The sequence below is a fragment of the Streptomyces tendae genome, assembly GCF_014650435.1.
Classification (GTDB): Bacteria; Actinomycetota; Actinomycetes; order Streptomycetales; family Streptomycetaceae; genus Streptomyces; species Streptomyces tendae.
In genome coordinates, this window is the sequence record NZ_BMUY01000008.1 from 293,792 (window position 1) to 350,987 (window position 57,196).

General features: G+C 71.5%; 50 protein-coding genes, 1 tRNA gene and 1 riboswitch (2 of these 52 cut by a window edge). Of the genes, 29 read left to right on the forward strand and 22 right to left on the reverse strand.

What is annotated here, in order from left to right:
* Positions 1 to 261: the 5' portion of a hypothetical protein gene (locus IE258_RS22530; protein ID WP_189746203.1), read on the reverse strand. 48 nt of this gene lie to the left of the window's left edge; only the first 261 of its 309 coding nucleotides appear in the window; it begins with the start codon at positions 259 to 261; its stop codon lies beyond the left edge, outside the window.
* 21 nt (positions 262 to 282) lie between these two features.
* Positions 283 to 1,971, reverse strand: coding sequence for a sodium:solute symporter family protein (locus IE258_RS22535; protein WP_087808912.1), 1,689 nt, complete (start codon positions 1,969 to 1,971; stop codon positions 283 to 285).
* 188 nt (positions 1,972 to 2,159) lie between these two features.
* Between IE258_RS22535 and galT the strand changes: the two genes are divergently transcribed.
* Genes galT through galK form a run of 3 tightly spaced genes read left to right on the forward strand, consistent with a single transcriptional unit; the run spans position 2,160 to position 5,382 of the window.
* Positions 2,160 to 3,221: a galactose-1-phosphate uridylyltransferase gene (galT, locus tag IE258_RS22540; protein ID WP_189746205.1), complete on the forward strand. Its 1,062-nt coding sequence runs from the start codon at positions 2,160 to 2,162 to the stop codon at positions 3,219 to 3,221.
* Entirely contained in the window at positions 3,218 to 4,186 is a 969-nt protein-coding gene (galE, locus tag IE258_RS22545; protein WP_189746206.1) for a UDP-glucose 4-epimerase GalE, read from the forward strand. The genes galT and galE overlap by 4 nt, the downstream gene beginning before the upstream one ends.
* 32 nt (positions 4,187 to 4,218) lie before the next feature.
* Positions 4,219 to 5,382, forward strand: a complete 1,164-nt coding sequence (galK, locus tag IE258_RS22550; protein WP_189746208.1) for a galactokinase — start codon at positions 4,219 to 4,221, stop codon at positions 5,380 to 5,382.
* A 5-nt stretch (positions 5,383 to 5,387) separates the two neighbouring features.
* Here the strand turns inward: galK and IE258_RS22555 are convergent, their stop codons facing one another.
* Complete coding sequence (locus IE258_RS22555) at positions 5,388 to 5,843, reverse strand: GNAT family N-acetyltransferase (protein WP_189746210.1); 456 nt, start codon at positions 5,841 to 5,843, stop codon at positions 5,388 to 5,390.
* Between the two features lie 311 nt (positions 5,844 to 6,154).
* Here IE258_RS22555 and IE258_RS22560 point away from each other — a divergent pair, with 311 nt between their 5' ends.
* Positions 6,155 to 6,934, forward strand: coding sequence for a response regulator transcription factor (locus tag IE258_RS22560; protein WP_189746212.1), 780 nt, complete (start codon positions 6,155 to 6,157; stop codon positions 6,932 to 6,934).
* Here IE258_RS22560 and tamR read toward each other — a convergent pair.
* Complete coding sequence (tamR, locus tag IE258_RS22565; protein ID WP_003975680.1) at positions 6,893 to 7,390, reverse strand: MarR family transcriptional regulator TamR; 498 nt, start codon at positions 7,388 to 7,390, stop codon at positions 6,893 to 6,895. The two genes, IE258_RS22560 and tamR, sit on opposite strands and share 42 nt — an antisense overlap.
* Before the next feature lie 148 nt (positions 7,391 to 7,538).
* On the opposite strand from tamR, the gene IE258_RS22570 reads away from it, so the two are divergent.
* On the forward strand, positions 7,539 to 8,378 hold the full coding sequence (locus tag IE258_RS22570; protein WP_159327030.1) for a trans-aconitate 2-methyltransferase: 840 nt from the start codon (positions 7,539 to 7,541) through the stop codon (positions 8,376 to 8,378).
* The gene (locus IE258_RS22575) at positions 8,375 to 8,749 is read left to right on the forward strand and encodes a VOC family protein (RefSeq protein WP_189746214.1); all 375 of its coding nucleotides are present in this window, start codon (positions 8,375 to 8,377) and stop codon (positions 8,747 to 8,749) included. The genes IE258_RS22570 and IE258_RS22575 overlap by 4 nt, the downstream gene beginning before the upstream one ends.
* A gap of 12 nt (positions 8,750 to 8,761) precedes the next feature.
* Here the strand turns inward: IE258_RS22575 and IE258_RS22580 are convergent, their stop codons facing one another.
* Genes IE258_RS22580 through IE258_RS22590 form a run of 3 tightly spaced genes read right to left on the reverse strand, consistent with a single transcriptional unit; the run spans position 8,762 to position 11,666 of the window.
* Complete coding sequence (locus tag IE258_RS22580) at positions 8,762 to 9,937, reverse strand: CaiB/BaiF CoA transferase family protein (protein WP_189746216.1); 1,176 nt, start codon at positions 9,935 to 9,937, stop codon at positions 8,762 to 8,764.
* 44 nt (positions 9,938 to 9,981) lie between these two features.
* Complete coding sequence (locus IE258_RS22585; RefSeq protein WP_109034690.1) at positions 9,982 to 10,659, reverse strand: TetR/AcrR family transcriptional regulator; 678 nt, start codon at positions 10,657 to 10,659, stop codon at positions 9,982 to 9,984.
* Entirely contained in the window at positions 10,656 to 11,666 is a 1,011-nt protein-coding gene (locus IE258_RS22590; RefSeq protein WP_189746218.1) for an acyl-CoA desaturase, read from the reverse strand. Before IE258_RS22590 ends, IE258_RS22585 begins: the two co-directional genes overlap by 4 nt.
* Before the next feature lie 305 nt (positions 11,667 to 11,971).
* On the opposite strand from IE258_RS22590, the gene ppc reads away from it, so the two are divergent.
* A complete protein-coding gene (gene ppc / locus IE258_RS22595) occupies positions 11,972 to 14,707 on the forward strand; it encodes a phosphoenolpyruvate carboxylase (RefSeq protein ID WP_189746220.1) in 2,736 nt (911 codons plus the stop codon).
* A 212-nt stretch (positions 14,708 to 14,919) separates the two neighbouring features.
* Here the strand turns inward: ppc and IE258_RS41310 are convergent, their stop codons facing one another.
* From IE258_RS41310 to IE258_RS22630, 7 genes are all read right to left on the reverse strand, one after another.
* Positions 14,920 to 15,450 carry a hypothetical protein gene (locus tag IE258_RS41310; protein ID WP_229892350.1) on the reverse strand — a complete coding sequence of 177 codons (531 nt, stop codon included), beginning with the start codon at positions 15,448 to 15,450 and terminating at the stop codon, positions 14,920 to 14,922.
* A gap of 52 nt (positions 15,451 to 15,502) precedes the next feature.
* Positions 15,503 to 16,105, reverse strand: a complete 603-nt coding sequence (gene pth, locus IE258_RS22605; protein ID WP_189746223.1) for an aminoacyl-tRNA hydrolase — start codon at positions 16,103 to 16,105, stop codon at positions 15,503 to 15,505.
* A 116-nt stretch (positions 16,106 to 16,221) separates the two neighbouring features.
* Positions 16,222 to 16,812 (reverse strand): 50S ribosomal protein L25/general stress protein Ctc, encoded by a 591-nt coding sequence (locus IE258_RS22610; protein ID WP_189746225.1) that lies wholly within the window; start codon positions 16,810 to 16,812, stop codon positions 16,222 to 16,224.
* Positions 16,813 to 17,025: 213 nt separating this feature from the next.
* Positions 17,026 to 18,000, reverse strand: a complete 975-nt coding sequence (locus tag IE258_RS22615; protein ID WP_003975691.1) for a ribose-phosphate diphosphokinase — start codon at positions 17,998 to 18,000, stop codon at positions 17,026 to 17,028.
* Between the two features lie 131 nt (positions 18,001 to 18,131).
* Positions 18,132 to 19,580, reverse strand: a complete 1,449-nt coding sequence (gene glmU, locus IE258_RS22620) for a bifunctional UDP-N-acetylglucosamine diphosphorylase/glucosamine-1-phosphate N-acetyltransferase GlmU (RefSeq protein WP_189746227.1) — start codon at positions 19,578 to 19,580, stop codon at positions 18,132 to 18,134.
* A gap of 119 nt (positions 19,581 to 19,699) precedes the next feature.
* Positions 19,700 to 19,775, reverse strand: a tRNA-Gln gene (locus tag IE258_RS22625).
* Between the two features lie 14 nt (positions 19,776 to 19,789).
* The gene (locus IE258_RS22630; protein ID WP_189746229.1) at positions 19,790 to 20,650 is read right to left on the reverse strand and encodes a hypothetical protein; all 861 of its coding nucleotides are present in this window, start codon (positions 20,648 to 20,650) and stop codon (positions 19,790 to 19,792) included.
* 134 nt (positions 20,651 to 20,784) lie between these two features.
* Between IE258_RS22630 and IE258_RS22635 the strand changes: the two genes are divergently transcribed.
* Complete coding sequence (locus IE258_RS22635; protein ID WP_189746231.1) at positions 20,785 to 22,101, forward strand: sensor histidine kinase; 1,317 nt, start codon at positions 20,785 to 20,787, stop codon at positions 22,099 to 22,101.
* Positions 22,102 to 22,115: 14 nt separating this feature from the next.
* Here IE258_RS22635 and IE258_RS22640 read toward each other — a convergent pair whose 3' ends face one another.
* Complete coding sequence (locus IE258_RS22640) at positions 22,116 to 22,610, reverse strand: SUKH-3 domain-containing protein (protein ID WP_189746233.1); 495 nt, start codon at positions 22,608 to 22,610, stop codon at positions 22,116 to 22,118.
* Positions 22,611 to 22,666: 56 nt separating this feature from the next.
* Complete coding sequence (locus IE258_RS22645; protein WP_159327018.1) at positions 22,667 to 23,200, reverse strand: YwqJ-related putative deaminase; 534 nt, start codon at positions 23,198 to 23,200, stop codon at positions 22,667 to 22,669.
* Between the two features lie 293 nt (positions 23,201 to 23,493).
* On the opposite strand from IE258_RS22645, the gene IE258_RS22650 reads away from it, so the two are divergent.
* The 3 genes from IE258_RS22650 (at position 23,494) to IE258_RS22660 (ending at position 28,249) form a co-directional block, all read left to right on the forward strand.
* Entirely contained in the window at positions 23,494 to 24,486 is a 993-nt protein-coding gene (locus IE258_RS22650) for an SMI1/KNR4 family protein (RefSeq protein WP_127892387.1), read from the forward strand.
* 7 nt (positions 24,487 to 24,493) lie between these two features.
* Complete coding sequence (locus IE258_RS22655; RefSeq protein ID WP_189746235.1) at positions 24,494 to 27,190, forward strand: SUKH-4 family immunity protein; 2,697 nt, start codon at positions 24,494 to 24,496, stop codon at positions 27,188 to 27,190.
* Between the two features lie 168 nt (positions 27,191 to 27,358).
* Positions 27,359 to 28,249 (forward strand): coiled-coil domain-containing protein, encoded by an 891-nt coding sequence (locus IE258_RS22660; RefSeq protein WP_189746237.1) that lies wholly within the window; start codon positions 27,359 to 27,361, stop codon positions 28,247 to 28,249.
* A gap of 30 nt (positions 28,250 to 28,279) precedes the next feature.
* Here IE258_RS22660 and IE258_RS22665 read toward each other — a convergent pair whose 3' ends face one another.
* Positions 28,280 to 29,860, reverse strand: a complete 1,581-nt coding sequence (locus tag IE258_RS22665) for a sodium/solute symporter (protein WP_229892371.1) — start codon at positions 29,858 to 29,860, stop codon at positions 28,280 to 28,282.
* Positions 29,861 to 29,886: 26 nt separating this feature from the next.
* On the reverse strand, positions 29,887 to 30,294 hold the full coding sequence (locus IE258_RS22670) for a DUF485 domain-containing protein (protein WP_189746241.1): 408 nt from the start codon (positions 30,292 to 30,294) through the stop codon (positions 29,887 to 29,889).
* A 530-nt stretch (positions 30,295 to 30,824) separates the two neighbouring features.
* Here IE258_RS22670 and IE258_RS22675 point away from each other — a divergent pair.
* From IE258_RS22675 to mfd, 3 genes are all read left to right on the forward strand, one after another.
* Positions 30,825 to 31,613: an ABC transporter ATP-binding protein gene (locus tag IE258_RS22675; RefSeq protein WP_189746243.1), complete on the forward strand. Its 789-nt coding sequence runs from the start codon at positions 30,825 to 30,827 to the stop codon at positions 31,611 to 31,613.
* Positions 31,610 to 34,177: an ABC transporter permease gene (locus IE258_RS22680; protein WP_189746244.1), complete on the forward strand. Its 2,568-nt coding sequence runs from the start codon at positions 31,610 to 31,612 to the stop codon at positions 34,175 to 34,177. The genes IE258_RS22675 and IE258_RS22680 overlap by 4 nt, the downstream gene beginning before the upstream one ends.
* Positions 34,178 to 34,697: 520 nt before the next feature.
* Positions 34,698 to 38,231, forward strand: coding sequence for a transcription-repair coupling factor (gene mfd / locus IE258_RS22685; RefSeq protein ID WP_189746246.1), 3,534 nt, complete (start codon positions 34,698 to 34,700; stop codon positions 38,229 to 38,231).
* A 141-nt stretch (positions 38,232 to 38,372) separates the two neighbouring features.
* Here mfd and IE258_RS22690 read toward each other — a convergent pair whose 3' ends face one another.
* The gene (locus IE258_RS22690; RefSeq protein ID WP_159327011.1) at positions 38,373 to 38,570 is read right to left on the reverse strand and encodes an antitoxin; all 198 of its coding nucleotides are present in this window, start codon (positions 38,568 to 38,570) and stop codon (positions 38,373 to 38,375) included.
* Positions 38,571 to 38,716: 146 nt separating this feature from the next.
* Between IE258_RS22690 and IE258_RS22695 the strand changes: the two genes are divergently transcribed.
* Complete coding sequence (locus tag IE258_RS22695) at positions 38,717 to 39,490, forward strand: HNH endonuclease family protein (protein ID WP_189746248.1); 774 nt, start codon at positions 38,717 to 38,719, stop codon at positions 39,488 to 39,490.
* Positions 39,491 to 39,531: 41 nt separating this feature from the next.
* On the opposite strand, the gene IE258_RS22700 is transcribed toward IE258_RS22695, so the two are convergent.
* Positions 39,532 to 40,098: a TetR/AcrR family transcriptional regulator gene (locus IE258_RS22700; protein ID WP_189746250.1), complete on the reverse strand. Its 567-nt coding sequence runs from the start codon at positions 40,096 to 40,098 to the stop codon at positions 39,532 to 39,534.
* Between the two features lie 101 nt (positions 40,099 to 40,199).
* On the opposite strand from IE258_RS22700, the gene IE258_RS22705 reads away from it, so the two are divergent.
* Positions 40,200 to 40,625 carry a nuclear transport factor 2 family protein gene (locus tag IE258_RS22705; protein WP_159327008.1) on the forward strand — a complete coding sequence of 142 codons (426 nt, stop codon included), beginning with the start codon at positions 40,200 to 40,202 and terminating at the stop codon, positions 40,623 to 40,625.
* Positions 40,626 to 40,644: 19 nt separating this feature from the next.
* On the opposite strand, the gene IE258_RS22710 is transcribed toward IE258_RS22705, so the two are convergent.
* Both IE258_RS22710 and IE258_RS22715 read right to left on the reverse strand, forming a co-directional pair.
* Positions 40,645 to 41,541, reverse strand: a complete 897-nt coding sequence (locus IE258_RS22710; protein WP_189746252.1) for a hypothetical protein — start codon at positions 41,539 to 41,541, stop codon at positions 40,645 to 40,647.
* Positions 41,542 to 41,589: 48 nt separating this feature from the next.
* Entirely contained in the window at positions 41,590 to 42,081 is a 492-nt protein-coding gene (locus IE258_RS22715) for a hypothetical protein (protein ID WP_189746254.1), read from the reverse strand.
* A gap of 205 nt (positions 42,082 to 42,286) precedes the next feature.
* Here IE258_RS22715 and IE258_RS22720 point away from each other — a divergent pair, with 205 nt between their 5' ends.
* The 13 genes from IE258_RS22720 to IE258_RS22780 all read left to right on the forward strand — a co-directional run.
* Positions 42,287 to 44,353, forward strand: a complete 2,067-nt coding sequence (locus IE258_RS22720; protein ID WP_189746255.1) for an N-6 DNA methylase — start codon at positions 42,287 to 42,289, stop codon at positions 44,351 to 44,353.
* A 147-nt stretch (positions 44,354 to 44,500) separates the two neighbouring features.
* A complete protein-coding gene (locus IE258_RS22725) occupies positions 44,501 to 45,061 on the forward strand; it encodes a hypothetical protein (RefSeq protein ID WP_189746258.1) in 561 nt (186 codons plus the stop codon).
* Positions 45,062 to 45,099: 38 nt separating this feature from the next.
* On the forward strand, positions 45,100 to 46,590 hold the full coding sequence (pkaE, locus tag IE258_RS22730) for a serine/threonine protein kinase PkaE (protein WP_373309917.1): 1,491 nt from the start codon (positions 45,100 to 45,102) through the stop codon (positions 46,588 to 46,590).
* 174 nt (positions 46,591 to 46,764) lie between these two features.
* Positions 46,765 to 47,415 carry a SurA N-terminal domain-containing protein gene (locus IE258_RS22735; RefSeq protein WP_189746262.1) on the forward strand — a complete coding sequence of 217 codons (651 nt, stop codon included), beginning with the start codon at positions 46,765 to 46,767 and terminating at the stop codon, positions 47,413 to 47,415.
* A 76-nt stretch (positions 47,416 to 47,491) separates the two neighbouring features.
* Positions 47,492 to 48,469 carry a nucleoside triphosphate pyrophosphohydrolase gene (locus IE258_RS22740; RefSeq protein ID WP_189746263.1) on the forward strand — a complete coding sequence of 326 codons (978 nt, stop codon included), beginning with the start codon at positions 47,492 to 47,494 and terminating at the stop codon, positions 48,467 to 48,469.
* Positions 48,466 to 49,785 carry a cytochrome P450 family protein gene (locus tag IE258_RS22745; RefSeq protein ID WP_189746265.1) on the forward strand — a complete coding sequence of 440 codons (1,320 nt, stop codon included), beginning with the start codon at positions 48,466 to 48,468 and terminating at the stop codon, positions 49,783 to 49,785. Before IE258_RS22740 ends, IE258_RS22745 begins: the two co-directional genes overlap by 4 nt.
* 143 nt (positions 49,786 to 49,928) lie before the next feature.
* Positions 49,929 to 50,948, forward strand: coding sequence for a transglycosylase family protein (locus tag IE258_RS22750; protein WP_189746267.1), 1,020 nt, complete (start codon positions 49,929 to 49,931; stop codon positions 50,946 to 50,948).
* 183 nt (positions 50,949 to 51,131) lie between these two features.
* Positions 51,132 to 51,298, forward strand: a riboswitch (cyclic di-AMP (ydaO/yuaA leader).
* Between the two features lie 3 nt (positions 51,299 to 51,301).
* Entirely contained in the window at positions 51,302 to 52,030 is a 729-nt protein-coding gene (rpfA, locus tag IE258_RS22755; RefSeq protein ID WP_189746269.1) for a resuscitation-promoting factor protein RpfA, read from the forward strand.
* Between the two features lie 272 nt (positions 52,031 to 52,302).
* Positions 52,303 to 53,583, forward strand: coding sequence for a phosphopyruvate hydratase (gene eno / locus IE258_RS22760; protein ID WP_127892931.1), 1,281 nt, complete (start codon positions 52,303 to 52,305; stop codon positions 53,581 to 53,583).
* 108 nt (positions 53,584 to 53,691) lie between these two features.
* On the forward strand, positions 53,692 to 54,174 hold the full coding sequence (gene divIC, locus IE258_RS22765) for a cell division protein DivIC (RefSeq protein WP_189746271.1): 483 nt from the start codon (positions 53,692 to 53,694) through the stop codon (positions 54,172 to 54,174).
* Between the two features lie 67 nt (positions 54,175 to 54,241).
* Positions 54,242 to 54,784 carry a DUF501 domain-containing protein gene (locus tag IE258_RS22770; RefSeq protein WP_189746273.1) on the forward strand — a complete coding sequence of 181 codons (543 nt, stop codon included), beginning with the start codon at positions 54,242 to 54,244 and terminating at the stop codon, positions 54,782 to 54,784.
* Positions 54,781 to 55,746: a Ppx/GppA phosphatase family protein gene (locus IE258_RS22775; protein WP_189746275.1), complete on the forward strand. Its 966-nt coding sequence runs from the start codon at positions 54,781 to 54,783 to the stop codon at positions 55,744 to 55,746. The genes IE258_RS22770 and IE258_RS22775 overlap by 4 nt, the downstream gene beginning before the upstream one ends.
* Before the next feature lie 465 nt (positions 55,747 to 56,211).
* Positions 56,212 to 57,196, forward strand: partial view of an NAD(P)/FAD-dependent oxidoreductase gene (locus IE258_RS22780; RefSeq protein ID WP_189746277.1) — the 5' portion only. The gene runs 440 nt beyond the window's last position; only the first 985 of its 1,425 coding nucleotides appear in the window; it begins with the start codon at positions 56,212 to 56,214; its stop codon lies beyond the right edge, outside the window.

Genomic DNA, 57,196 nt, shown 5'->3' on the forward strand with positions numbered 1-57,196 from the left:
CCGCAGCTTCAGCCAGACCAGGAAGAAGAGCCCGAGGACCAGCATCCCGATCCCGGTCCAGAGGTTGATGTTCACCCCCTGCGCCTTGTCGATGTCGTCGTCGGACGCCACGAAGCCCGCGATCGTCACGATGACGCCGTAGATCACGAACAGCCCGCCGATGATCCGCCGGATGTCGAACAGCCGCGCGGCGGTGACGGACTTGGTCTCCAGCTCGGAGACCTCGTCCTGCAGGTTCTTGTCGGAGTAGGAATCAGACATGCTCTCTCAATCCTCCCGCGATCAGAACGAGAACGGGATGTAGCAGGCGGCGGCCAGGACGACCGCCCCCCAGCCGAGCAGCGCCGGCTTGCGGTACCACGCGTCGTCGCCCTTGGCGGGCGCCTCCGACATGCCGGGCGAGGTGGTGCCGTAGACCAGGCCCTGCAGCTCGGTGACCGGCTTGGGCTTCGTGAACAGGGACACGGCGACCATGACAACCGCACCGGCGACGAAGCCCGCGATGGCGGAGACGAAGTTGGCGCCCTGGTCGGAGGGGATGTCGATGATGCCCTGCTTGTAGATGACGAAGTAGTTCACCATCGCGGCGGTCGTGCCCGCGATCAGGCCCCAGAAGCCGGACTTCATCGACGCCCGCTTCCAGAACATGCCGATGATGAAGACCACGAACATCGGCACGTTGAAGAAGGAGAAGAGCGTCTGGAGGTAGCTCATGATGTTGGAGAAGGACGAGGCCAGGAACGCCGTGCCGATGGAGGCCAGGACGCCGATCACCGTGATCAGGCGGCCGAAGCGGACGTAGTAGCCGTCCTCCCGGTCCTTCACCACGTACTTCTGCCAGATGTCGGTGGTGAAGACGGTGTTGAAGGAGGAGATGTTGGCCGCCATGCCGGCCATGAAGGCCGCCAGCAGGCCCGTCACCGCGATGCCGAGGACGCCGTTGGGCAGCAGTTGCTGCATCAGGTACGGGATCGCGTCGTTGTACTGGAGGTCCGAGCCGGGGGTGCCGATCTTCGGGACCAGGACCGCGGCGACCAGGCCCGGGATCATGACGACGAAGACGATGAAGATCTTCGGGAACGCCGCGATCAGCGGGGTGCGCTGGGCCGCGGAGAGGTTCTTCGCGGAGAGGGCGCGCTGGACCTCGGCGAAGTTCGTCGTCCAGTAGCCGAAGGAGAGCACGAAGCCGAGGCCCAGGACGATGGTCAGCCAGTTGGCGCCCAGCGGGTTCTCGCTGCCGATGCCCGTACCGCCCCACGCCGTCATGAAGTCGGAGCCGTGGGACTTGGAGAGGGAGTCCGACAGGCCGTCCCAGCCGCCGACCTTCTTCAGGCCCAGGATGGTGATCGGGATGAGGCCGGCCAGGATCACGAAGAACTGGAGGACCTCGTTGTAGATCGCCGAGGACAGGCCGCCCAGGGTGATGTACGCCAGGACGAAGAAGCCGGCCACCACGATGGCCACCCACTCCGGCCAGCCGAGGAGCGCCTCGACGACGATCGCGAGGGCGTAGAGGTTCACGCCGGCGATCAGGATGGCCGCGATGGCGAACAGGGCCGAACTGAGGAGGTGGGAGGCCTTGTCGAAGCGCAGGAGGAGGAACTCCGGGACCGAGCGGACCTTCGAGCCGTAGTAGAACGGCATCATCACCAGGCCGAGGAAGACCATCGCCGGGATGGCGCCGATCCAGTACCAGTGGGTCGTGTAGACGCCGTACTGGGCGCTGTTGGCGGCCATGCCGAGGATCTCGGTGGCACCCAGGTTGGCGGCGACGAAGGCGAGTCCGGTGACCCACGCGGGCAGGGAGCGGCCGGACAGGAAGAAGTCCAGGCTGGTCTTGACCGAGCGGCGGGCGGCGAAGCCGATGCCCAGGACGACCACGAAGTAGATCCCGAGGATCGTGTAGTCGAGCCAGTTGGTGGGGAGTCGAAGCTCTGCGGCTAGGTATGTGGAGCTTGTGGGGGTTTGCATTAAGCACTCGCTTCGTTCGCGAACTGATCCGGAGCGGAACCTACGCCTCCGCGTTCAGTAATTGAACACTTTTGGTGATGAACTTTGTTTGATTGTGATGTGGGACGGGCGTGGTGGGTTGTGATGTGTTATGTTTGATTGTGTTGGATGATTGGTGACTCCATGGGTGGGTGCAGAGGAGTGCGGCAGTGAAGAAGACCTCGACCCGGCTGGCCGACGGCCGTGAGCTGGTCTACTACGACCTGCGCGACGACACCGTGCGCGACGCCGTGGACCGCCGTCCGCTGGAGCGGACCGTCACCACGTCCGAGGTGCGTCGTGATCCGCTGCTCGGCGACTCGGTCGCCATCGCCTCGCACCGGCAGGGACGCACCTACCATCCGCCGGCCGACCAGTGCCCGCTGTGCCCGTCGGACGGGGAGCGGCTGAGTGAGATTCCGGACTCGGCCTATGACGTGGTGGTTTTCGAGAACCGTTTTCCCTCGCTGGCCGGTGACTCCGGACGCTGCGAGGTCGTCTGCTTCACCTCCGACCACGACGCCTCCTTCGCCGACCTGAGCGAGGAGCAGGCCCGGCTCGTGCTGGACGCCTGGACCGACCGCACCTCCGAGCTGTCCCATCTGCCCTCCGTTGAACAGGTGTTCTGCTTCGAGAACCGGGGCGCCGAGATCGGGGTGACGCTGGGTCACCCGCACGGGCAGATCTACGCCTACCCGTTCACCACCCCCCGCACCGCCCTGATGCTCCGTTCACTGGCCGCCCACAAGGACGCGACCGGCGGGGAGAACCTGTTCGACGCCGTGCTGGACGAGGAGCTGGCCGGTGAGCGGGTCGTCCTGGAGGGTGAAGAGTGGGTCGCCTTCGTGCCGTACGCCGCGCACTGGCCGTACGAGGTGCACCTGTATCCGAAGCGGCGGGTCCCCGATCTGCTCGGACTCGACGAGGCGGCGCGCACAGAATTCCCCAAGGTCTATCTGGAACTGTTGAGGCGCTTCGACCGGATCTTCGGTGAGACGGAGCCTCCGACGCCGTACATCGCCGCCTGGCACCAGGCGCCGTTCGGTCAGCTGGAGGAGTTCGAGGGCGTGCAGCGCGACGACTTCGCGCTGCACCTGGAGCTTTTCACCATTCGCCGTACGTCCGGCAAGCTGAAGTTCCTCGCGGGCTCCGAGTCCGGCATGAACGTGTTCATCAACGACGTGCCCCCGGAGCGCGCGGCCGAGCGACTGCGAGAGGTAGCGAGTTCATGAGCGGGAAGTACCTGGTGACAGGTGGTGCGGGGTACGTCGGCAGCGTCGTCGCCCAGCACTTGGTGGAGGCGGGGCACGAGGTGGTCGTGCTCGACAATCTGTCGACCGGCTTCCGTGAGGGCGTGCCGGCGGGGGCCTCGTTCGTCGAGGGCGACATCCGCGACGCCGCCAAGTGGCTGGACGCCTCCTTCGACGGCGTGCTGCACTTCGCCGCCTTCTCGCAGGTCGGCGAGTCGGTCGTGAAGCCCGAGAAGTACTGGGACAACAACGTCGGCGGGACGATGGCCCTGCTGGAGGCCATGCGGGGCGCGGGCGTGCGGCGGCTCGTCTTCTCCTCCACGGCCGCCACGTACGGCGAGCCCGAGCAGGTTCCCATCGTCGAGTCCGCGCCGACGAAGCCCACCAATCCGTACGGCGCCTCGAAGCTCGCCGTCGACCACATGATCACCGGCGAGGCGGCGGCCCACGGCCTGGGCGCGGTCTCGCTGCGCTACTTCAACGTCGCGGGCGCGTACAGGGAGTATGGCGAGCGCCACGACCCCGAGTCGCATCTCATTCCGCTGGTCCTCCAGGTGGCGCAGGGCCGCCGTGAGGCCATCTCCGTCTTCGGTGACGACTATCCGACGCCGGACGGGACCTGCGTGCGCGACTACATCCACGTCGCCGACCTGGCCGAGGCCCATCTGCTGGCCGTGGCGGCCGCCGCCCCCGGCGAGCACCTCATCTGCAACCTGGGCAACGGCAACGGCTTCTCCGTCCGCGAGGTCGTCGAGACCGTGCGGCGGGTGACGGGCCGTCCCATCCCCGAGGTGGTGGCCCCGCGCCGGGGCGGCGACCCGGCGGTCCTGGTGGCGTCGGCCGACACCGCCCGCGAGAAACTGGGCTGGAACCCGTCCCGCGCGGACCTCGCGGGGATCGTGTCGGACGCGTGGGAGTTCGCGCAGCGGCGCGCGGGCCAGTACTAACCGCAGTTACCGGAAGGGCGAGGGGTCAGGGCATGGGCGAGGCTGTCGCGGGGACCGTCGGCGAGCGGTTCCGGGAGCTGTACGGGGCGGAGTCGGAGGGGGTGTGGGCGGCGCCGGGCCGGGTGAACCTCATCGGGGAGCACACCGACTACAACGACGGCTTCGTGATGCCCTTCGCCCTGCCGCACCAGGCCGTCGCCGCCGTCTCCCGGCGCGACGACGGCGTCCTGCGCCTGCACTCGGCGGACGTCGACGCCGGGCCGATGGAGCTGCGCGTCGCCGACCTGACCCCCGGCTCGGACAAGTCCTGGACCGCGTACCCCTCGGGCGTCGTCTGGGCGTTGCGCGAGGCGGGCCACGAGCTGACCGGCGCCGACGTCCACCTGGCCTCGACGGTCCCGTCGGGCGCGGGGCTCTCCTCCTCCGCGGCCCTGGAGGTGGTGGTGGCCCTGGCGTTGAACGACCTGTACTCCCTCGGCCTGCGCGGCTGGCAGCTGGCCCGGCTGTGCCAGCGCGCGGAGAACGTCTACGTCGGCGCCCCCGTCGGCATCATGGACCAGACGGCCTCCGCCTGCTGCGAGGCGGGCCACGCCCTGTTCCTCGACACCCGCGACCTCTCCCAGCGGCAGATCCCCTTCGACCTCGCCGCCGAGGGCATGCGCCTGCTGGTCGTCGACACCCGGGTCAAGCACTCCCACAGCGAGGGCGAGTACGGCAAGCGCCGGGCCGGCTGCGAGAAGGGCGCCGCGCTGCTGGGCGTCGACGCACTGCGCGACGTGCCGTACGCCGACCTGGACGCGGCGTTGGAGCGGCTGGGCGACGAGGAGGAGGTGCGCCGCCTGGTCCGGCACGTGGTGACCGAGGACGAGCGCGTCGAGCGGGTGGTCTCGCTGCTGGAGTCCGGCGACACCCGCGCCATCGGCCCCGTCCTCGTCGAGGGCCACGCCTCGCTGCGCGACGACTTCCGCATCTCCTGCCCCGAGTTGGACCTGGTCGTCGACACGGCCCTCGCCGCCGGGGCGCTCGGCGCCCGGATGACCGGCGGCGGCTTCGGCGGCTCGGCGATCGTCCTGGTGGAGGCCGGCGACGTGGACGCCGTCACCAAGGCGGTCGAGGACGCCTTCGCGGCGGCGGGCTTCCGGGCGCCGCGGGTGTTCGGGGCGGTGCCCTCGGCGGGGGCGCGGCGGCTGGTCTGAGCCGGTCAGCCGAGCCGTTTCACCAGCGTGTACTCCGTGATCCCCGGCGGGTAGTCGGGGATCACGCACATGACGTCGTAGCCGCGTTTCGTGTAGAAGCCCGGCGCCTGGAAGTCCCAGGTCTCCACGCGGGCGGCGGTGCAGCCGCGTTCGGCGCGGGCGGTGCGTTCCGCCTCGTCGAGGAGGGCGGAGCCGAGGCCCGCGCCCCGGTGGCCGCCGTCCACCCACAGGTAGGTCACGTGCAGCCAGGTCGCCCAGGTGTGCCCGACCAGGCCGCCCGCCAGGTCGCCGGCCCGGTCCAGGATCCAGACGTGCAGCGGGAATTCGCGTTCGTGAGGGGTTCCGCGCAGGGAGCGCAGGACGGAGGAGGCCGCTGTGTTCGTCTCCCGCAGGCGGGTGCGCAGCAGATCGCGCCGTTCCTTGTCGACTTCTGTCACAAGACGAAACATGCGGCTCACCATAAACGTGTGGCCGAGTCAGTTCTGCAAATAGCCTTCCGCTCCCGGCGCCCGTCCGTACTCTGATGAGCAGCACCGGTGGGGGCCGGTGCCGTTCAGGGGGCGAGACAGCCGGGTACGACTCCCGGGTCGGGGGTAGCGGTTACTGCACGGCGGCGGCCGTGCGGCTGCGGCGACCCGTCCCGGAGTACCGAGCACAACAGCACAGCTGGATGCGGGGCCCTGGGCGTCGTACCCGTGCCGGTGCCGTCATCCGAGGACGGACAGACGATGGGTATCCCCTGCTCCTGGCGGAGCTCGGGGGAGGGGGTTTCGTGGTTCGTATCCGAGTCCTGGTCGTCGACGACCATCGCATCTTCGCCGAGTCGCTCGCGGCCGCCCTGGCCGCCGAGCCCGACGTCGACGTCTCCGCGGCCGGCAGCGGTCCGGCCGCACTGCGCTGCCTGGAACGGGCCGCCTCCGAGGGGCGGCGGTTCGACGTGCTGCTCGTCGACGCCGACCTGGGCGGCCACGTCCCCGGCACCCGGCCCGCCGCGCCCGTGCGAAGCGGCGACGAGGACGGGCTGGTGGACGGGATCTCCCTGGTCACCGGAGTGCGGTCGGGGCAGCCGGGCGTGCGGATCGTCGTCCTCGCCGAGAAGGACGACCCCCGGCGGGCGGCCCTCGCCCTGGGCGCCGGGGCGTCCGGGTGGGTGGCCAAGGACTGCTCCCTGTCCCGGCTGCTCAGCGTCATCCGGGGCGTCCTGCGCGACGAGACGCATCTGCCGCCCGCCCTGCTCACCGGCGTCCTGCGCGAGCTGACCGCGGCCCGCAAGCACCGCACCGAGAGCGAACTGCTGGTGGAGTCGCTCACCCCGCGCGAGCGCGAGGTGCTGCGCTGCATGGTCGCCGGGCTCGGCCGCAAGGCGGTCGCGGAGCGGCTGTACCTGTCCCCGCACACGGTGCGCACCCACATGCAGAACGTGCTGGGCAAGCTGGGCGTCCACTCCACCCTGGCCGCCGTCGCACTGGCCCGCAGGGCCGGGGTGGGACCGGCGGATCTGGACGGGCCCTCAGCCGGGGATGTTGTCGAACGGGGCGGTCAGCTGGCGTAGCAGGGCCGCCAGTTCGGTGCGCTGGGCGCGGGACAGCTCACCGAGGATCGCGCGCTCCTGGGCCAGCAGACCCGCCAGCGACTGGTCGGCGCGGTCCCGGCCCTCGTCGGTGAGCCGGACCAGGACGCCGCGCCGGTCGCTGGGGTCGGGCAGGCGCTCCACCAGGCCCTTCTTGGCGAGGCGGTCGATCCGGTTGGTCATCGTGCCCGAGGTGACCAGGGTCTGGGTGAGGAGCTGACCCGGTGAGAGCTGGTACGGGGTGCCCGCACGGCGCAGTGCCGTCAGTACGTCGAACTCCCACGGCTCGAGATTGTGCTCGGAGAAGGCCAGCCGGCGTGCGCGATCCAGGTGCCGGGCGAGCCTGCTGACGCGGCTCAGCACCTCGAGCGGTTCCACGTCGAGGTCCGGGCGCTCCCGGCGCCACGCTGCGACCAGCCGATCGACCTCGTCCTCCATGACGATCAGTGTAGTGGTTGTGTCGACGTGAAGTCTCTTGATGTCGACTATATCGATATCAATTATCTTGATGGCGACTGTCTTGACATCGAGATACCTTCGGGTGACGCTGGGTACCCGTCCCGTACGGACACCCTCTGGAGGCTCCATGCCCGCCACCGCCCCCACCTGGGACCCCGCCCAGTACCTGCGCCACGCCGGGCACCGTGCCCGCCCCTTCACCGACCTCCTCGCCCGCATCCCGGACCTCCCCGCGGACCCGCCCCGCATCGCCGACCTCGGCTGCGGACCCGGCAACGTCACCGTCCTGCTCGCCGACCGCTGGCCCACCGCCCGCATCACCGGCTACGACAACTCGCCCCCGATGCTCGAACGGGCCCGGCAGTACGCCGGCCCCACCCCCGGCGGCGGCCACCTCGACTTCGCCGCCGCCGACGCCCGCACCTGGACCCCCGACGAGCCCTGCGACCTCCTCGTCAGCAACGCCACCCTCCAGTGGGTCCCCGGCCACGCCGACCGCTTCCCCGACTGGATCGACCGCCTCGCCCCCGGCGGCACCCTCGCCCTCCAGGTGCCCGGCAACTTCGACGCCCCCAGCCACCGCCTGATGCGCGAGCTGGCCGGCTCCCGGCGCTGGCGGGACCGCCTCGCCGGCGTCCTGCGCCACGACGACGCCGTCCTCACCCCCCAGGGCTACCTGGCCCGCCTGACCGCCGCCGGCTGCACCGCCGACGTGTGGGAGACGACGTACGTCCACCTGCTGCCCGGCGACGACGCCGTCCTCGACTGGGTGAAGGGGACGGGACTGCGGCCCGTACTGGACGCCCTCGACGACGAGCCGGACGCCCGCGACGCCTTCGTCGAGGAGTACCGGGCCGTCCTGCGCGCCGCCTACCCCGCCGAGGCGCACGGCACCCCCTTCCCCTTCCGCCGCGTCTTCGCCGTCGCACGGAAGCCCGCGGGGCCCGCTCGGGAGGCAGGCCGGTGATCACCGGCCTCGACCACGTGCAGCTCGCCGCGCCGCCCGGCGCCGAGGAAGTGCTGCGCGCCTTCTACACCGGCGTCCTCGGCATGACCGAGATCCCGAAACCGCCCGTGCTCGCCGCCCGCGGCGGCTGCTGGTTCCAGGCGGGCACCGCCCAGCTCCACCTGGGCGTCGAGACCGGTTTCCGGCCCGCCCGCAAGGCCCACCCCGGGCTGCGGGTCACCGGGATCGACGCCTACGCCGCCCGCCTGGAGGCCCGGGGCACGCCCGTCACCTGGAACGACGACCTGCCCGGACACCGGCGCTTCCACTGCGCCGATCCCGTCGGCAACCGGCTGGAGTTCCTGGAACCGGACGGACCCGCCCGGCCCTGACCCCGACCGGGCTCACACCACCCCGTCCGCGGCGAGCGCGTCGATGTCCTCCGCCGACAGCCCGAGGCCCTCGAGTACGGCGCGGGTGTGCTCGCCCAGCGCCGGGACCGCCTCCATGCGGGGCGCGTCCCCGGTCCAACCCGGCGGTGCCAGTGCCGGGACCGGACCGGCCGGGGTGGGCACCTCGTGCAGGCGTCCACGTGCGGCCAGCTGCGGGTGGTCCCACACCTCGGCGAGCGTGTTCACCCGCGCGTTGGCGACCGGCACCGCGTCGAGCAGCTCGACCGCCTCCGCGGCGGTCAGCTCCGCGAACCGGGCCGCGATCAGCCCGCCCAGCTCCTCCCGGTGCGCGTCGCGGTCCGCGTTGGTGGCGTAGTGCGGATGCCCGGCCAGCTCCGGACGGTCCAGGAAGCCCGCGCAGAAGCCCTGCCACTCGCGCTCGTTCTGCACCGCCGTCATCACGATCTTCCCGTCGCCCGCCGTGAACGGGCCGTACGGATAGATCGTCGCGTGCGAGGCGCCCGCCCGCGGCGGCGGACGGCCGCCGTCGAAGGAGTAGTAGAGGGGAAAGCCCAGCCACTCCACGGTGGCCTCCAGCATCGACACGTCCAGATGCGTGCCCCGCCCCGTCCGGCCGCGTTCCAGGAGCGCGCCCAGGATCGAGCTGTACGCGTACATCCCGGCGGCGACGTCCGACACCGGAATGCCCGCCTTGGCCATGTCGTCCGGCGTGCCCGTGACCGACAGCAGCCCCGCCTCGGACTGCACCAGCAGGTCGTACGCCTTGCGGTCCGCGTAGGGGCCCGGCGCGCCGTAGCCGGAGATGTCGCACACGATCAGCTCCGGATGCGCGGCACGCAGCTCCCGCGCGCCCAGTCCGGCCCGCTCGGCCGCGCCCGGCGCCAGGTTCTGCAGGAAGACGTCCGCGTCCGCGATCAGCCTGCGCAGCAGCTCCAGGCCGCGCGGATCCTTGAAGTCCAGGGTGAGGGACTCCTTGTTGCGGTTGACCCACACGAAGTGCGAGCTCAGACCCCGCACCCGGGTGTCGTACGCCCGCGCGAAGTCCCCCGTCCCCGGGCGCTCCACCTTGATCACCCGGGCGCCGAGGTCGGCGAGCTGACGGCTGGCGTAGGGAGCGGCGATCGCCTGCTCCAGCGCGACGACAGTGACTCCGCGCAGCGGTTGCATGCCCTCAGCCCTGCCCTCAGCTCTCAGCCTTCAGCTCTCCGCCCTCAGCTCTTGCGGTGCCCGATCAGCCGGGGCTTGGGCTCCAGACCGTCCAGGCCGTGCCACGCCAGGTTCACCAGGTGCGCCGCCACCTCCGCCTTCTTCGGGCGGCGCACGTCCAGCCACCACTGGCCGGTCAGCGCCACCATGCCGACCAGCGCCTGCGCGTACAGCGGAGCCAGCTTGGCGTCGAAGCCGCGGCTCTTGAACTCCCGTCCCAGGATGTCCTCCACCTGGGTGGCGATGTCCGAGATGAGGGAGGCGAAGGTACCCGTCGACTGCGGGATGGGGGAGTCGCGGACCAGGATGCGGAAGCCGTCCGTGTACTCCTCGATGTAGTCCAGGAGCGCGAAGGCGGCCTGCTCGCACAGCTCACGCGGATGGCCTGCCGTCAGCGAGCCGGTCACCATGTCGAGCAGCCGCCGCATCTCGCGGTCCACGACCACCGCGTACAGGCCCTCCTTGCCGCCGAAATGCTCGTACACCACCGGCTTGGACACCCCGGCCTTCGCCGCGATCTCCTCCACGGACGTGCCCTCGAAACCCTTCGCCGCGAAGAGGGTGCGGCCGATCTCCAGCAGCTGCTGGCGGCGCTCCGCACCGGTCATCCGGGTGCGACGCGCTCGCCGCGGCTTCTCGTTGCCTGGGGTGCTGCTGGAGTCGGTCGCCACGGCGTCAATCATGCCGCCTTCGCCGTCTCCTTCCGGCGGCGGGCGCCGTCTTGATCCGGGTTGCGGCGCGAATCGATACGCGAGCGTGACGGCCAGCGCACGTCGTACGCCCAACCCAGCTGCTCGAACCAGCGGATCAGCCGGGCACTCGAATCGAGCTGGCCGCGCATCACCCCGTGCCGCGCCGAGGTCGGGTCCGCGTGGTGCAGGTTGTGCCAGGACTCGCCGCAGGACAGGATCGCCAGCCACCAGACGTTGCCCGAGCGGTCCCGGGACTTGAAGGGACGCTTGCCCACGGCATGGCAGATCGAGTTGATCGACCAGGTCACGTGGTGAAGCAACGCCACCCGCACGAGTGAACCCCAGAAGAAACCGGTGAACGCGCCCCACCAGGACATCGTCACCAGCCCGCCGATCAGCGCGGGCAGCGCCAGGGACACCACGGTCCACAGGATGAACTGGCGGGAGATCGCACGCAGCGCGGGGTCCTTGATCAGATCCGGGGCGTACTTGTCCTGCGGCGTCTGCTCCTCGTCGAACATCCAGGCGATGTGGGCCCACCACAGGCCCTTGATCAGGGCGGGCACCGTCTCGCCGTACCGCCACGGCGAATGCGGGTCGCCCTCGTCGTCGGAGAACTTGTGGTGCTTGCGGTGGTCGGCCACCCAGCGGACCAGCGGCCCCTCGACCGCCATCGAACCCGCGATCGCCAACGCGATCTTCAACGGCCGTTTCGCCTTGAAGGAACCGTGGGTGAAGTGGCGGTGGAAGCCGATCGTGATGCCGTGGCAGCCCAAGAAGTAGAAGAAGACCAGCAGCCCCAGGTCCAGCCAGCTCACGCCCCAGCCCCAGGCCAGTGGCACCGCCGCCACCAGCGCGAGGAACGGAAGGGTGATGAACAACAACAGCGTGATCTGCTCGATCGACCGCTTCTGCTCACCACCCAGCGTGGCGGAGGGCGCCGCGGCCGGGTCGGCCGGCTGCGGAGCGTCTGGGATCACATCGGAACTCGTGGTCATGCGCGTCCCCTGGGGGGTCGAGGGTGGGGTCGTGTGGTGTGGCCGGTGCCGGGCTGCGGAAACCATGCACGGTTTTCCTACGGTTCCGTAACCTACGGCGACGTAAGTATGGCAGTGCGTGGCCGCGCGGCAAGAGCCCCAGAGCCTGCGCGTCCCGGCCGACACCTATCCTGGGAGTCGGTCGGACAGCGCGGTCCGCTCTGATTACTTCCCGGACGTCCGGCCCGGTAAGCGGCGCCCGCCGCGCGAGACGGCCGTCCGGGTTCCCTCCCAGACGAGCTTCAACACTGCAAGGAGCCGCACCTGTGAGCAGTGCCGACGACCAGACCACCACGACGACCAGCAGCGAGCTGCGCGCCGACATCCGCCGCCTGGGTGATCTCCTCGGGGAGACCCTCGTCCGGCAGGAGGGCCCCGAGCTGCTGGAACTCGTCGAGAAGGTACGCCGACTCACCCGCGAGGACGGCGAGGCCGCCGCCGAACTGCTGCGCGGCACGGAACTGGAGACCGCCGCCAAGCTCGTCCGCGCCTTCTCCACCTACTTCCACCTCGCCAACGTCACCGAACAGGTCCACCGCGGCCGCGAACTGGGCGCCAAGCGCGCCGCCGAGGGCGGACTGCTCGCCCGTACGGCCGACCGGCTCAAGGACGCCGACCCCGAGCACCTGCGCGAGACGGTCCGCAACCTCAACGTGCGCCCCGTGTTCACCGCGCACCCCACCGAGGCCGCCCGCCGCTCCGTCCTCAACAAGCTGCGCCGCATCGCCGCCCTCCTGGACACCCCGGTCAACGAGGCCGACCGCCGCCGCCTCGACACCCGCCTCGCCGAGAACATCGACCTCGTCTGGCAGACCGACGAACTGCGCGTCGTCCGCCCCGAGCCCGCCGACGAGGCCCGCAACGCCATCTACTACCTCGACGAACTGCACCTCGGCGCCGTCGGCGACGTCCTGGAGGACCTGACGGCGGAGCTGGAGCGGGCCGGCGTCCAGCTGCCCGACGACACCCGCCCCCTCACCTTCGGCACCTGGATCGGCGGCGACCGCGACGGCAACCCCAACGTCACCCCCCAGGTGACCTGGGACGTCCTCATCCTCCAGCACGAACACGGCATCAACGACGCCCTGGAGATGATCGACGAGCTGCGCGGCTTCCTGTCCAACTCCATCCGGTACGCCGGTGCCACGGAGGAACTGCTCGCCTCGCTCCAGGCCGACCTGGAACGCCTCCCCGAGATCAGCCCCCGCTACAAGCGCCTCAACGCCGAGGAGCCCTACCGACTCAAGGCCACCTGCATCCGGCAGAAGCTGGAGAACACCAAGCAGCGCCTCGCCAAGGGCACCCCCCACGAGGACGGCCGCGACTACCTCGGCACCGCCCAGCTCATCGACGACCTGCGCATCGTCCAGACCTCCCTGCGCGAACACCGCGGCGGCCTCTTCGCCGACGGACGCCTCGCCCGCACCATCCGCACCCTGGCCGCCTTCGGCCTCCAGCTCGCCACCATGGACGTCCGCGAACACGCCGACGCCCACCACCACGCCCTCGGCCAGCTCTTCGACCGGCTCGGCGAGGAGTCCTGGCGCTACGCCGACATGCCCCGCGAGTACCGCACCAAGCTCCTCGCCAAGGAACTGCGCTCCCGCCGGCCCCTCGCGCCCAGCCCCGCCCCCGTCGACGCGCCCGGCGAGAAGACCCTCGGTGTCTTCCAGACCGTCCGCAAGGCCCTGGAGGTCTTCGGCCCCGAGGTCATCGAGTCCTACATCATCTCCATGTGCCAGGGCGCCGACGACGTCTTCGCCGCGGCCGTACTGGCCCGCGAGGCCGGGCTGATCGACCTGCACGCCGGCTGGGCCAAGATCGGCATCGTGCCGCTCCTGGAGACCACCGACGAGCTCAAGGCCGCCGACACCATCCTGGAAGACCTGCTCGCCGACCCCTCCTACCGGCGCCTGGTCGCCCTGCGCGGCGACGTACAGGAGGTCATGCTCGGCTACTCCGACTCCTCCAAGTTCGGCGGCATCACCACCAGCCAGTGGGAGATCCACCGCGCCCAGCGCCGCCTGCGCGACGTCGCCCACCGCTACGGCGTACGGCTGCGCCTCTTCCACGGCCGCGGCGGCACCGTCGGCCGCGGCGGCGGCCCCACCCACGACGCGATCCTCGCCCAGCCCTGGGGCACCCTGGAGGGCGAGATCAAGGTCACCGAGCAGGGCGAGGTCATCTCCGACAAGTACCTCATCCCGGCCCTCGCCCGGGAGAACCTGGAACTGACCGTCGCGGCCACCCTCCAGGCATCCGCCCTGCACACCGCGCCCCGCCAGTCCGACGAGGCCCTCGCCCGCTGGGACGCCGCGATGGACGTCGTCTCCGACGCCGCCCACACCGCCTACCGGCACCTCGTCGAGGACCCCGACCTGCCGACCTACTTCCTGGCCTCCACCCCGGTCGACCAGCTCGCCGACCTGCACCTGGGCTCGCGGCCCTCCCGCCGCCCCGGCTCCGGCGTCTCGCTCGACGGACTGCGCGCCATCCCCTGGGTCTTCGGCTGGACCCAGTCCCGGCAGATCGTCCCCGGCTGGTACGGCGTCGGCTCCGGCCTCAAGGCACTGCGCGAGGCCGGCCTGGACACCGTGCTCGACGAGATGCACCAGCAGTGGCACTTCTTCCGCAACTTCATCTCCAACGTCGAGATGACCCTCGCGAAGACCGACCTGCGCATCGCCCAACACTACGTCGACACCCTCGTCCCGGACGAGCTCAAGCACGTCTTCGACACCATCAAGGCCGAGCACGAACTCACGGTCCGCGAGGTCCTGCGCGTCACCGGCGAGAGTGAACTGCTGGACGCCGACCCGGTGCTCAAGCAGACCTTCGCCATCCGCGACGCCTACCTCGACCCCATCTCCTACCTCCAGGTCGCCCTCCTCGGCCGCCAGCGCGAGGAGGCAACCGCGGGCGCCGACCCCGACCCGCTCCTCGCCCGGGCCCTCCTCCTCACGGTCAACGGCGTAGCAGCGGGCCTCCGCAACACCGGCTGACGCCCCGTAGCCTGCGGGCAGTCGTGCCGCTGGGGCGGCACGGGTGGGCGCTGGGGGTACCTCCCAGGCCGTTCAGGCACTGGGGGAGGCGCCCCTTAAGCGCCGGGCTGCGCGACTCACCCCGCGCCCACCCCCGACGCCCCGCACGTGAAAACACCGGTGCCCCGAGCTCGTACAGAGCCCGGGGCACCCTCACGTCGTACGTCAAAACCTCACACCGCGAAGAACGCCGCCGTCAGCAACCCAACCCCCACCCCCGCCATCCCCCACGCCACCCGAGTCCGCCGCAACCCCCCGGCCACGACCACCGACGCAAGTAACAACGCCCCACCCAACGGCACCCACGCGTACAGAACCCCCGCCGGCCCCGAACGCACCGCCTCGCCACTACCGGGCTTCAACACCACGCTGTACGTCCGCCCCTTCGCCACCGCGACCGAGTCCTCGATCACGACCCGCTCCCGCGCCTGCGACCCCGCCGACACCGGCGAGTACGGACCGCTGCACGTCCCCCCACCGCACCGCGTCACCTCGACCGTGCCCTGCTCCCGCCCCTTGGTCAGCAACACGTGCTGCGCCGTGCCCCACGACGCCCACACCCCCGCGATCAGGATCAACGCCGCGACCGTACCCATCGACGCGACCCGCCCGAACCGCAACAGGACGGCGGACGCCGAGGACGCGGAGGAAGAGGCCTGACGGGCACGAGCGGCGGCGGCAGAGGCAGGCATGGCCGGGATCATTGGCCATACCTACGCGCCCGGTCAACTCACTCGCGCACCATCAACGGACAAGTCAGGAGTTGTACGCGCTCTGCGCCCGCTCCAGACCCTCGATCACCAGAGCCTCCACCGCGTCCGCCGCCCGGTCGACGAAGTAGTCCAGCTCCTTGCGCTCCGTCGACGAGAAGTCCCGCAGCACGAAATCCGCCACCGGCATCCGCCCCGGCGGCCGCCCGATCCCAAATCGCACCCGGTGGTAGTCCGGACCCAGCGACTTCGTGATCGACTTCAGGCCGTTGTGCCCGTTGTCCCCGCCGCCCAGCTTCAGCCGCAGCACGCCGTAGTCGATGTCCAACTCGTCGTGCACCGCCACGATGTTGCCGACCGGAACCTTGTAGAAGTCCCGCAGCGCCGTCACCGGACCGCCCGACACGTTCATGAACGACATCGGCTTCGCCAGGATCACCCGCCGGTTGGCCGGCCCCGGCGGACCGATCCGCCCCTCGACCACCTGCGCCTGCGCCTTGCCGTGCCGTTTGAAGCGCGCCCCGATCCGCTCCGCCAGCAGGTCCGCCACCATGAAACCGACGTTGTGCCGGTTCGCGGCGTACTCGGGGCCCGGATTCCCGAGGCCGGCCACCAGCCACGGAGCGCCCGCGTCCGTCGTCACGTCCATGTCTCCTTCGTGTCCCTAGAACCCGTCCGTACCCGTCCGTATCCGTCCACACATACGCGTCGGCCGCTGCCCCGCACGGGAACAGCGGCCGACCACACGATGACCGTGGGGGAGGATCAGGCCTCGGCGGCCTCTTCGCCCTCGCCCTCGGCCGGGGCCTCCTCGGCCTGCGCGGCCAGGACCTGCAGCACCACGGTGTCGCCGTCCACGTCCAGCTTCACGCCGGACGGCAGCGCGATGTCCTTGGCGTGGATCGAGGCACCGGCCTCCAGACCCGCCACCGACACGGTGACCTGCTGCGGGATGTGCGTGGCCTCGGCCTCGACCGGCAGCGCGTCCAGGACGTACTCCAGCAGGTAGCCGCCCGGGGCCAGCTCGCCCTCGGCCTGCACCGGGATCTCGACCGACACGGTCTCGCCGCGCTTCACCAGCTGCAGGTCGACGTGCTCCAGGAAGCCCTTGATCGGGTCACGCTGGACCGACTTCGGGATCGCCAGCTCGTTGGTCTTGCCGTCGATGTCCAGCGCGATCAGCACGTTCGACGTACGCAGCGCCATCAGCAGCTCGTGACCCGGCAGGGTCAGGTGCAGCGGGTCCGAACCGTGGCCGTACAGAACGCCGGGGACCTTGTTGTCACGACGGATACGACGCGCGGCGCCCTTGCCGAACTCGGTACGGGACTCGGCGGTGAGCTTCACCTCGGCCATGATCACTCCTCGTAGAAAGAAAGAAACGGACGTGGTCACCCGGCCACGAACGGCCTGCTACGAAGAGCGCGTCGATAACGGACAGCCACACCCGCGAACACGGGTACGGCCTCCCTCGCCGAGCAACTTCAGCAGTCTACTCGGAGAGGAAGGCCGTACCCAAAACGATCAACAGGCGGTACCGGAGCCTGCAGAACGGTTACTGCACAATGCTCACTGCTCGTCGAACAGGCTCGTCACCGAACCGTCCTCGAACACCTCACGCACCGCACGCGCGATCGTCGGCGCGATCGACAGCACCGTGATCTTGTCCAGCTCCAGCTCGCTCGCCGACGGCAGCGTGTTCGTGAACACGAACTCGCTCACCTTCGAGTTCTTCAAACGGTCCGCCGCCGGACCCGACAGCACACCGTGCGTCGCCGTCACGATGACGTCCTCCGCACCGTGCGCGAACAGCGCGTCCGCCGCCGCACAGATCGTGCCACCCGTGTCGATCATGTCGTCCACCAGGACGCAGATACGCCCCTTCACGTCACCCACGACCTCGTGCACCGTGACCTGGTTCGCCACGTCCTTGTCACGCCGCTTGTGCACGATCGCCAGCGGCGCGCCCAGACGGTCGCACCACCGGTCCGCCACCCGCACCCGGCCCGCGTCCGGCGAGACCACCGTCAGCTTCGAACGGTCCACCTTCGCACCCACGTAGTCCGCCAGCAGCGGCAGCGCGAACAGGTGGTCCACCGGACCGTCGAAGAAGCCCTGGATCTGGTCCGTGTGCAGATCCACCGCCAGGATCCGGTCCGCACCCGCGGTCTTCATCAGGTCCGCGATCAGACGCGCCGAGATCGGTTCACGCCCACGGTGCTTCTTGTCCTGCCGCGCGTAACCGTAGAACGGCACGATGACGGTGATGGAGCGGGCCGACGCGCGCTTCAACGCGTCGATCATGATCAACTGCTCCATGACCCACTTGTTGATCGGAGCCGTGTGGCTCTGGATCAGGAAACAGTCCGCACCACGCGCCGACTCCTGATACCGCACATAGATCTCACCGTTGGCGAAGTCGAAGGCCTTCGTCGGGACGACCCCGACACCCAGCTGCTGGGCGACCTCCTCGGCAAGCTCGGGGTGTGCGCGGCCGGAGAAGAACATCATCTTCTTCTCGCCGGTCGTCTTGATCCCGGTCACAGCACTTTCTCCTCAGAGGTTCGCAGCTGAGCTCATGGGCGCTCTCCCGACTGGCCGCGGGGGCGTCTCAGCTGGTGGGGTGCGGATGTGCACTTATCACGGTACGCCGTGTTCGACGCGCCGGTTTCCGGTCAGTCTTCGCCGCCCGCCTCGCGGGACACCGCCTCGGCCGCCTTCGCCGCCGCGCTCCCCGGACGCTTCCGGGCCACCCAACCCTCGATATTCCGCTGCTGGCCACGGGCCACGGCCAGCGAACCGGGCGGCACGTCCTTCGTGATCACCGAGCCGGCGGCGGTGTAGGCACCGTCCCCGACCGTGACAGGAGCCACAAACATGTTGTCCGAACCCGTACGGCAGTGCGAGCCGATCGTCGTGTGGTGCTTGTCCTGACCGTCGTAGTTCACGAACACACTCGCGGCACCGATGTTCGTGAAGTCCCCGACCGTCGCGTCACCCATGTAGGAAAGGTGCGGAACCTTCGTCCCCTCACCGATCGACGAGTTCTTCGCCTCCACGAACGTACCGATCTTCGACTTCAGCCCGAGCCGGGTACCCGGCCGCAGATACGCGTACGGACCCACGGACGCCTGCGGACCCACATGGGCGCCGTTGGCCACCGTGTTGTCCACCCGCGCCCCGGCCTCCACCCGCGTGTCCGTGAGCCGCGTGTTCGGCCCGACCTCGCACCCCTCGGCGAGATGCGTGGCGCCGTGCAGCTGCGTACCCGGGTGGAGGACCACGTCCTGCTCGAACGTCACCGTCACGTCCACCCACGTCGTCGCCGGATCCACCACCGTCACGCCGGCCAGCATCGCCCCCGTCAGCAACCGGTCGTTCAGGATCCGACGCGCCTCGGCGAGCTGCACACGGTTGTTGATCCCCGCGATCTCCCGGTGGTCACCCGCCACCGACGCGCCCACCCGGTGCCCCGCCTCACGCAGGATCCCGAGCACGTCCGTGAGGTACTCCTCGCCCTGGCTGTTGTCCGTGCGCACCTTGCCCAGCGCGTCCGCGAGCAACTGCCCGTCGAAGGCGAACACACCCGAGTTGATCTCCCGGATCGCCCGCTGCGACTCCGACGCGTCCTTGTGCTCCACGATCGCCGTCACGGCACCCGAGGCCCCGTCCCGCACGATCCGCCCGTACCCCGTCGCGTCCGGCACCTCGGCCGTCAGCACCGTCACGGCGTTCCCGTCGGCGGTGTGCGTGGCGGCGAGGGCCTTGAGTGTCTCGCCGGTGAGGAGGGGAGTGTCCCCGCAGACGACCACGACGACCCCGTCCACGGCACCGCCCAGCGCCTCAAGACCCATCCGCACGGCGTGCCCGGTGCCGTTCTGCTGCTCCTGGACGGCGGTGCGTACGTCGGGGGCGACCTCGGCGAGGTGCGCGGTGACCTTCTCGCGGGCGTGCCCGACGACGGCGACCAGGTTCTCGGGGTCCAGCTCACCGGCGGCGGCGAGCACGTGCCCCACGAGGGACCGGCCGCACAGCTCGTGCAGGACCTTGGGTGTGGCCGACTTCATACGGGTGCCCTCACCCGCTGCGAGAACGACGACGGCTGCCGGGCGAATGGCGCTCACGGGATGCCCTTCGGCTGTTGAGGAGGTGGGGACATCCGCAGGATACCGGGGCGGTTTGTGGGGGACATGAGTGCGGGCCCTGACTGTGGAGTCAGGGCCCGCGATGAGGTCACGCGCAGTGGCTCCCCCGCAAGGATTCGAACCTTGTCCTGCTAGATCCAAAATCTAGTGTGCTGCCGGTTACACCACGGGGGAACGTGCGTCAGACCTTACCGGAGTCGTGTGACGGCGTCAGCGACGATTCCCGTCCACCAGCCTTCGATCCGGCGGTACAACTCGGCACTCTGTCGCACGGTGAGTACGAGACAACCGCGATAGTCGTTGCCCGTGTTCTTGCGTACCGTCTTCGGGTTGTGCCGCTTGAGCGTCGTCTTGCCGAAGGAGCTGCGGTCCGCTTGGACGATGTCTGCCCAATGGGCCTCCGCTGACTCGACGTCGGCCGTCTCGTGAATCATCACGCGGTAGGTGATGTGCTTGCGCTCGACGTTGAGCAGGTCAAGCCACGAGAGGAAGAGGCGGATCATGTCGGAGTCGCTGTTCACGAACGTGACTCGTTCCCGTCGCGCATGTGGTTTGTCCTTGGTGCCCTCGGCCCAGTAGAGGGCCACGCCCACCAGGAACAGATCGCGATCAGACAACGCTCCGATTTCTCCTGCTGCGGCCTCCTTGGTCTGCTGTCGCTGCTTCTCTCGCACTGCCAGCTCATGCTCCCAGCGTTTGCGTGCGGCCAGCTTGGCCTGTTCCGTTGGGTCACGTCGTTCCGGTTTCGGCAGGTCGCGTACCCACAAGGAGATCGAGCCCTTCGAGCATCCCAGCTCTGCTTCGATCTGGTCGTACGTCCAGCCTTGGAGGCGTAGCTCCCTGGCCTTCGCGCGCAGGTCGTCCTTCGCGCGCGGCCGCTTCGTCCACTCGGGAGGCGGCTCGCCCTCCACGAGCCGGTTCAGGATGTCGTTGTTGAAGACCTTCAGCTCGTCGCGGATCTGCCGAAGGCTGTAGCCGGCCCGCCGCAGCGCCACCGCCCGCTCCCGTAGTCCTTCGAAGTCCGCGTACTTGTTCTGTGAACGTGCCATGGGCATACCGTCCGGCCGGAATGCTCGGCTCCGGAGATGAACGGCGTGGGGTTCACCAGTTCGAGGGATATCGCGTCGTATCGTTTGTCGAAAGTCACCGGAAAAGGGGCGGTCGGCGTTTGTAGGCTGGAGGCATGACCACGACGGGGGAAGACCACGTACCGGCCCGGGGTGGGCCTTGGTGGTGGGACAGGCGGCGCGGCGCGGTGCTCGATGTGAGCCTCGGGGTCGCGTCCGCGCTGGAGTGCGCGGCGGAGGGGGTTCCGTTCGCGCGGGACGCCGGGATTCCGTTGGCGATGGGGGTGGTGTTCGGGCTGCTGGCCGGTTCGGTGCTGGTGGTGCGGCGGAAGTGGCCGATCGCGGTGGTGCTGGTGGCCCTTGCCATCACGCCGGCCGAGATGGGTTTCCTGATGGGGGTCGTCGGTCTGTACACGCTGGCGGCGTGCGAGTTGCCGCGGCGGATCATCGGGGCCCTGGCCGGGATGTCGTTCGCGGGGACGTTGATCGTGACGTTCGTGCGGTTGCGGCAGGACATGGCCGGGGACGGCGTGGACCTGGGGAACTGGTTCTTCGCGTTCGCGGCGATCGGGTCGTCGCTGGGTCTGACCGCGCCGCCGTTGCTGCTGGGCCTGTACGTGGGGCAGCGGCGTCGGCTGATGGAGAGTCTGCGGGAGCGGGCGGACAGCCTGGAGCGTGAGTTGCAGTTGCTCGCGGAGCGGGCGGAGGAGCGCGCGGAGTGGGCGCGTGGTGAGGAGCGGACGCGGATCGCGCGGGAGATGCACGACGTGGTGGCGCACCGGGTGAGTCTGATGGTGGTGCATGCGGCGGCGTTGCAGGCGGTGGCGCGGAAGGATCCGGAGAAGGCGGTGAAGAACGCGGCGCTGGTGGGGGACATGGGGCGGCAGGCGCTGACGGAGTTGCGGGAGATGCTCGGGGTGCTGCGCAGTGGTGGGGACGGTGCGCGGGCGGAGCGGGCGTCGGTGCCGTTGGCGGCGGTCGGGGTGGCTGCCGCTGCGGCGGCTTCGCGGGCGGCGGAGGACGGGGAGTCGTCGGACGGGCCGTGTCTGTCGGAGTTGGACGAGTTGATCGGGCAGTCGGAGGCGGCCGGGATGGCCGTGGATCTGTCGGTGGAGGGGGAGGTGCGGTTGTATGCGGCGGAGGTGGAGTCGACGGCGTTCCGGGTGGTGCAGGAGGCGTTGACGAACGTGCACAAGCACGCGGCGGGCGCGAAGACGTATGTGCGGTTGGCGCACCGGGTGTCGGAGATCGCGATGCAGGTGGAGAACGAGCCGCCGCCGGAGGCTTCGGCGGCGTCGTCGGCGCGGTTGCCGTCGGGTGGCAATGGGCTGGTGGGGATGAAGGAGCGGGTGGCGGCGCTGGGCGGGGTGTTCGTGTCGGGGCCGACCGATGCGGGGGGTTTTCGGGTGTCGGCGGTGATTCCGGCGTCGTAGGCGTGGGCCGGGCGTCAGTTCGCGGTGAGGCGGGTGGGCTGGGTGCCGGCGACGAGGGTGGCGAGGGCGGTGTCGATGGTGGGGCCGAGGTACCAGTCGCCGGTGTGGTCGAGGGCGTAGACGCGGCCTTCGGCGTCGATGGCGATGAGGGCCTGGCTGTCGGTTTCGGTGCCGAGCGGGCAGGTGTGGGTGTCGAGGGCGCGGCCGAGGTCGCCGAGGGTGCGGGCCATGTGGAGGCCGTGCAGGGGGTCGAGGTGCAGGGTGGCGGGGGCGATCTGGCGGCCGGGTCCGGTGGGTGCGATGTGCAGGCCGCCGAATTCGGCCCAGGCTTCGACGGCGGCGGGGAAGACGGTGTGGCGGTGTCCTGCGGGTGAGGTGTGGTCGCGCAGGGTGTCGGCCCAGATCTCGGCCTGTTTGATGTCCCAGCGTCCGGGTTGCCAGCCGGCGTCGCGCAGTGCGGCGTCGACGGGGACGGGGAATCGGGTGGTGGAGGTGCGGTCGGCTTGCATCGGCCCTTGGTTCGTGTCGGTCGGCTGGTTCGGCTCGATCTGTTCGATCTGCTCGGTCAGTCCTTCTTCTCCGTCGCGGGGTCGACGACGCGGACGCCGAAGTGGGCGCTGAGGGCGGTGCAGGCGCGGCAGGGTGCGGCGAAGGCGCCGTGGAGGGGGTCGCCGTCCTCGCGGATGCGGCGGGTGGTGAGTTTGGCGTGTTTGAGTGCTTTGCGGGCTTCGCCGTTGGTCATGGGTTTTCGTGCGGCGCGTTTGCTGCGGGTGGCGTCGGCGGTGGCCAGGTGGCGTGAGATGAGGATCGTCTCGGCGCAGCGGCCGGTGTAGCGGTCTCGTTGGCCGCTGGTGAGGGTGTCGAGGAAGTCCTGTACGAGGTGGTGCAGGGCGGGGGGTGTGTCGGCGCGGGTGGCGGTGCCGGTGAGGGTGGTGCCGCGTACGGAGAGGGCGGCGGCGACGGTGGGGAGTATGCCGTCGCGGCGGTGCCGGAGGGTGGGGGTCTGCTGGGCGTCGGTGCTGCTCCAGCCGATGCGTGGGTCGCCGCCGCGGGGGTCGTCGGACCGCCCGGTGTCGGGTCCCGTCTGTGTCGCACTCATGATCGTCTTCCCCTCCTGAGCATCCCCCCGAAGGTCACAGAGTGCCAAATCCTGGGGCTGCTGCGGAAGCTGGGGCGGGGTGACACGCCCGGGTATGGGCGGTGTGTCACGGGAGGGTGACGGCTGGTCACGGAAGTGGAGGTGCCGGGTGCCGGGTGCGGGGTCCGGTGCCGGTGACCCCTCTTGCCGTACCGCATAGGCTGTCGGCACCGCGCTCGCACGCGGTGAATCCAGACAGTGCAGGCAGATCAGACGGATCTGGCAGCAGACAGACGCCGCAGGGGGCAACCGCCATGACGACAGGTCGGCTCGGGCAAGCAGCCGCGCCGCCGAACGCGGCCTATGCCGGGCAGGTCGTGCATTTCCCGGATCCGGTGCGGGCGGCCCGTCACCCGAGAGGGGTACGGGTGGACGCGGGTGGTTACCCCGACTTCTCGCCGTACGCGCGTGCGATCGCGGAGATCGCGGATCCGCCGGAGGGATTCGGGGTCGACGAGTTGCGGCTGACGGACTACGTGTCGGCGAACGCGGCTCTGTCGGCGTCGGGGCACGAGTTGTGGGACACGGTGCCGGCGGTGGCGACGCCGCACGGCTGGACGTGGCACCACGTGGCGGGCTCGCGGCGGATGGAGCTGGTCCCGGTCGAGGTGAAGGCGCTGCTGCGGCACCACGGTGGGATCTCGACGGCGGCGGTGGACCAGGGCAAGCGCGGTACGCGGCCGTTGCAGGAGACGCGTCCGGCGCACTTCGGTCTGCCGAAGTCGGGTGTAGCGGTCACGGAGCAGCAGGTGCAGGGGGTCGAGGAGGACCTCGGATACCGGCTGCCGGGGGCGTACCGGTCGTTCCTGAAGGCGGCGGGCGGGTGTGCGCCGGTGGGTACGGCGTTGGACGCGGAGCTGGGGCTGCTGGTGGACCAGCCGTTCTTCACGGTGCGTGAGGAGGCGGCGGTCAACGACCTGGTCTATGTGAACAAGTGTCTGCGGGACCATCTGACGAAGGACTATCTGGGTGTCGCGTTCGTCCAGGGCGGTCTGCTCGCGGTGAAGGTGAAGGGCGAGCGGATCGGTTCGGTGTGGTTCTGCGCCTACGACGACGTGCGGGACGTGGATCCGTCGTGGCCGCCGGCGGATCGCGTGGAGCGGCTGCTGCTGCCCTGCGGTGAGGATTTCGACGCGTTCCTGTCCCGGCTGGCGGGTTCTCCGCCGGAGTTGGAGACGGTGGCGAATCTGATGGTGGACGGCGGTTTCGCGCGTGCGGTGCCCGTGTCGGCGTCGGTAGGGGAGTGAGCTGGCGATGGTGACGTTCGCGCAGGCGCAGGAGCGCGCGGAGGAGTGGGTCAACGGCGAGTTGCCGGCGTACCAGCACCGGGAGGTGCGGGTGCGGGAGTTCGACCTCGGGTTCGTGGTGTGGGCCGAGGACCGTGTGGACGGGCCGCGTTCGGACGGGGGTGCGCAGCGGCTGGTGATCGCCCGGGACAGTGGCGAGGCGACGTTGTGGCCCTCGCTGCCGGTGGGCGAGGTGATCCGCCGGTACGAGGAGGAGTACGGCCGTCCCGACGAGGCGGAGGCGGCGGCTCCGGCGCCTGCGGCGCGGGTGGACCTGAACCAGACGTCGTTCTTGTTGAGTCCGCCGGAGTGGTTGCAGGAGGCGGCGGACCGGATCGGCATTCCGGATCGCCGGCAGGGTGACCAGGGGGGTGGAGGCGCCGGTAGCGCCGGGGGCGCCGGTGGGGCGTTGCCCGAGACGCAGGCCGGGGTGCCGTCGGCGCCCGCGGCGTCCACGTCCCCGTCCGCGTCGGCGGGTGGCTCGTCCGGGGCCGGGAGCGGTGCCGGGTGGCCGGCCGCGGGTGCCGGTGGCGCGGGTGCGTCCGGTGCGCCGGGTGTCCCGAGTGCGCCGGGTGCGCCTGCCGGGGCGACGCCCTGGGCGGGGACGGACACCAACGGGGACGCCGGTGAGGACCGTTCCGTGCCGCTGCCCCAGACCGTGTTCGCGCCGCCGTTGAGCGGCGCCGACGACGACACGCCGCCGCCGTCCACGACGCCGGAGGCCAAGACGGCGCTGATGTCGGGCGGCAGCCAGCTTCCGCCGACGGCGCTCTCGCCGGCGATCGGCGACCCGAACGCAGCCCCCGGTGCGCCCGGCGCGCCTGGTGCGCCCGGCGGTACGGGTACGCCGCCGCCCGTGGCTCCGGCCCCGCCCGCGGCCGGTCCGTCCACCGGTCCGGGGGCGTCCGCCACGCCGCCCCGGCCGCTCGCGTCGAACGCCGGAGACATCGCCGACGCCGCGACCAGCAAGGCGACGCCTCCGCCCCGCCGCGGAGGTGGTTCGTCCACGCCGCCGCCGCCGAGCGCGCCGGGTGTACCGGGTGTGCGTCCGGGGAGCACGCCGCCGCCGTCGGGGACTCCCGCGCCGGGTGCCCCGGCCGGTGGCTACGTGCCGACGCAACTGGTGTCGTCCCTCGGCCCCGAGGGCCCGGGAGGTCCTGGCGGTCCGGGGACCCCGCCGCCCAGCGCTCCGGGGACCCCGCCGCCGCCCAGCGCCCCGCAGCCTCCGGGTGGGGCGGGCGCGCCGGGTACGCCGCCTCCGCCGAGTGCGCCTGGCGCCCCTGGTGCGCCGGGTGGGACGCCGCCGGGCGGGATGCACCACGCCGCCACGATGCTGGCCGACCCGGGCCGGACCGGCGGCGGCGCCCCGCAGCCTCCCGGCCCGCCCGGACCGCCGAACCCGCCCGGACCGCCGAACCCGCCCGGTCCTCCCGGCGCGCCCGGTGCGCCTTCCGGGCCGGGTACGCCGCCGCCCCCTCCGGCCGCTCCCGGTGCGCCGGGGTCGCAGGGGTCCGCGGGCGGTGCGGGCGGTGCCGTGCACCACGCGCAGACAGTGCTGGCCTCGCCCTCCCTGGGCGGTCCCGGCGGCATCGGCGCGCCCCCGCCGCCGCCCGGTGCCGTACCGCCGCCGCCCGGGCAGCCCGTGCCCGGTCCGCCGCCGGCGTACGGCTATCCGCCGCAGCCCGCCGGTCAGCCGACCGTCGGTCCCGGCTACCAGGCCGTACTGCGCTACCGCGCCCAGGACGGCTCCGAGCAGCAGCTGATCCGGCGTTCCGCGCCGGGGACGCCGCACCCGGAGTGGCAGATCTTCCACGAGCTGCGCGCCATGAACGTGCCGCCGGACCAGGTGCTGGAGCTGCACACCGAGCTGGAGTCCTGCGAGCTGCCGGGTGCGTACTGCGCGCGGATGATCCGGGAGCAGTGGCCGCAGGCGCGGATCACCTCGATCGCGCCGTACGGCCTGGACCACGCGAGTCGGCAGCAGGGCATGCAGCAGCTGCTGGCGCACCAGGGTGAGCTGCACCAGGTGGCCGACGGTCCCGCGCGGCCGGCGCCGGTGCGTGCTCCGCTGCCGCAGGTGCAGCCGGCGCCGCCGGTTCCGCCGGAGGCCGTCGGGCAGGAGCTGGCCGGTGCGTTCGGTCCGGGGGTCTTCCGGTTCGAGCAGGCCGCGGTGTCCCGGCAGGGGGTGCCGCCGGTCGTGGCGCACACGCTGGTGGCCGCGGGGCTGCCGATGGACATGGGCCCGTTCTTCTGGGCGCAGGCCCAGCCGGGGCGCCCGGTGCCGACGCTGGCGGAGCTGGCGGCCGAGCGGGGGGTGCAGCCCGCGTCGGACGCGGGGTCGTACCTCGTCGTGGGCAGCGACTTCGGCCGGGCGATCTGTGTGCAGTACGGGACGGCGGCCATCGTGGCGGTTCCGGTGGAGGCGGGTCCGGGCGGTGCGCCCGTGCCGCCGCAGTTCGTGAACACGGGGCTGCCGGAGTTCGCGCGCTGCCTTGCGCTGCTGGGCCGGATGTGGCGGCTCAGGTTCGGTCTGAACCAGGAGCAGGCGGGCCGCTGGACGGTGGACTTCCAGGCGCAGTTGGCCGCGCTGGACCCGGCGGCGCTCGGGTCGCCGGAGAGCTGGTGGTCGGTGCTGCTGGAGCAGATGTGGGACGGGCTGCTGTGAGGCGCCGGCGCCGCTGACGTACCCGACGGGCGGGGCCCGGTCGACCTGCGGGACGGCCGGGCCTCGCCCTTTGTGTGCGGTGTGTCGCATTATGAGGGCTTACTTCCGATCCATAAAGTCGGTTAAGTCCATTTAGTGCGGCAGGTTCACCACAGGGGTGTGATGAGCATGAGCAGCGCCTCGGCGGCTCCCCACGGCTTCGTGACCGTACGCGGGCGCGAGCGCGGCTACCGTCCCGAGCAGGTGGAGGAGTGTGTCGCGGCCCTGTCCGAGGACCGCGACGCGGCCTGGGAGCGGGCCGCCCGGCTCACCGTGCTGGCCCGGGAGATGGAGGAGGACCTGGAGGACCTGCGGGACGTGGTCGCACAGCTCACCTCGCAGGACTACCAGGCGTTGGGGGAGCGCGCGCGGAACCTGTTCCGGCTCGGCGAGGAGGAGGCCGAGGCCGTGCGGGAGGGGGCGCGGAGCGCGGCGGACGGCTTGATGGAGGACGCGAGGGCGTACGCGGCCGGGGTGCGGGACGCGGCGCAGGCGCACGCCGACGCGGTACGCGCGGAGGCGGACGAACGGGCCGGGCAGCGGCTGCGCGCGGCGCGCGCGGAGGCCGACGAGGCGCGGATCGAGGCGCGGCGCGAGGTGCGGGCGGCGCGGGCCGAGGCGCTCTCCGCGCTGCGCGAGATGCGCAGGCGCACCGCCGGGATGCTCGCCGAGCAGAGCCGGGAGCTGGCCGAGCGGGCGGCCGCCACCGAGCGGGCCGAGGACGAGCGGGCGCGGGCCCTGGACGCCCGTCACGAGCAGGCGGTGGCGCGCGCCGAGCAGGACGTGCGCGCCGCGGAACAGGAGCTGGCCGACGCCGGGGCGGCGGCCGGGCGGCGGCAGGAGGAGGCCCGGGCCCGGGCGGCCGAGGTGGTCGCCGAGGCCCGGGCGTGTCAGGAGCGGATCGCCCGCGACACGGAACGGGTGCTGCGCGAGCACGGGGAGCGGTGGGACGAACTCCAGGCCCACATGGCCTCCGTGCGCAGCAACCTCCATTCGCTGACGGGGCGTGCGGTGGAGTGACGCCGGGGGTCGTCCGGTAGGGGCTCGCCGTCAGTCTCCTCTGCGGACCGCCCCCGCCAGGATCCAGCCCTCGACCGTCTCGTAGTGCCGGCGCTGCTCCTGCGCCTTGCGCCGGCCGGAGAGCATCGTGCCGAGCCAGCCGCAGGCGAAGCCCAGCGGGATGGAGACCAGGCCGGTCGTGGTGAACGGGAACCAGTTGAAGTCGGCCTCGGGGAAGGCGGAGACCGGGGAGCCGGAGACGAGGTTGGTGCCCGGCATCAGCAGCAGTACGGCCAGCGAGCCCCCGATCAGGGTGCAGAGCAGTCCGGCGCGGGTGTAGCGGCGCCAGAAGAGGCCGTAGACCAGGGCGGGGGCGATGGCCGAGGCGCCCAGGCAGAAGGACAGCGTCACCAGCGGCTGGAGGCTGCGGTGCTGGACGAGGGTGGCCAGGACGATCGCGGGGATCCCGACGGCCAGGGCGGAGACGCGGGCGAGGGTCATCTCGCGGCGCGGGGACATCTCCTGGACGCGGGTGGCGAAGACGTCGTGGGCCAGGGAGTTGGCGCAGGCGAGGATCATGCCGCCGACGGAGGCGAGGAGGGTGAGGAAGACGGCCGTGGTGACGGTGGTGAAGAGGAACGTTTCCGCGGTGGAGACCTGCGCGCCGAAGGCCGCCTGCGAGCCCAGCAGGTAGGCGGTGTTGCCCTGCGGGTCGATCCCGGCGATGACCGACCGCCCCACCAGTGCCGCCGCGCCGAAGCCGATCACCGTGACGACCAGCACGAACAGCGCCACGCCGGAGACCGCCCAGGACATCGAGCGGCGTACCTGGCGGGCGGACGACGCGGTGTACATGCGCATGGTGACGTGGGGGAGGCAGGCGCCGCCGAGGACGACGGTGAGCTGCGAGGAGATCATGTCCGCGTCCGGGTGCGGCCCGCCCGCGAACTGGAGGCCGGAGTTCAGGAACGCCGGCCCCGCGCCGCTGCGGTCCGCCGCCGCGTCGAACAGCGCGCCCGGGTTCCAGTCGAAGCGGTGCAGGATCAGTGCGGCGACCACCAGGCCCGAGCCGAGCAGCATCACGATCTTGAGGATCTGGATGAGGGCGGTGCCCTTCATGCCGCCGATCGCCGCGTAACCGATCATCAGCACGCCCAGGCCGATGATGCAGCCGGTCTGCAGCGCCGCGCCGGAGAAGCCGAGGACGAACGCGAGCAGCTGGCCGGTGCCCGCGAGCTGCACCAGCATCAGCGGCAGCAGCGCCGCGATGGTCACGGCGCAGGCCGTGATGCGCGCCGCGCGCCCCGGCATCCGGCGGGCGAGCGCGTCGCCCATGGTGAACCGGCCCGCGTTGCGCAGCGGTTCGGCCAGCAGGAACATCAGCAGCATCAGGGACAGCGCGGTGCTGAGCGCCAGTACGACGCCGTCGTGGCCGAAGAGGGCGATGACACCGCCCGTGCCGAGCACGGAGGCCGCCGAGATGTAGTCGCCGGCGATCGCGAGGCCGTTGCGCATGGGGGACAGGGAGCCGTACCCGGTGTAGAACTCGTCGAGGTCGTCCCGGTCGGGGCCGGTCATCACGCACAGCAGCAGCGTGACGGTGGCGACGGCGGTGAAGCCGACCAGGGACATCGTCTGGGCGTTGCCGCTGAACTCGGTCACCGTCCCGCCTCCCGCCGGGCGTCCAGTTCGGCCTCCTTGCGGATGCGGTCCGCGAGCGGGTCGACGCGGCGCCGGGCGGTGTACTCGTACAGCGCGATCGCCAGCCAGGTGACGGGGAGTTGGGCCAGGGCGAGCAGCAGCCCGGTGGGCAGTCCGGCGACGGCGGTGCCGGTCATCAGGCCGGGCGCGTACGCGGACAGGAGCAGGAACAGGGTGAAGTAGCCGAGCGCGGTGAGCGTCGCGGTGCGGCGCTGCCGGCGGTAGGCGCCGCGCAGGATCCGCAGGTCGCTGTGGTGCCCCAGCGGGTCGCGGCGGGGTGCGCGGTGGGTGCGGGACCTCGGGGCGTACGGGGGCGGCGGTGGTGGGGGGTGGTGCTGGTACGACGGGGACGGGTCGTAGGTCATCCCGGTTCTCCTTGCGCGGCTTGGGTCCGAGCGGCGGACCGCAGGAGGTGGGGGGTGGGGAGCCACGCACGTTACTCGCGGGTTCGGCGGCACGCTGCGTTTTGGCCGAACTGGTCGGTCGGTATGTGCGCGTGCCCGGGTTTCCCTGGACGCCCGCTTGCTCCTGACGCCGCGTGAGGGTGGACGCTCGGTGCGTCCGAGGGTGGAGGCGACCCTGATGTCCGCTCCACCGAAGGGTGGACTGCCCCTAGGGGTACCTCCGTACTACGGGTCGGGGAGGGTTCGTACCGACGGAGGACGAGACGGGCCGGGTGGCGTCCTTAGTCTGGCTTTACACCGCTGGGGGGCGGTGAACCGGAGCCACGGGGGTGGGGTTTTCCTCAGTAGAAGACTGCGCTGAACACCAGCGCGGTCGACCCCCGGTTCCGGCCAGACTCTTCGAGACGGCAGCGCGGCGCCCGCAGAACACCACACACCACGACGGTCGCGGCACCGGCGGCTCACTCGATGACCGACATAGGAGACTTGACATGACATCGGCCGTAAGTATTCCCACTCACGGGAGCACTGGAGGGCGTACGGCCGTTGCCGCGCGAGCGCGGCAGGTCGTGAAGGCCTACGGATCGGGCGAGACCCGGGTGGTCGCCCTCGACCACGTGGACGTGGACATCGCGCGCGGCCAGTTCACCGCGATCATGGGCCCCTCGGGGTCCGGCAAGTCCACGCTGATGCACTGCCTGGCCGGCCTGGACACGGTGACCAGCGGCAACATCTACCTGGACGAGACCGAGATCACCGGCCTGAAGGACAAGAAGCTCACGCAGCTGCGCCGGGACCGGATCGGCTTCATCTTCCAGGCGTTCAACCTGCTCCCGACGCTCAACGCGATCGAGAACATCACGCTGCCCATGGACATCGCGGGCCGCAAGTACGACCGCGCGTGGCTGGACCGGGTCGTGGAGACGGTGGGACTCGCCGGGCGGCTCAAGCACCGGCCCACCCAGCTCTCCGGCGGCCAGCAGCAGCGGGTCGCGGTGGCGCGGGCCCTGGCCGCCCGCCCCGAGATCATCTTCGGTGACGAGCCGACCGGGAACCTGGACTCGCGGGCGGGCGCCGAAGTGCTCGGCTTCCTGCGCCGGTCGGTCACCGAACTGGGCCAGACCATCGTGATGGTCACCCACGACCCGGTGGCCGCCAGCTACGCGGACCGGGTGCTGTACCTCGCCGACGGCCGGATCGTGGACGAGATGTACCAGCCCACCGCCGAGGCCGTCCTCGACCGCATGAAGGACTTCGACGCGCGGGGGCGCACGTCATGACCGTCGTGAAGACCTCGATGCGCAACTTCTTCGCGCACAAGGGCCGCATGGCGCTCTCGGCGGTGGCGGTGCTGCTGTCGGTGGCGTTCGTCTGCGGCACTCTGGTGTTCACCGACACGATGAACACCACCTTCGACAAGCTCTTCGCCGTCACCTCCTCCGACGTGACGGTGGCCCCCAAGGACGCCGAGGCCGAGGACACCCCGCAGAACGGGGTGCCCGAGTCGCTGCCCGCGGCCACGCTGGAGAAGATCCGCTCGGTCGACGGCGTGGAGTCCGTCGAGGGCGCGGTCGCCTCGATGAACGTGACCGTCGTCAACGCCGACAACGACAACGTGGGGGCCACCAGCGGCGCCCCCACCATCGCCGGGAACTGGACCAAGAACGACCTGCGGTCCATGGAGATCACCTCCGGCCACGCCCCGCGCGGCCCGACCGAGACGATGGTCGACTCCGACACCGCCGACAAGCACGACCTGAAGATCGGCGACGAGCTGCGCACCATCGCGCAGACCGGCGACTTCAAGGCGAAGATCGTCGGCATCGCCTCCTTCACCGTCACCAACCCCGGTGCCGCGGTCGTCTACTTCGACACCCCCACCGCGCAGCGTGAACTGCTCGGCGGCGCGGACCGGTTCAGCCAGTTCAACGTCACCGCGGCCGCCGGTGTCACCGACGCGCAGCTCAAGCAGAGCGTCTCCGGTGCCCTGGGCGACGGCACGTTCAAGGTTCAGACGGCCAAGGAGGCGTCCGACGAAGGCCGCGCGGACGTCGGCGAGTTCATGGACGTCATCAAGTACGCCATGCTCGGCTTCGCCGGGATCGCGTTCCTGGTCGGCATCTTCCTGATCATCAACACCTTCTCCATGCTGGTCGCCCAGCGCACCTGCGAGATCGGCCTGATGCGGGCCATCGGCTCCTCCCGCCGGCAGGTCAACCGCTCGGTGCTGGTCGAGGCGCTCCTCCTCGGCGTCGTCGGCTCGGTCCTCGGCGTCGCGGCCGGTGTCGGCATCGCCATCGGCCTGATGAAGCTGATGTCGGCGGCGGGCATGAACCTGTCCACCGACGACCTCACCATCAAGACGGCTACCCCCGTGACCGGCCTGATCCTCGGCGTCGTGGTCACCGTCCTGGCCGCCTACCTGCCCGCCCGCCGGGCCGGCAAGATCTCCCCGATGGCCGCCCTGCGCGACGCCGGCACCCCGGCCGACGCCAAGGCCGGCTGGATACGCGGCCTGATCGGCCTGGTGCTCACCGGCGCCGGCGTCGCCGCCCTGCTCACGGCCGCCTCCGCCGACAAGGCGAGCGACGGTTCGATGATGCTCGGCGCGGGCATCGTGCTCTCCCTCATCGGCTTCGTCGTCATCGGTCCGCTGCTGGCCGGCTTCGTGGTGCGGGTGATCAGCGCGGTGCTGCTGCGCGCCTTCGGCCCCGTGGGCCGCCTGGCCGAGCGCAACGCCCTGCGCAACCCGCGCCGCACCGGTGCCACCGGCGCCGCCCTGATGATCGGCCTCGCGCTGGTCGCCTGCCTGTCCGTCGTCGGCTCCTCCATGGTCGCCTCGGCCACCAGCGAGCTGGACAAGACGGTCGGCGCGGACTTCATCGTCCAGGGCAACCAGCGGATCGTGCCGCAGGCCGAGAAGGCCATGAACGACACGCCCGGCCTGGAGCACGTCACCCGCTACAAGGTGCTCGACGCCACGCTGACCTCGCCCGACGGCAAGACCGACGACGACGGCGTCACGGCCGCCGACCCCACCTACGCCGAGGACGTGCGCCGCGCGACGACCGAGGGCAAGCTCTCCGCCGCCTACGGCACCGACGCCATGTCGGTCGGCTCGGACTACGCCGCCAAGCACGGCGTGCACGTCGGCGACACCCTCTCCGTCGCCTTCAAGGGCGGCGAGACCGCCAAGCTCAAGGTCGCCGCGATCACCAGCGACGACGTGGCCATCGACCAGGGCGCCCGGTACATCAGCATCGCGACGATGGAGAAGTACCTGCCGGCCGAGAACGTCCCGCCGAACATGATCATGTTCGCCAAGGCGGAGGACGGCCGGGCCGACCAGGCGTACGCCGCGCTGAAGAAGTCGCTGGACGCCTACCCGCAGTACCAGGTGGCCGACCAGACCGACTACAAGCAGGAGCTGAAGGACCAGATCGGCCAGCTGCTGAACATGGTGTACGGCCTGCTCGCCCTGGCGATCATCGTCGCCGTCCTCGGTGTGGTGAACACCCTGGCGCTGTCGGTGGTCGAGCGGACCCGGGAGATCGGCCTGATGCGGGCCATCGGTCTCTCCCGCCGCCAGCTGCGCCGCATGATCCGCATGGAGTCCGTCGTCATCGCCCTCTTCGGTGCCCTGCTCGGCCTCGGCCTGGGCATGGGCTGGGGCGCCACGGCCCAGAAGCTGCTCGCCCTGGAGGGCCTGAACGTCCTGGACATCCCCTGGCCGACGATCATCGGCGTCTTCATCGGCTCGGCCTTCGTGGGCCTGTTCGCCGCCCTGGTCCCGGCCTTCCGGGCGGGCCGGATGAACGTCCTGAACGCCATCGCGACGGAGTAGCACCCGACCCCAGAGCCACCGCACACGGGGGTTGCGGGGGAGGGCCCGGCGCCGACGTCCCAGGGGGGCGAACGCGCCGGGCCCTTTGCGACGCGGCACCGGGCTGCCGCCTCCCCCTGCCCCGCGGGCCTCCACCTGCGGTCCTCGCCCCCCGGGGCCCCCGCGTCTCCGCCCCCCGGGGGCGTCCCCCCCGGGGCGTCCCCCCCGGGCGTCCCCCCCCGGGCGTCCCCCCCGGGCGTCCCCCCCCCGGGCGTCCCCCCCGGGCGTTCGCCGCCCGAGTCGTCCGTCACCCAGGCGTTCGCCTTTCAGCCCACCGAGTCGGGTGGTGGGTGGGCATAGGCCCGGGGGTCCAGGGGGCGGAGCCCCCTGGTACGGACACCGCGGCGCCGGCCGCCACACACCCGGCGCCATCCACAGCCCCCGACGCCCGCGCATGCGGAGACGTACGCTGGACACACCCCGGCCCGCAGCGCGCGTCGGGCCCGTCGTGTTGTACACCCCCGCACGGAAAGCGCCCCGAATGAGCCTGCACGGTCTGCTAGACGCCGTCGTCAAGGACACCGCCCTCGCGGAAGCGATCTCGGCGGCCGCAGACGGCAACCGCATGCACGTCGACCTGGTCGGCCCGCCCGCCGCCCGCCCCTTCGCGATCGCCGCCCTGGCCCGCGAGACGGGCCGCCCGGTGCTGGCGGTGACGGCGACGGGACGCGAGGCGGAGGACCTGGCGGCGGCGCTGCGCTCCCTGCTGCCGCCCGAGGGCATCGTGGAGTACCCGTCCTGGGAGACCCTGCCGCACGAGCGGCTCAGCCCCCGCAGCGACACCGTCGGCCGCCGTCTCGCCGTCCTGCGGCGGCTGGCCCACCCCCGGCCCGACGACCCCGAGACCGGCCCGGTCTCCGTCGTTGTCGCACCCGTACGCTCCGTGCTCCAGCCGCAGGTCAAGGGGCTCGGCGACCTGGAGCCGGTGGCCCTGCGCACCGGGCAGAGCGCCGATCTGGAGGAGGTCGTCCAGGCCCTCGCGGCAGCGGCGTACGCACGGGTCGAGCTGGTCGAGAAGCGCGGCGAGTTCGCCGTGCGCGGCGGCATCCTGGACGTCTTCCCGCCGACCGAGGAGCACCCGCTCCGGGTCGAGTTCTGGGGCGACGACGTCGAGGAGATCCGGTACTTCAAGGTCGCCGACCAGCGTTCCCTGGAGGTCGCCGAACACGGCCTGTGGGCCCCGCCCTGCCGTGAGCTGCTGCTGACCGCCGACGTGCGCGAGCGGGCCGCCGTCCTCGCCGAGGAACACCCGGAGCTGGGCGAACTGCTCGGCAAGATCGCCGAGGGCATCGCCGTGGAGGGCATGGAGTCCCTGGCGCCCGTCCTCGTCGACGACATGGAACTCCTCCTCGACGTGCTGCCCCAGGGCTCGATGTCCCTGGTCTGCGACCCGGAGCGGGTGCGCACCCGGGCCGCCGACCTGGTGGCGACGTCGCAGGAGTTCCTCCAGGCGTCCTGGGCGGCCACCGCCGGCGGCGGCGAGGCGCCGATCGACGTGGACGCGGCCTCCCTGTGGTCCATCGCGGACGTCCGGGAGCGGGCCCGCGAGCTGGGCATGATGTGGTGGTCGGTGTCGCCGTTCGCCGCCGACGACGCGCTGGACGACGCGGACACCCTCAAGCTCGGCATGCACGCCCCCGAGACCTACCGGGGCGACACCGCCAGGGCGCTCGCCGACACCAAGGGCTGGCTCGCCGACGGCTGGCGCGCGGTCTACGTCACCGAGGCCCACGGCCCCGCGACCCGCACCGTCGAGGTCCTCGGCGGCGAGGGCATCGCGGCCCGCCTGGACAACGACCTGGACACGCTCAGCCCCTCCGTCGTGCACGTGTCCTGCGGGTCGGTCGAGCACGGCTTCGTCGACGCGGCCCTCAAGCTGGCCGTGCTCACCGAGACCGACCTGACCGGCCAGAAGGCCGCCGGACGCGAGGGCGCCCGGATGCCCGCCCGGCGCCGCAAGACCATCGACCCGCTCACCCTGGAGACGGGCGACTACATCGTCCACGAGCAGCACGGCGTCGGCCGCTACATCGAGATGGTGCAGCGCACCGTCCAGGGCGCCACCCGCGAGTACCTGGTCGTGGAGTACGCCCCCGCCAAGCGCGGCCAGCCCGGCGACCGGCTGTACATCCCCACCGACCAGCTGGAGCAGATCACCAAGTACGTCGGCGGCGAGGCCCCCACCCTGCACCGCCTCGGCGGCGCCGACTGGACCAAGACCAAGGCCCGCGCCAAGAAGGCGGTCAAGGAGATCGCCGCCGACCTGATCAAGCTCTACAGCGCGCGGATGGCGGCACCCGGCCACGCGTTCGGCTCGGACACCCCCTGGCAGCGCGAGCTGGAGGACGCCTTCCCCTACGCGGAGACCCCGGACCAGCTCACCACCATCGCCGAGGTCAAGGACGACATGGAGAAGACGGTCCCGATGGACCGCCTGATCTGCGGCGACGTCGGCTACGGCAAGACGGAGATCGCGGTCCGCGCCGCCTTCAAGGCCGTCCAGGACGGCAAGCAGGTCGCCGTGCTGGTCCCCACCACCCTGCTGGTGCAGCAGCACTTCGGGACGTTCAGCGAGCGCTACGCCCAGTTCCCGGTGAACGTGCGGGCGCTGTCCCGCTTCCAGAGCGACACCGAGTCGAAGGCGACCCTGGAGGGCCTGCGCGAGGGCTCGGTGGACATCGTCATCGGCACCCACCGCCTCTTCTCCTCCGAGACGAAGTTCAAGGACCTCGGTCTGGTCATCGTCGACGAGGAGCAGCGCTTCGGCGTCGAGCACAAGGAGCAGCTCAAGAAGCTGCGCGCCAACGTCGACGTGCTCACCATGTCCGCCACCCCCATCCCGCGCACCCTGGAGATGGCGGTCACCGGCATCCGCGAGATGTCCACGATCACCACCCCGCCGGAGGAGCGCCACCCGGTGCTGACCTTCGTCGGCCCCTACGAGCACAAGCAGATCGGCGCCGCCATCCGCCGTGAGCTGCTGCGCGAGGGCCAGGTCTTCTACATCCACAACCGGGTCGAGTCCATCGACCGCGCGGCGGCCAAGCTCCGCGAGATCGTCCCCGAGGCCCGCATCGCCACCGCCCACGGCCAGATGTCGGAGCAGGCGCTGGAGCAGGTCGTCGTCGACTTCTGGGAGAAGAAGTTCGACGTGCTGGTCTCCACCACCATCGTCGAGTCCGGCATCGACATCTCCAACGCCAACACCCTCATCGTCGAACGCGGCGACAACTTCGGCCTCAGCCAGCTCCACCAGCTGCGCGGCCGGGTCGGGCGCGGCCGCGAGCGCGGTTACGCCTACTTCCTCTACCCGCCGGAGAAGCCCCTGACGGAGACCGCGCACGAGCGGCTCGCCACCATCGCCCAGCACACCGAGATGGGCGCGGGCATGTACGTGGCGATGAAGGACCTGGAGATCCGAGGCGCGGGCAACCTGCTCGGCGGCGAGCAGTCCGGCCACATCGCCGGTGTCGGCTTCGACCTGTACGTACGCATGGTCGGCGAGGCCGTCGCCGACTACCGCGCCTCCCTGGAGGGCGGTGTGGAGGAGGAGCCGCCGCTCGAGGTCAAGATCGAGCTGCCCGTCGACGCGCACGTCCCGCACGACTACGCCCCCGGCGAGCGGCTGCGCCTCCAGGCGTACCGGTCCATCGCCTCCGCCAACAGCGAGGAGGACATCAGGGCCGTACGCGAGGAACTCGTCGACCGCTACGGCAAGCTGCCCGAGCCCGTGGAGAACCTGTTGCTGGTCGCGGGCCTGCGCATGCTCGCGCGGGCGTGCGCCGTCGGCGAGATCGTGCTCCAGGGCAACAACATCCGGTTCGCGCCGGTGGAGTTGCGAGAGTCCCAGGAGCTGAGGCTCAAGCGGCTCTACCCGGGCAGTGTCATCAAGTCGGGCACGCACCAGGTGCTCGTACCGCGCCCGAAGACCGCGAAGGTGGGCGGCAAGCCGCTGGTCGGGCGGGAACTGCTCGGCTGGGTGGGCGAGTTCCTCACCTCGATCCTGGGCTCGTAGCGCGCGAGCCCGTCGGAGGACGTGAGGCCGTCGGAGGACGGGGGGCCGTCGCAGTCCCCGGAGCCGGGGCCGGGCCACGGAGAAGCCGTCCACGGGGACAGTTCCGTGGACGGCTTCGACGTGTCCGGTTACGGGGAGCGGCTACTGCTGCTCCCGGCCGCCGCCCTGCTCGCGCCCGAAGCCCATCTTGCCCTCGGCCTGCTGCTGCGCGGCGTCGACCTGCTTCTCGTACTTGCCGCCGGTCCTCTGGTTGACCTGGCGTTCGGCGGCGTCGGACATCTTCCTTGACCTGTCCTTGTCCTTGCCGGCCATGCTCTTCATCTTGTCGAGGATGCCCATGCAGAGCTCCTTCCGAGACGTGACTCACTGTCGACCGTACGACAGATATGTCTCGTGTGCCCACTAACGACCACCTAAGGCACGCTATGGCCCGGACCTCTCCCTCGCTACGGTGGTTGCCGCGAACGGCAAGGGGAGGGGCGCGCATGAGGCGGCACAACAGGATCCGTACCCGATGGGCCGCGGGGGCGGCCCTCGCCCTGGCCCTGGTGACCGGCTGCGAGGGTCTGGAGGCGGACGGCGACACCCCGGCCTCGGGCGGCGGTGCCGAGGCACCCGCCTCCGGCCACGCCGTCAGTCCGCTGGACAACCCGGACGGCACCGCACCGGGTCTCGCCCCGGTCGCGGGCGACGGCCCGCGGACGGCGGCCCGCAAGCTGATCGACGGCCTGCGGACCAAGGGGCGCGGCCCGAAGACGGGCTACGACCGCGACGAGTTCGGTTACGCCTGGATGGACACCGCCGACGGCGTCCCGCTCGCCCGCAACGGCTGCGACACCCGCAACGACCTGCTCAAACGCGACGGCCAGGAGGTCCGCTTCAAGTCCGGCTCGGACTGTGTGGTCATCGCGATGACGCTGGACGACCCGTACACCGGGGCGAGCATCGAGTGGCGCAAGCAGAAGGCGAGCGAGGTCCAGATCGACCACGTCGTGCCGCTGTCCTACAGCTGGCAGATGGGCTCCTCGCGCTGGCCGGAGAACAAACGCGAGCAGCTGGCCAACGACCCGCTCAACCTGCTCCCCGTCGAGGGCCGTGCCAACTCCGCCAAGCGCGACTCCGGGCCGGCCTCCTGGCTGCCGCCCGCCAAGTCGGTCCGGTGCGCGTACGCCGTCCGCTTCGCCCAGGTCGCCGTCAAGTACGAGCTGGCGGTGACGGAGGCGGACCGGGCGATGATGTCGAAGCAGTGCCAGGGCTGACGCGGCTGGGGTGTCCGGCGGCATGATCCGCCGGGCAGGCCCTATGGCGCCGGTGTCGTCAGTGCCGCGAGGGCGGGGCGGAGCAGCGCCGCGATCCGGTCGGCCGGGGCCTCCCGGAGGGGTGACAGACCGAGCAGCTGGTGCCCGACGGAGACGCCCAGCAGGGCGCTGACGACCAGCGCCGCGCGCAGTTCCGGTTCCGCGTCCTCGGGCAGGGCGGCGCCGATGCCGTCGATCTGCCGGCCGAGCGCCACCCGGGCGTGGTCGGCCGCCGCCGGGTCGGTGAGCATGGAGCGCATCATCGCCAGCGTCCCTTCGGGCAGGCCGCCGAGCTTGAGACCGAGCGTGGCCAGCAGCTGATCGACGAGTGTGTCGGGGCCCGCGTCCGGCGGCGGTGCGGGTGCCGCCTGCACGGCCGCGGTGAACAGCTCCCGCTTGGAGCCGAAGTACTGCATGACCAGGGCCGGGTCGACGCCCGCCGAGGTCGCCACGGCGCGGATGGTGGTGCGGTCGAAACCCCGCTCGGCGAACAGCTCCCGGGCGCCGTCCAGGATGCGGGCCTCGGTCGCTCGGCGGCGGTCTGCGCGGGACTGGTGGGGCGTGGGCACCGGTCCACTCTACCGCCGTTCGCTCAACACCTGTTGACCGAGCTGGTGTGCGGCTCTACGGTGGTTGGGTCAACAGTTGTTGAGCGAGTGGAGTGGTCATCATGCCGCCTTCGGACGCGCCCGCTGTTCGCACCCCGCGCGAGGTGCTGGCTCGCTACTACCGGGCCATGCTCGACAAGTCCGCGGACGACCTCGCCGATCTGTACGCCGTGGACGCGGTGCACGAGTTTCCGTTCACCGCGCCCGGCTTCCCCGGGCACTTCGAGGGTCGCGAGGCCGTCCGGTCCGGGTACCGCGCCGCCTGGGGCGCCAGCCCCGCCCGGGTCGAGGAGGTCAGGGAGGTCGCGGTCCACGAGACCGCCCGACCCGGAGTGATCGTCGCCGAGCACGTCGTCGTGGGGGAGATGCCTCCCGCGCGCACCGGGTTCACCGTCCCCGGGCTCCTCGTGCTCCACGTGCGCGACGGGCTGATCGCCCGGGCCCGCGACTACATGGACGGCTTCGGGGTCGCCGCGGCCCGGGGGTGAGGGGACCGGCTCCTGCGGCTCAGGTGGTCATCGCGTCCAGGTCGTCCAGGTCGATGACCGCACCGGAGGGGGCCTTCGCGGGCACCGGCTCGTCGAAGTCGGTGAGGGTGAGGGTGTGGGACTCCTGCTCGAACCCGCTCTCGACGCGCAGCAGGAACGGCTTGCCCTCCGTGGCGACGTACAGCGTGGTGCGGTGCGAGCCGGTCGTCTCGTGCAGGGTGATCGCCGGGGTGCCGTCGACGGTGGTGACCTTGCCGCGGGTCAGCTTCGACCGGGTGCCGTCACCGCTTTCCCCGCCTTCGCCGCCGTCGTCCAGCAGCTTGTCCAGGTCGCAGAAACCGGTCATGGCCTTCGCGTCCGGTCCGTCGGCGGGCATGCTCGTCCACCGTCCGGCCAGCAGGGTCGCCAGAGCCTCGTTGCCGGCCTGCGGCTCGTCCTTGTCCAGGGTCCGCAGGAACCGCTTGTCGAACTTGACGTAGAGGGTGTCGCCGGTCCTGATCAACTCCATCTGGCCCTGGTCGTCCACGCCCATCGTCCCGGCGCATCCGCCCTTCCGGTCCAGGGCGACGTCGAGATTCAGGGAGCCGCCGCTCTCCTCGTCCGGGACACTGCCGGTGAAGTGCACTGAGCGTGCCCCGGTGGTGGCTATCCGGGCCTGCTCGGAGATCTCCTCGCCGGTCAGCCCGGCGAACGGTTCGTCCGATGCCGACGCGGACGCCTCCGCCGGTGCCGCGGTCGAGCCGGGTGCGGAGGCGGCCGGCGACGCGGTCGCCGATCCGCCGGACGCCGCGGACCGGGCGGCCCCGTCGGACGCGCCGTCGCCCCCCTGGTCCGACTGGCAGCCGGTCAGGCAGGCGGTGGCGCCCGCGGCGAGCAGGAGAGCGGTGAGTGCGGTACGGCGCGCGCGACGGCGCATGATGGATCCCCCAGGGATTCTTGGTGAAGAGTGAGCCCGGTACGGCGCTCAGAACTGGCCGTTGCCGAGCAGTTCGCCGTCGGCATCGTAGATCGTGACGAGGCCGTTCTCGCTGTCCTTCCAGTCGGCGAACGAGGAGGCGATGAGCTTGGCCGGGCCCGTGCCCTCGCCCATGATGCCGCCGGTGAAGTCGGTGTAGACGTCGGCGGCGTCGAGGATGTCGTTCTGCTCGTCGGCGCCCTGCACCTTGGTGACGTGGGAGACGGCGTCCTTCTCCTTGGGCGTCCCGTTCTTCTGCACGAACGCCTTGAACTGTTCGGCCTGGGACGCCTTCTTCTCGGCCTTGTCCTCGGTCTTGTCGTCGGCCTTGTCCTCGGCGGGCTTGGCCTCGGAGGCGCCGCCGGTCTTCTCGCCCGCGCTCGCCGAGGTCCGGTTGTCGCTCTTGGCGTCGCCGTCCCCGTCGCCCGCGTTCGCCGACAGCGCGCCGATGACGGCGATCCCCACCACGGCACCCAGCGCGATCTTGGTCTTCATCCCCATGACGTCGGTCCTCTCCCCAGAGACAGATCGGTCGACCGTGAACCGAAGCCCATCGCCTCGGCCGGTTCGATGGGTCAATGACAGCAGAGCTTGTGAACCGAGTCAACACGGTTCACGTGGAGTGGTTAGTACACGATGTGAATCGGGTCGGGTATCGATTCATCGGTAGGATCGGCATCACACACCAGGACGAGGGGGCCCGAGCGTGCAGGACCACGGGACAGAGGTGACCGCCGCCGGGATCGCCCGGCTCGCCGGCGTCGGCCGGGCCGCCGTCAGCAACTGGCGCCGCCGCCACGCGGACTTCCCCAAACCGGTCGGCGGCACCGAGACCAGCCCGTCCTTCGCCCTCGCCGACGTCGAGGCATGGCTGCGCGCCCAGGGAAAACTCGCCGAGGTCCCCCCGCGCGAACGCGTCTGGCAGCAACTCGTCGGCCACCCCGAGGGACCGGCAGCCGCCCTGGTGCACGCCGGCTGCGCCCTGCTGCTCGTCCACGACCGCCCGACCCTGTGGCTGGAGGCGAGCGCCGGCTCCGACGAACGCCTCGCCGACCTGCTGCCCGCCGCCCTCGACCAGGTGCTCGACGCCCGCTTCGGCCCCGGCCCCGAGCGCGCCGTCACCACCCCGGCCGGCCCCCGCCTGCTCCCCTCCGCACCGCTCCTGCGCGGCGCCGCCGAACTCGCCGCCGGGTCGGGCGCCCGCAATGCCTACGAGTTCCTGCTCGGCCGGCACCTCGACGCCAACCCGCGGCAGTACACGCTCACCCCGGACCCGCTCGCCGACCTGATGGCCGAACTCGCCGGCCCCGCCCGCACGGTGCTCGACCCCGCCTGCGGCACCGGGTCCCTCCTGCGCGCCGCCGCCGCCACAGCCCGGCCCGGTCAGGAGCTCTACGGCCAGGACCCCGGTCAGGAGCTCTACGGCCAGGACAGCGACCCCGCACTGGCCGCGCTCACCGCGCTGCGGCTCGCCCTGAGCACGGACGCCGCCGTGCGCATCGCCGCGGGAGACAGCCTGCGCGCGGACGCCCGCCCCGGCCTGCGCGCCGACGCCGCGCTCTGCCATCCGCCGTTCAACGAGCGCAACTGGGGACACGACGAACTCGCCTACGACCCCCGCTGGGAGTACGGCTTCCCGGCCCGCACCGAGTCCGAACTGGCCTGGGTGCAGCACGCCCTGGCCCGGGTCAGGGACGGCGGCACCGTCGTCGTCCTCATGCCGCCCGCCGCGGCCTCCCGCCGCTCCGGCCGCCGGGTCCGCGCCGACCTGCTGCGCCGGGGCGCACTGCGCGCCGTGATCGCCCTGCCGGCCGGCGCGGCACCCCCGTACAACCTCCCCCTGCACCTGTGGGTGCTGCGCCGGCCCGAGCGGGCGCCCGCACAGCCCGGACTCCTGCTCGCCGACACGGGGCAGTTCGCCGGGGAGGGGCGCGGCGGACCGGACTGGCGGTCCGTCCGGGAGACCGTGCTCGACGCCTGGAGCGCCTTCGACCGCACCGGCCGGCTCGACGAACGGCCGGGGGCGGCCCGCTGTCTGCCCGTCATCGAACTCCTCGACGACGACGTCGACCTGGCCCCCGCCCGCCACCTGCCGCCCCCCGGCGCCACCGGCGACACCGGACGGCTCACGGAGGTGCGCGAACGCCTGGACGAGACCCTGCGGCTGACCGCGGAACTGACCCCCGAGCCCCCCTCCGCCAAGAGCGCCGCGCCCCGCCGCCCGCTCACCACCGTCGGTGAACTCGCCCGCGGCGGCGCCCTCACCCTGCGCACCGGGACGAACGGCGGCCACGCGCGCGTGCCCCTGCTCACCGACCACGACGTCCTCACCGGCACCGGCCCCTCGGGCACCCTCCCGGAGGGCGACGAGGAACCCGTGCTGACCGAACCCGGCGACGTCGTCGTTCCCGTCCTCGGCGGCGGCTCCGTCGCGCGCGTGATCGACGACGCCACGGCCGGCGCCGCGCTGGGGCGCAACCTCGTGCTCCTGCGCCCCGACCCCGCCGCCCTCGACCCCTGGTTCCTCGCCGGGTTCCTGCGCGGCACCGCCAACCACCGGCGGGCCAGCAGCCACGCCTCCACCGCCACCCGCCTCGACGTGCGGCGCCTGCAACTGCCCCGACTGCCCCTCGACGCCCAGCGCGGCTACGGCGACCGCTTCCGCGCCCTCGACGAGTTCGAGCGCGCGCTGAGGCTCGCCGGCCGCCTGGGGGAGCAGTTGGTGCGCGGCATGTACGACGGGCTCACGGACGGCACGGTCGCCCCCGGCTGAGCCGCCCGCGCGGACCGGGTGACCAGGACGACAACGGTTCGGTACAACCGTGACCCGTTGTCCGTCCCGGCCTATACGCTCGGACTCCCACTCCGGACGGCACGGCCCGTTCGACGAGTCTTCGGCATCACCGGTCCAGGAGCAGTCATGTACGGCAACAGCGCCGGGCCGCCGCCAACCCGCGGCGCGGCCACTGTCATCACCCTGCGCGTGCTGTACGCCGCGGCCGGTTTCCTGAGCTGCGGTCTGCTCGCCTGCGTACCGCTGTTCCGGGTCGCCGTCCTGCGCGGCCGCTGGTACGACTGGACGGCCGCCTGGGCGAGCCTGCCGTTGTCCATCGCCTGCCTCGCCGTGGTCGGTTCGCTGCCCGAGACGGACCACCGGACGGACGCCGCGATGGCCGGGCTCCTGCTGATAGGGGCGGCGGCCTCCGCGTACTTCCTCGTGGTCGACATCCGCGCGCACGCCGCCCCGCGGCCGTTCCTCGGCAACCCGCCGCCCCACGCCCCCTTCCCAGGACCGCACTACGGTCCGGGGCATTCGGTGGGGCCCTACCCGCCTCCCGCCCCCGTCCAGCACCCCGTCACGCCGCCGCAGCAGCAGCCGGCGCCCGCCCGCATCGACCAGGTCCGCGCCGAACTCGACGAACTCAGCGACTACCTGCGCAGCCACGACGGCCGCGACGGCGGCCACCAGGGCGGAAGGTGACCGTGTCGACGGGACGCGTCGTCGCCGGCCGGTACGAGCTGTCCACGCTCATCGGTCAGGGCGGCATGGGCCAGGTATGGACGGCCTACGACCGGCGCCTGGACCGGCGCGTGGCGGTGAAGCTGCTGCGCCCCGACAAGGTGGCCGGGCAGGAGGCCGACGAACTGCGACGCCGGTTCGTGCGGGAGTGCCGGATCACCGCACAGGTCGACCACCCCGGCCTGGTCACGGTGCACGACGCGGGCAGCGAGGGCGAGGAGCTGTTCCTCGTCATGCAGTACGTCGACGGCGCCGACCTCTCCGACCACCTCGCCGAGCACGAGCCCTACCCCTGGCAGTGGGCCGTCGCCGTCGCCGCGCAACTGTGCGCCGTACTCAGCGCCGTGCACGCCGTGCCGATCGTCCACCGCGACCTCAAGCCGCGCAACGTCATGGTCAAGCAGGACGGCACCGTCACCGTCCTCGACCTCGGCGTCGCCTCCGTCATGGACGCCGACACCACCCGCCTCACCCACACCGGCACCCCCATCGGCTCGCCCGCCTACATGGCACCCGAGCAGGCCATGGGCGGCGCCGTCGGCCCCTACACCGACCTGTACGCACTCGGCGTACTCCTGCACGAACTGCTCAGCGGCGACGTGCCGTTCGCCGGGTCGACGGCCCTCGGCGTACTGCACCGGCACCTGTACGAGCCCCCGCTGCCCGTGCGCCGCATCCGCCCGGAGATCCCCGAGGCACTCGAAGCCCTGGTCCTGCGCCTGCTCGCCAAGGACCCGCAGCACCGCCCCGACTCCGCCCAGGAGGTCTACGAGCACCTCGCGCTGCTGCTGCCCGCCCGCGGCATGCCCACCGGCGGCCCCCTGGACCCCACCCGGCCCTTCGTGCGCCCGCACGCTCCGTGGCCCGATCGCGCCCGCACCCCCGCGCCGCAACCCGCGCCCGTACCGGCCGCCGCCGAGGCCGCCAAGCCGGACGTCGCACGCGCCGTCGACGACGTCAAGCGCCTGCTCGGCGAGGGCCGCATCACCCAGGCCGTCGACATCCTCGGCGCGATCCTGCCCGCCGCCGCCGAACAGCACGGCGAACGCTCCCCGGTCGTGCGCACCCTGCGCAAGCAGTACGCGGCGACCCTCATGGACGACGGTCAGTACCGGCGCGCCCTGCCCGAACTGCGCCGCCTCGCCGACGAACGCGCCGCCGAGGCCGGCCAGGCCGACCCGCGGTCCCTGCGCCACCGCTACGACGCCGCCCAGTGCCTGGAACAGCTCGGCGAACCGGCCGCCGCCCTCGCCGAGTACCGGGCCCTGCTGCCGTACTACGAGAACCAGTACGTCGCCGGCGACCCCGACCTCGCCCACGACGTGCGCCGCCGCATCGGCCACCTGCTGCTCGCCCTCGGCGACCGTGCCGCCGCCCACGACACGCTGGTCCGGCTGCTGCACGACGTGGAGCGCGTCCACGGCCCCGGCCACCCGCTCGCCGCCGACATCCGGCGCACGCTGCAGTGGCTGGGCCAGGTGCGCGGCTGACCACCGGCCGACGACCACCGGCCGACGACCTCCGGGTGCGGGCGGGCGCGAGGCGGTGCCCGAAGTCCTGATGAATCGTTGGTCCAATGGGTTGGCCAGAGCCGGGCCACTGCCTAACATCGATCATCGCAAGACCTTGTGCACCGTCGCACAATCTCCAAACGGGAGGTTCCCTTGCACCGCCGCAGCCGCCGTCGCCCCGCGCTTCTCCTCACCGCCGCGATCGCCGCAGCGGCCCCCCTGCTCACCGCCTGCGGCAACGACGCGCATCCGGGCGCGGCGGCCGTCGTCGGCGACCAGCGGATCACCGTCGCCCAGCTGGAGAGCCGCGTCGACGAGGTGCGCGAGGCCCAGCGCGCCGCCGTCCCCGACGACAGCCAGTACCAGCAGGTCGTCGCCCGCACCGGCACCCTCACCCGCGACACCCTGCACGGCATGGTCCTCGACCGGGTCCTGCACCGCGCCGCCCAGGACGCCGGGGTGACCGTCAGCCGCAAGGAGGTGCAGGACATGCGCGGCGAGCTGGAGGGGCAGGCCGGCGGCCCCGAGCAGCTGGAGACGGCCTGGCTCCAGCAGTACGGCGTCGCCCCCGACCGCCTCGACGACAACCTCTCCGTCCAGATCGAGGCCCAAAAGCTCGCCCAGAGCCTCGGCACCGACACCAGCAGGCCCGAGTTCTGGCAGGCCCTGTCCGACGCCTCCAAGAAGCTCGACGTCGACCTCAACCCGCGCTACGGCACCTGGGACGTCCAGAAGAGCAGCCGCGTCGACACCCGGACCCCGTGGGTGCGGGAGATCACGGCGGACGCCCAGCAGCCCGCATAGCCCCACTGACCAGCGGCGATACGGCCCCCTGTGGACAACTCGGGGGGCCGTCGGCGGTGTGCGTTAGGTTCGGGGAGTGAACGCAACCACCGCCGGCCCGACCGCCCCCGACCAGGGCCGCATCGTCCTGCTCACCACCAGCCACCGCGTCGCCCCCGGCCTGCTGTCCTGGCCCGCCTGGCAGGCCCTGCGCACCGCCGACCGCGTCCTGTGCGCCGACGGAGCCCACCCGCAGCTGCCGTACCTGCGCGAGGCGGGCATCCGGGTCGACGAGGCGGCCCCGACCGCCGAGGAGCTGGTCGACGCCTGCACCGGAGGCCGCACGGCGGTGGTCGTCGCGACCGGCGAGGGCGACCCCGCGCTCACCGACGGCCTGGCCCGCCTCGCCGGCTCCGGCCGCGTCCCGATGCCCGACCTCGAACTGCTCCCCGCCTCCTACGACCTCCCGGGCGCCCGCCTCCTCGACCTCGTCCAGGTCATGGACCGCATCCGCCTCGAATGCCCCTGGTCCTCGCAGCGCACCCACAAGGGCCTGGCCAAGTACGCCATCGAGGAGGCATACGAACTCGTCGAGGCCATCGAGGACGGCGACCGCGACGAACTGCGGGAGGAGCTGGGCGACGTGCTCCTCCAGGTCGTCTTCCACGCCCGCATCGCCGAGGAGGACCCGGACGCCCCGTTCTCCGTCGACGACGTGGCCGGCACCATCGTCGACAAGCTCGTCCACCGCCACCCGCACGTCTTCGGCGACGAGACGGCCGACACCCCCGAGGAGGTCCGGGAGCACTGGCTGCGCACCAAGGCCGCCGAGAAGCAGCGCACCTCGGTCACCGAGGGCGTCCCCCTCGGCCAGCCCGGCCTCGCCCTCGCCGCCAAGCTCCACTCCCGCGTCCGCACCGCCGGCCTCGACGTCCCGCTGCCCGCCGGCGAGGGCATCGGCTACGAGCTCCTCGCCCTCGCCGCCCGCGCCGAGTCCGAGGGCGCCGATCCCGAGGCGGCCCTGAGAGCGGCGGCCCGCACCTACCGGGACGCGATCCGGGCGGTCGAGGGATGACCGGCCGCCCGCCCGTCCTCGGTCCTTCCTCCGGCCCCGCACCCGAGCTGTTCACCTGGGAGTTCGCGAGCGACCCCTACCCCGCCTACGCCTGGCTGCGCGAAAACGCCCCCGTGCACCGCACCCGGCTGCCCAGCGGAGTGGAGGCATGGCTGGTCACCCGGTACGCCGACGCGAAGCAGGCGCTCGCCGACCCGCGGCTGTCCAAGAACCCGGCGCACCACGACGAACCCGCGCACGCCAAGGGCAAGACCGGCATTCCGGGGGAGCGGAAGGCCGAGCTGATGACCCATCTGCTGAACATCGACCCGCCCGACCACACCCGGCTGCGGCGGCTGGTCAGCAAGGCGTTCACGCCCCGGCGCGTGGCCGAGTTCGCGCCCCGGGTGCAGGAGCTGGCCGACGGCCTCATCGACCGGTTCGCGGAGACCGGCTCCGCCGACCTGATCCACGAGTTCGCCTTCCCGCTGCCCATCTACGCCATCTGCGACCTGCTCGGCGTCCCCCGCGAGGACCAGGACGACTTCCGGGACTGGGCGGGCATGATGATCCGTCACCAAGGAGGCCCGCGGGGCGGTGTCGCCCGGTCGGTGAAGAAGATGCGCGGCTACCTCGCCGACCTCATCCATCGCAAGCGCGCCGCGCTGCCGCCCGAGCCCGCCCCCGGCGAGGACCTCATCTCCGGTCTGATCCGCGCCTCCGACCACGGCGAGCACCTCACCGAGAACGAGGCCGCGGCCATGGCCTTCATCCTGCTCTTCGCGGGATTCGAGACCACGGTCAACCTCATCGGCAACGGCACCTACGCGCTGCTCACCCACCCCGAGCAGCGGGAGCGGCTGCAGACCTCCCTGGCCGCCGGGGAGCGCGGCCTGCTGGAGACCGGCGTCGAGGAACTCCTGCGCTACGACGGTCCGGTGGAGCTGGCCACCTGGCGCTTCGCCACCCGGCAGCTGACCATCGGCGGGCAGGACGTCGCGGCCGGCGACCCGGTCCTCGTCGTCCTGGCCGCCGCCGACCGGGACCCGGAGCGGTTCACCGACCCGGACACCCTGGACCTCGCCCGCCGCGACAGCCAGCACCTCGGGTACGGCCACGGCATCCACTACTGCCTCGGCGCCCCGCTCGCCCGGCTGGAGGGCCAGACGGCGCTGGCCACGCTGCTGACCCGGCTGCCGGACCTCCGCCTCGCCGCCGACCCGGCCGAACTCCGGTGGCGCGGCGGCCTCATCATGCGCGGTCTGCGCACCCTGCCGGTCTCGTTCACGCCGCCCGCGGCTTCGGCGGAGAACGGTCCGTCGACGACGCAAAAGTGACACGCGCTCAACTCTGTGATCTTCACGTGATCTGCGCGGCATGAACTTGTGACAAGCGATGATCTCCCTATACGTTCACGGATCAACGTGGTGTCGAGCGTCAACCACCGCGTGGACCCCGTCGTCTTGTGAAAGGTCGTCGCATGCTCTCCGGGAACGGTCGTCACCGCCGCCCCCGCCAGGCACCCGCTCTGGTCGTCGCCGCCGGAGTGACCGGCTCCGCCATCGCTATCCCGCTGCTCGGCGCCACCGGCGCCCACGCGGCCGACTCCGCGAACTGGGACCAGGTCGCCGAATGCGAGACCGGAGGCGCCTGGAGTCAGAACAGCGGCAACGGGTACTACGGCGGCCTGGCGCTGTCCCAGGACGCATGGGAGCAGTACGGCGGCCTGGACTACGCCCCCAGCGCCGACCGGGCCAGTCGCTCCCAGCAGATAAGAATCGCCGAGAAGATACAGGCGGACCAGGGCATCGCCGCCTGGCCGACCTGCGGTCTGCTCGCCGGCCTGGGCAACGACTCCGGGGCCACGGGCGGCGGCTCCGGCGCGGCCGGTGACGGGACGTCGGAGGGTTCGGACACCTCGGGGGAGACGGACACCACCAAGTCGTCCGAATCACCCGCGACCACCGAGACGCCCGAGTCGTCCCAGTCGCCCGAGTCGTCCGGCACGACCGACTCGTCCGGCACGGGCGAGACTTCGGAGTCGACGTCCGGAGCGTCCTCTTCATCCCCTTCGCCCTCTTCTTCGGCTTCATCCTCGCCGTCGCCCGACGCTTCGTCCGACGGTGCGGACCAATCCACCAAGACGGACACCTCGCCCGAATCCGACCCCTCCGCCACTGCCGAACCGCAGGGCACCGAGGGCTCGTCCGGCTCCGGCAAGCACCGCGGCGGCAGTGCGGAGGAGGGCGTGACGGGAGAGGGGCGTACGGACCCGGCGTCGGGCCGGCACGCCTCGCGCGACGGTGACGAGCGAGAGGCCGGGGACGGGCGTTACGTCGTGCGCACCGGCGACAGTCTCTGGGCCATCGCCGACTCCCTTGACGTCGACGGCGGGTGGCACGCGCTCTACGCCGACAACGAGTCCGTCGTCGGTGCCGATCCCGACCACATCCTGCCCGGTCAGACGCTCACGGTCACGGGCGAATCGGGCGAAAAGTAGGGGGAGTTCGCGTCACGGTTAGAGATCATATGTCCCTTTTGGATCTCGTGAGAGATAGGTCTCAGAAGCCGTGATCGTCTTTGAAAATCCGCGGAGCGCGTGTCTACGGTCATGACCGCTCGCCACCGCGGGCCCCGACAGCCGCAACGCCGAATCCTGCCAGCGGCCGTCCGGGAACAGTCGTCGCGTCAAGCGCCGCAGGCAGGAGCGGGGGACCCAAGGTAAGCGCCGCACCGGGCAGTTGAGCCGGAGCGGCTAGGGGTGAAGCCGAGTTCCGCCAGGAACCCGGCCGGGCAACTCAACCGGCCCGAACCCGACAGCTCACCTCGCAGGCGTCGGTGAGGGGATCAACCATGCTGTTTTCCGGCAAGGGCAAGCACCGTCGCCCGTCCAAGGCCACCCGTGTCATCGCCGTCGCCGGCGTCACCGGTGCCGCCGTCGCCGCCCCGCTGATGGCGGCCGGCAACGCCTCCGCCGCCACCGCGTCCGAGTGGGACGCCGTCGCCCAGTGCGAGTCCGGCGGCAACTGGTCCATCAACACCGGCAACGGTTACTACGGCGGTCTGCAGTTCTCCGCCTCCACCTGGGCCGCCTACGGCGGTACGCAGTACGCCTCCAGTGCCGACCAGGCGAGCAAGGCGCAGCAGATCGAGATCGCCGAGAAGGTCCTCGCGGGCCAGGGCAAGGGTGCCTGGCCGGTCTGCGGCACCGGCCTGTCGGGCGCCGCGTACACCGGTGGCGGTTCGCAGGACAGCGGTTCCGGCAGCTCCGAGAGCTCGCAGAGCCAGAGCAGCGGCTCCACCGCCGAGCGCTCCACCGAGCAGAAGGCCTCCCGCTCCTCCGAGCGTCCGGCCGCCGAGCCGAAGGCCGAGAAGCCCGCCAAGAAGACCGTCACCACCCCGACCGGCAAGAAGGTCGAGAAGGGCGACGGCGAGTACAAGGTCGTCAAGGGCGACACCCTCAGCTCGATCGCCGAGGAGCACGACGTCAAGGGCGGCTGGGCGAAGCTGTTCAAGCTGAACGACGACATCGTCGACGACGCCGACCTGATCTACCCGGGCCAGCAGCTGCACCTGAAGTAAGCGGCGGCGGCCCCGCGACTCCCGCCCCGGTGCGTGTTCCCCCGTACGCACCGGGGCGGGATTTTTCACGTCCCGCGCCCACGGGGTACCCGCCCGGTTTCCGGAAACGTCTTTGTTCCGTTCGGAAACAATTTACTCTCGGTTCTGTCCAGCGGGTGGGCGATCGGCTGGCCGATCGCCCGGAGCCGGTTAGGCTCGGTCCCGCAGAGCCGCCGCGGTCCCGCGGGACCCGCGCGTCACACCGAAGCGTCACATTGAAGAAGGAGATGCTCGTGCCGTCCATCGACGTCGTCGTAGCCCGGGAAATCCTGGACTCCCGAGGCAACCCCACGGTCGAGGTCGAGGTCGGCCTCGACGACGGCAGCACGGGTCGTGCCGCCGTTCCGTCCGGCGCCTCCACCGGTGCCTTCGAGGCCATCGAACTCCGTGACGGCGACGCGAGCCGTTACCTCGGCAAGGGTGTCGAGAAGGCCGTGCTGGCCGTCATCGAGCAGATCGGCCCGGAGCTGGTCGGCTACGACGCCACCGAGCAGCGCCTGATCGACCAGGCCATGTTCGACCTGGACGCCACCGACAACAAGGGCTCGCTCGGCGCCAACGCCATCCTCGGCGTCTCCCTCGCCGTCGCCCACGCCGCCTCCGAGGCCAGCGACCTGCCGCTCTTCCGCTACCTGGGCGGCCCGAACGCGCACCTGCTGCCGGTACCGATGATGAACATCCTGAACGGCGGCTCGCACGCCGACTCCAACGTGGACATCCAGGAGTTCATGATCGCCCCGATCGGCGCGGAGTCCTTCTCCGAGGCCCTGCGCTGGGGCGCCGAGGTCTACCACACCCTCAAGAAGGTCCTGAAGAACAAGGGCCTGGCCACCGGCCTCGGCGACGAGGGCGGCTTCGCCCCGAACCTCGGCTCCAACCGCGAGGCCCTCGACCTCATCCTCGAGGCGATCAAGGAGGCCGGCTACACCCCCGGCGAGCAGATCGCCCTCGCGCTCGACGTCGCCGCGTCCGAGTTCTACAAGGACGGCTCCTACTCCTTCGAGGGCAAGGAGCGCACCGCCGCCGAGATGACCGAGTACTACGCCGAGCTGGTCGAGGCGTACCCGCTGGTCTCCATCGAGGACCCGCTGTTCGAGGACGACTGGGCCGGCTGGAACACCATCACCGCCAAGCTCGGCGACAAGGTGCAGCTGGTCGGCGACGACCTGTTCGTCACCAACCCGGAGCGCCTGGCCCGCGGCATCGAGGAGAACTCGGCCAACGCCCTGCTGGTCAAGGTCAACCAGATCGGCTCGCTGACCGAGACCCTGGACGCCGTCGAGCTGGCCCAGCGCAACGGCTTCAAGTGCATGATGTCCCACCGCTCCGGCGAGACCGAGGACGTCACCATCGCCGACCTGGCCGTCGCCACCAACTGCGGCCAGATCAAGACCGGCGCCCCGGCCCGCTCCGAGCGCGTGGCCAAGTACAACCAGCTGCTGCGCATCGAGGAGATCCTCGACGACGCCGCGGTGTACGCCGGCCGCAGCGCGTTCCCGCGGTTCAAGGGCTGAGCGCCACCCGGTAAGGCCCCGTAAGAGGCAGCGTCGTACGTACGTCCCCGTATCCGGTCCCGTACCGTGTGCGGGGACGTACGCGCGTGCACGGGAGGCGGAGACCAGATGGCCGTGAAGGACCGGGACCGTTTCTCCACCGCGACCAGGATCCGGATCATCGGGGAGCAGACCGCGGCCCGGGTCTACCGCTCGCAGACCAAGCGCCAGGCCCGGCGCTCCCGGCTGACCGGCCGGGCGGCGCTGCTCGCCATGGTGCTCTGCTCGCTCGTCGTGGCCCTCGCCTACCCGATCCGGCAGTACGTCGCCCAGCGCGCCGAGATCGCCGATCTCCAGCGGGAGCAGCGGGAGACCCGGCAGCGGGTCGAGGACCTGCGCGACCTCAAGGCACGCTGGCAGGACGACGCCTACGCCGAGCAGCAGGTACGGCTGCGGTTGCACTACGTGATGCCGGGGGAGACGGGGTTCGTCGTCGTCGACCCGGACGCCGCCAAGCAGGCCCGTGCCGAGGCCGGCGCCGCCGACCGCCCCTGGTACCGGAACGTGTGGGACGGGGTCGACAAGGCCGACGCCGCCACCCGCCGGGGGTGAACCCACCGCGCCGACCGTGCCGGCCCCTCCGGCAGTGACTCAACAGGAAGACCAGCAGAAGACAGTCATGCAGACTCCCCCGCCGACCACCCCGCGCACCGAGCCGACCGACGCGGACGTGGCGGCCTTCAAGCAGCAGCTCGGCCGCCCCCCGCGCGGTCTGCGCGCCATCGCCCACCGCTGCCCGTGCGGGCAGCCCGACGTGGTGGAGACGGCGCCGCGGCTGCCCGACGGCACGCCCTTCCCCACGCTGTACTACCTGACGTGCCCCAAGGCGGCCTCCGCCATCGGCACGCTGGAGGCGAACGGCGTGATGAAGGAGATGACCGAGCGCCTGGGCACCGACCCGGAGCTGGCGGCCGCCTACCGCGCCGCGCACGAGGACTACGTCCGGCGCCGCGACGAGATCGAGGAGCTGACCGGCTTCCCCAGCGCGGGCGGCATGCCGGACCGCGTGAAGTGCCTGCACGTGCTGGTCGCCCACTCGCTGGCCGCCGGCCCCGGCGTCAACCCGCTGGGCGACGAGGCGATCGCGATGCTGCCCGAGTGGTGGCGCAAGGGGCCCTGCGTGACGCCCACCGACCAGACCGGCCAGGAGGACGCCCAGTGACCCGGGTCGCCGCCGTCGACTGCGGTACGAACTCCATCCGGCTCCTGGTGGCCGACGCCACTGTGTCCGACAGCGCCTCCGGCGCGGGGACCACGGGCGAGCTGACCGACCTGGACCGCCGTATGACCATCGTGCGGCTCGGCCAGGGTGTCGACGGCACCGGGCGGCTGGCGCCCGAGGCGCTGGAGCGGACCTTCGCCGCCTGCCGGGAGTACGCGGGGATCATCAAGGCGCACGGCGCCGAGCGGCTGCGCTTCGTCGCCACCTCCGCCTCCCGCGACGCGGAGAACCGGGACGACTTCGTGCGCGGTGTGCTGGACATCCTGGGCGTGGAGCCGGAGGTCATCTCGGGCGACCAGGAGGCCGAGTTCTCCTTCACCGGTGCCACCAGGGAGCTGGCGGGGCGGGACCACCTGGACAAGCCCTACCTGGTCGTCGACATCGGCGGCGGCTCCACCGAGTTCGTCGTGGGCGACGACCACGTGCGTGCCGCCCGCTCCGTGGACGTCGGCTGCGTGCGGATGACCGAGCGGCACCTGGTGCGCGACGGCGCGGTGACCGACCCGCCCACCGCGGAGCAGGTCACCGCGATGCGGGCCGACATCGAGGCCGCCCTGGACCTGGCCGAGCGGACGGTGCCGCTGCGCGAGGCGCGCACGCTGGTGGGGCTCGCGGGGTCGGTGACGTCGGTGTCCGCGATCGCGCAGGAGCTGCCCCAGTACGACTCGGCCGCCATCCACCACTCCCGTGTCTCCCGCGACCGGGTCCGGGAGATCACCGACTGGCTGCTGGCCTCCACCCACGCCGAGCGCGCGGCGGTTCCCTCCCTGCACCCGGGCCGCGTCGACGTGATCGCGGCCGGGGCCCTGACACTGCTGGCGATCATGGAGCGGACGGGCGCGGCGGAGGTCGTCGTGAGCGAGCACGACATCCTCGACGGCATCGCCTGGTCGATCGCGTAGGGGCCCGCGCGCGGTGGCGGCGCGGTGCCCCGCGGTGGTCTTGTGGTGGCCGTGCGGTAGCGGTCTGAGCAGGACGGACGACGATTGAGCGGGTGCCGGGGGGCCTCTCGGGGCCCCTCGGCGGGACCCCGCCGGGAAAGTTCGTGAAGTTCTTCACAAGGAATTGGGCCCCGACGGACGACAAAAGCGCGTGCGTTGACCCTTTTGGGGTTTCAACTGCCCTTTGAACGTGTTCAGGTCGGTGTCGCGAAGGGGTCCCGCAGGGTCCTCACGGAAGGCTGGTCCACCGTCCCGGAGGTGCGGAGGCGCAGCTCACGCGGCATTGACAACGGGGTGCCCTACACGCTGGTTCCTTCGCCCGCCATGATCTCCGTCACGTGGGTGGCGGATGGTAGCACAGCACCCACCGAAGCTTGTGAAGGGGCGCACGATCGACCCCCCTCAACCGGGTGGATACTCGATGGCATGAGCACCACGGAGCGTCCCAGGATCCTCGTAGTAGGCGGTGGGTACGTAGGCCTGTACGCAGCTCGACGCATCCAGAAGAAGATGCGTTACGGCGAGGCGACCGTCACCGTCGTCGACCCGCGGTCGTACATGACCTACCAGCCCTTCCTCCCCGAAGCCGCCGCCGGCAGCATCTCCCCGCGGCACGTCGTCGTCCCCCTGCGGCGCGTGCTTCCGAAGGCGGAGGTCCTCACCGGCCGGGTCACCACCATCGACCAGGACCGCAAGGTCGCCACCGTCGCGCCGCTGGTCGGCGAGGCGTACGAGCTGCCCTTCGACTACCTGGTCATCGCGATGGGCGCGGTCTCCCGCACCTTCCCGATCCCCGGCCTCGCCGAGCAGGGCATCGGCATGAAGGGCATCGAGGAGTCCATCGGCCTGCGCAACCACGTCCTGGAGCAGCTCGACAAGGCCGACTCCACCACCGACGAGGAGATCCGCCGCAAGGCGCTCACCTTCGTCTTCGTCGGCGGCGGCTTCGCCGGCGCGGAGACCATCGGTGAGGTCGAGGACATGGCCCGCGACGCGGCCAAGTACTACAACAACGTCTCCCGCGAGGACATGCGCTTCATCCTCGTGGACGCCGCCGACAAGATCCTCCCCGAGGTCGGCCCCAAGCTCGGCCAGTACGGCAAGGAGCACCTCGAGGGCCGCGGCGTCGAGGTCTACCTGTCCACCTCCATGGACTCCTGCGTCGACGGCCACGTGGTGCTCAAGAACGGTCTCGAGGTCGACTCCAACACCATCGTGTGGACGGCCGGCGTCAAGCCCAACCCGGCGCTGGCCCGCTTCGGCCTGCCGCTCGGCCCCCGCGGTCACGTCGACACCCAGGCCACCCTCCAGGTCCAGGGCACTGACTACATCTGGGCCGCGGGCGACAACGCCCAGGTGCCGGACCTCGTCGGCCGCAAGGCGGGCAACGAGAACGCCTGGTGCCCGCCGA

Bases quoted from the DNA above. Each gene is read 5' to 3' on its own strand.
- IE258_RS22660 (WP_189746237.1), top strand. From the start codon at position 27,359: ATGAGCAGCGCCTCGGCGGCTCCCCACGGCTTCGTGACCGTACGCGGG.
- IE258_RS22640 (WP_189746233.1), bottom strand. From the start codon at position 22,610: ATGCAAGCCGACCGCACCTCCACCACCCGATTCCCCGTCCCCGTCGAC.
- IE258_RS22650 (WP_127892387.1), top strand. From the start codon at position 23,494: ATGACGACAGGTCGGCTCGGGCAAGCAGCCGCGCCGCCGAACGCGGCC.
- IE258_RS22705 (WP_159327008.1), top strand. From the start codon at position 40,200: ATGCCGCCTTCGGACGCGCCCGCTGTTCGCACCCCGCGCGAGGTGCTG.
- pth (WP_189746223.1), bottom strand. From the start codon at position 16,105: ATGGACGTGACGACGGACGCGGGCGCTCCGTGGCTGGTGGCCGGCCTC.
- IE258_RS22690 (WP_159327011.1), bottom strand. From the start codon at position 38,570: ATGGGCATCCTCGACAAGATGAAGAGCATGGCCGGCAAGGACAAGGAC.
- rpfA (WP_189746269.1), top strand. From the start codon at position 51,302: ATGCTGTTTTCCGGCAAGGGCAAGCACCGTCGCCCGTCCAAGGCCACC.
- IE258_RS22645 (WP_159327018.1), bottom strand. From the start codon at position 23,200: ATGAGTGCGACACAGACGGGACCCGACACCGGGCGGTCCGACGACCCC.
- IE258_RS22555 (WP_189746210.1), bottom strand. From the start codon at position 5,843: ATGGTGAGCCGCATGTTTCGTCTTGTGACAGAAGTCGACAAGGAACGG.
- IE258_RS22570 (WP_159327030.1), top strand. From the start codon at position 7,539: ATGCCCGCCACCGCCCCCACCTGGGACCCCGCCCAGTACCTGCGCCAC.
- divIC (WP_189746271.1), top strand. From the start codon at position 53,692: ATGGCCGTGAAGGACCGGGACCGTTTCTCCACCGCGACCAGGATCCGG.
- IE258_RS22635 (WP_189746231.1), top strand. From the start codon at position 20,785: ATGACCACGACGGGGGAAGACCACGTACCGGCCCGGGGTGGGCCTTGG.
- galK (WP_189746208.1), top strand. From the start codon at position 4,219: ATGGGCGAGGCTGTCGCGGGGACCGTCGGCGAGCGGTTCCGGGAGCTG.
- IE258_RS22585 (WP_109034690.1), bottom strand. From the start codon at position 10,659: ATGATTGACGCCGTGGCGACCGACTCCAGCAGCACCCCAGGCAACGAG.
- IE258_RS22745 (WP_189746265.1), top strand. From the start codon at position 48,466: ATGACCGGCCGCCCGCCCGTCCTCGGTCCTTCCTCCGGCCCCGCACCC.
- IE258_RS22725 (WP_189746258.1), top strand. From the start codon at position 44,501: ATGTACGGCAACAGCGCCGGGCCGCCGCCAACCCGCGGCGCGGCCACT.
- IE258_RS22695 (WP_189746248.1), top strand. From the start codon at position 38,717: ATGAGGCGGCACAACAGGATCCGTACCCGATGGGCCGCGGGGGCGGCC.
- IE258_RS22655 (WP_189746235.1), top strand. From the start codon at position 24,494: ATGGTGACGTTCGCGCAGGCGCAGGAGCGCGCGGAGGAGTGGGTCAAC.
- IE258_RS22665 (WP_229892371.1), bottom strand. From the start codon at position 29,860: ATGTCCCTGGTCGGCTTCACCGCCGTCGCCACCGTCACGCTGCTGCTG.
- IE258_RS22680 (WP_189746244.1), top strand. From the start codon at position 31,610: ATGACCGTCGTGAAGACCTCGATGCGCAACTTCTTCGCGCACAAGGGC.
- IE258_RS22675 (WP_189746243.1), top strand. From the start codon at position 30,825: ATGACATCGGCCGTAAGTATTCCCACTCACGGGAGCACTGGAGGGCGT.
- IE258_RS22670 (WP_189746241.1), bottom strand. From the start codon at position 30,294: ATGACCTACGACCCGTCCCCGTCGTACCAGCACCACCCCCCACCACCG.
- IE258_RS22630 (WP_189746229.1), bottom strand. From the start codon at position 20,650: ATGGCACGTTCACAGAACAAGTACGCGGACTTCGAAGGACTACGGGAG.
- galE (WP_189746206.1), top strand. From the start codon at position 3,218: ATGAGCGGGAAGTACCTGGTGACAGGTGGTGCGGGGTACGTCGGCAGC.
- IE258_RS22590 (WP_189746218.1), bottom strand. From the start codon at position 11,666: ATGACCACGAGTTCCGATGTGATCCCAGACGCTCCGCAGCCGGCCGAC.
- IE258_RS22710 (WP_189746252.1), bottom strand. From the start codon at position 41,541: ATGCGCCGTCGCGCGCGCCGTACCGCACTCACCGCTCTCCTGCTCGCC.
- IE258_RS22610 (WP_189746225.1), bottom strand. From the start codon at position 16,812: ATGGCCGAGGTGAAGCTCACCGCCGAGTCCCGTACCGAGTTCGGCAAG.
- IE258_RS22715 (WP_189746254.1), bottom strand. From the start codon at position 42,081: ATGGGGATGAAGACCAAGATCGCGCTGGGTGCCGTGGTGGGGATCGCC.
- IE258_RS41310 (WP_229892350.1), bottom strand. From the start codon at position 15,450: ATGATCCCGGCCATGCCTGCCTCTGCCGCCGCCGCTCGTGCCCGTCAG.
- tamR (WP_003975680.1), bottom strand. From the start codon at position 7,390: ATGGAGGACGAGGTCGATCGGCTGGTCGCAGCGTGGCGCCGGGAGCGC.
- IE258_RS22750 (WP_189746267.1), top strand. From the start codon at position 49,929: ATGCTCTCCGGGAACGGTCGTCACCGCCGCCCCCGCCAGGCACCCGCT.
- mfd (WP_189746246.1), top strand. From the start codon at position 34,698: ATGAGCCTGCACGGTCTGCTAGACGCCGTCGTCAAGGACACCGCCCTC.
- IE258_RS22580 (WP_189746216.1), bottom strand. From the start codon at position 9,937: ATGCAACCGCTGCGCGGAGTCACTGTCGTCGCGCTGGAGCAGGCGATC.
- IE258_RS22770 (WP_189746273.1), top strand. From the start codon at position 54,242: ATGCAGACTCCCCCGCCGACCACCCCGCGCACCGAGCCGACCGACGCG.
- IE258_RS22535 (WP_087808912.1), bottom strand. From the start codon at position 1,971: ATGCAAACCCCCACAAGCTCCACATACCTAGCCGCAGAGCTTCGACTC.